We start from the raw sequence: 54,896 nt of genomic DNA, 5'->3' as shown, positions 1-54,896 counted from the left end.
CAAAACGAGGCCATCTTCGTGATCCAAATGATATTCGCCAGCAACAGGGACGATTTCCGCATAACCGCGCTCCCGGAGGAGTTTTCCTTGGCGGGGGTTGTCAGCATCGGGGATTAGGGCAAAAACAGTGCTGCCTTCGTGGTTTTCATCATCTTTGTCCCACTGCATTGTGCCGGCCCAGGTGACATAGGAGCCGCCGACGCTGAGGCTAGCGTCCATGTCGTGCATCTGGCAAATTTCAATGATGCGGGGGTCGTCTTTTTCGAGGGTTTCGACTTGGATATTAGAGCCACCGGATTCGGCCCGCCGGAAGGGCAGGTGGTGGGTAACGCGTCGAGACTGCCATTGTCCGGCACTGTATTGGAAAAATTCCTTGGCATCCGCAAAGCTTTGCATATCGAAAAATTGTCCTCTGGGTCTTGGCTGATTACAAAAATATCGTTTTATCGGTGTTTGTTAAAAACATCTTTCAGCTTAACGAATTTCGGGCCGCTCCCTGGAAAATAGGCGATCGCCCCATTGTTTCTTTTTGTTTCAATTTTGACAGAATGATTGACAGAGGTTAGATTAAATGCAGCTAGAGACATTCGCAATATTCGCCAGAATTATTGGCAAGGAGCTGCCCATGTCCCCGGAAACAAACTTAACCCTCGAACAAAGGCTACAGGTACAAATTTTTGAAACCCGTACCCAAGACCTGAGCCTGGAGCAAGCCCAAGAATTTTTAATGGAAATGTTTCGGCAAATGCTGGTGAAAGATACCCTGTTCACCAAGTTGACGGAAAGCTAGAACCAGCTTTAGGTGTCTAGCAAGAGTGCTGAAAAAACTGAAAAAATTGGTCGGCGATCGCCCTTCTCCTATTCCTCTCAGGTGGCGATCGCTTTTTATTGGGATTTTAATTTGGGCTAATTTGCGTCAACGACTAAGCTTTCAGGAGCCAAAGGGCGGTGTGGGTCACATCGGAATCGTCGGGTTGCACTAAAAGGAAATGTAAACCCTGGGCCTGCTGGAGCCGTTGTTGGTAGCGTTGGCCGGCGCTGGCGATCGCCTGGTCATGGAAAGTCATAATCACCCACCGTTGGGTATCAGCCCCGGTGAGCACGAGTCCGCCTGCAAGGTTGGCCTCGGTTTCTTGATAAAAAACTGTTTGGGGTTGCTGTTCTTGGAGCCACAGAGCCAATTGCATCGATTGCCGACTACCATAAATAATCGTCCCCGGAATCAACACATTAGAAGCCAGTCCCAATTTCACGGGCTGTAACTCCTCCGGTAATGACAAAATCGGGATCGGGCGATCGCCAAACAGATCCCAAAAATCCCCGGCGGGAATGCTGCCAAAACGCCAATTTTCGCCCCAAAGTTCATCGGGCAAAGGTTGGGGGGGAGCGGGTAAATTTTGCGCCATAATCAATTCGCCTCAGGGATTTTTTTCATACAAACTAATACAGACTTTGAATCCAGTCCCATTCTCGCCGCAGGCCCTCGCTGAGTTTCACCTGGGGGTCATAACCCAAAATCGTTTTCGCCTTGGTCACATCGGCGCTGGTGTGTCTGGCATCTCCCCGGGCGCGATCGCCATAGTTCCGGGGAATCGGCTGACCAACGATCTGGTCAATTTCATCGAGCACATCATTTAAAATTACCCGACTGCCCCCACCAATATTAAAAATTTCGCCAATCGCCTTTGGTTCCTGGGCGGCCAACAGATTCGCCTGGACTGCATCGCTGATATAGGTAAAATCGCGGGTTTGTTTGCCATCGCCGTAAATGCCAATGCTTTCCCCCAGGATTGCCGCCCGGAAAAACTTATGGAAAGCCATATCGGGCCGTTGCCGGGGGCCATACACCGTGAAATAACGCAGGGACGTGACCGGAACAGCGTAATTTTTTAGGTAAAGCCAGCAGAGCCGTTCCGCCGCCAATTTTGTGATGCCATAGGGAGAGACGGGCTGGGGACAAATGGTTTCTGGGGTAGGCATCGTTTCCGCATCGCCGTAGACCGAGGAGGTGCCCGCATAGACGAAGCGCTCTAGGGTGCCAACTTTTTTCGCCGCCTCTAACATCACCTGGGTGGAATTAATATTTCGTTCGGTGTAATCCCGAAAGCCGATGCCCCAACTGGCTCGTACTCCCGCTTGGGCCGCCTGATGGTAAACCACACTCACGCCTTGAAGCAGGTCTTCCCAATCGAGGTGCTGAATATCTGCTTCGATCAGTTGGAAATTTTGGTACTGGGCGAGGGCTGCTAGGTTTTTGCGCTTGAGGGTGGTGTCGTAATAGTCATTCACTTGGTCAACGCCCACCACCGTAATCCCTTGCTGGAGGAGGGTTTCCGCGAGGCTAGAGCCAATAAATCCCGCAGCGCCTGTGACAATGACCTTCGACATAATGATGTTCGGGGGGAGAAAAATTTGATGTTTCCAAAATAGAGGATGGCGTTAGGCGATTGCAAAACTTTTCTCCGGAGTCCCCTGTTATATTGTCCCAAGAGATTTTTTGAGAGAATCCATGCCAGAACTACCAGAGGTGGAAACCGTTCGTCGCGGTTTAATGCAAATTAGTTTAAATCAGCAGTTTACAGGAGCAGAAATTCTCCTCCGGAAGACCCTGGCCTATCCCACAGATCCCGATCACTTTTTAGGGATGATCCAAGGCCTGGTCATTCAAGACTGGCAACGGCGCGGTAAGTATTTACTCGGAAAATTATCGGATGGCTCAACCCTTGGGATTCACCTGCGGATGACAGGGAAATTTCTCTGGACAACCCCGGATGTGCCTGTGCAAAAACATACTCGGATACGCTTTTTCATAGAAGGCGATCGCGAACTGAGATTTGTTGACCTGCGCACCTTTGGGCAAATTTGGTGGGTCCCAGCGGGAACCATTGTGGAATCTGTAATTACGGGATTGACACGCTTGGGCGTGGAACCGCTTTCTCCAGATTTTACGGCGGATGTGCTGGCCAATTTCTGCAACAAACGTCAGCGGCCAATGAAAACTTTCTTACTGGATCAAAGCATCGTGACGGGCTTGGGCAATATTTATGCTGACGAAGCGCTGTTTAAATCGGGCATTCACCCCACCCGCAAAGCTAGCAGCTTAAAGATGTCAGAAATCGAGAGGCTACATAAAGCAATTGTTGAAGTCCTAGAAACCTCTATTTCCCAGGGGGGAACGACCTTTAGTGATTTCGTGAGCACCACGGGCACCAACGGCAACTATGGCGGCATGGCTCTCACCTACGGACGCACGGGGGAACCCTGTCGTGTTTGCAGTCATCCCATCGAACGAATCAAGCTTGGCGGGCGATCAACCCATTTTTGTCCCCAGTGCCAGGGCTAAGGTTTTTGTTGGGTTAATCTTTGGCTTGAATAATGTAGCCGCACTGGTGTTCCCCTTCGTTGATCCACTGGGTGCGGGTCACGGTGCAGTCGGGCAAAACTTCTTCAAACATCTCTAATTCATTGCCACAGACCACCGGGAAGGATTCTGCCACATCGGCGATCGCACAATGGTGTTCCGTTAATAAAAAACCGTCATGACCATGGTCTGTCGCCGGAATGACCTCCGCCATGTAGCCTTCTTCTTTGCGTAAATTGACCAAACGGGCTAAACGCTCTGGTAAGGAACCATCCCCAAGGCGATCGCGGTAGCTGTGGGCTTTCTTTTGCCACTGTTTGCGGAGCACTTCCTTGACCTGCTCTTCCCCCGCCGTCTCTGCCAAAGTATCCAAAAAAGACACCGCAAAATCGTTATAGCGGTTCGGAAAGCGATCGCGGCCGGCCCGACTCAGACCATAAAAATAATTAGGACGCCCCAAACCCTCCTGCTTTGCCCGGTGTTCAATGAGGCCTTCTTCTTCTAGATCTTTCAGGTGACGTCGCACCGCCTGGGGGCTAATTTGTAAAGATTTCGCCAACTGCACAGCCTTAACTTGACCATGTTTCAATAAATATTCCAAAATGTCATGCTTCGTTGAACGGGTTTCGGCGCGGGTGTCAGAAAGGGTCATGGATAAGCCGTTAGACAAGATCTACCACAAATATTTGACAACTTTTTTGTTGTTAAAGTACCTTGAATAGAAACTAAAACAACCAAACAGTTGTTAAACTAATCATATCGCGTTTTCTTAATCCGACAACGCCAAACCCAGAAAGCATTACCCATTCTGTAGAGAGACTGACCCCAGCATGAGTGCGACCGTCAAAACCCTTGTCAATCAGCCCTATAAATATGGTTTCGTCACAGATATCGAGACGGAAAAAATTCCCCGTGGCCTCAGCGAAGATGTCGTTCGCTTAATTTCCGCCAAGAAAAACGAACCGGACTTTATGCTGGAGTTTCGTCTCAAGGCTTACCACCAGTGGCTTAAAATGGCTGAGCCAGAATGGGCCCACGTTAAATATCCCCCCATCGACTACCAGGACATCGTTTACTACGCTGCCCCTAAAAAAGAAACTAAAAAAATCGAGAGCCTAGACGAAATTGATCCGGCCCTCCTAGAAACGTTTGAGAAGCTAGGCATCCCCCTTTCAGAACAAAAGCGTCTATCCAATGTCGCTGTAGATGCCGTTTTTGATAGCGTTTCCATTGCGACCACCTTTAAAAAAGATCTCGCCAAGCACGGTGTAATTTTCTGCTCCATTTCCGAAGCACTGCAGGAATACCCAGACCTGGTCAAAAAGTATCTCGGTACCGTTGTGCCCACTTCTGACAACTACTTTGCGGCGCTCAACTCTGCCGTGTTTAGTGACGGTTCCTTCGTCTTTATTCCCAAAGGTGTGAAATGCCCGATGGAGTTGTCCACCTATTTTCGGATCAATGATGGGGAAACAGGTCAATTTGAACGGACGCTGATTATCGCCGAAGAAGGTGCCTCCGTGAGCTATCTCGAAGGTTGTACCGCACCAATGTTTGACACCAATCAGCTCCATGCTGCTGTGGTCGAACTGGTGGCCCTTGACAACGCTGATATCAAATATTCCACCGTCCAAAACTGGTTTGCGGGAGACGAAGAGGGCAAAGGCGGTATCTACAACTTCGTGACGAAGCGGGGCCTCTGTAAAGGTATCAATTCTAAGATTTCCTGGACTCAGGTAGAAACCGGCTCGGCGATCACCTGGAAATACCCCAGTTGTGTCTTGCTCGGCGATAACTCCGTGGGTGAATTTTATTCCATTGCTTTAACGAATAATCACCAGCAGGCCGACACGGGCACCAAAATGATCCACATCGGTAAAAACAGCCGTAGCACAATTATTTCTAAGGGCATTTCGGCAGGCAAGTCGAAGAATAGCTACCGGGGCTTGGTGAAAATGCACCCCAAAGCCGACGGAGCGCGGAACTATTCCCAATGTGATTCGATGCTCATTGGCGATACAGCAGAAGCGAATACCTTCCCCTACATCCAAGTGGATAACCAAAATGCCAAGGTGGAACATGAAGCCTCCACTGCAAAAATTGGCGAGGAGCAGCTCTTTTACTTTGCCCAGCGGGGTATCGCCGAAGAGGACGCCATTTCAATGCTTGTTAGTGGCTTCTGTAAGGACGTACTCAGTGAGTTGCCGATGGAATTTGCGGCTGAAGCGGATAAACTTCTCAGCCTCAAACTCGAAGGTACTGTTGGGTAGCTTCAAACCTCAATTATCAGCAAATAAGTATTCGTTTTTTAGTTCAGAAATAAGCAATCGAAGGCAATGAGTGACGTTATTTTAGCGATTAGAAATTTGACTGCGACCGTCGATGGTCAGCCGATTCTCAAGGGCGTTGATCTAGAGATCAAAGCAGGAGAAATCCACGCAATTATGGGCCGGAATGGTTCAGGAAAAAGCACCCTGTCAAAAATTATTGCGGGCCACCCTGAGTATGAAGTCACTGGTGGCGAAATTATCTACAAGGGCGAAAACCTCTTGGAGAAGGAAGCCGAAGAACGGGCTTTAGATGGTATTTTCCTCGCCTTCCAATATCCGTTAGAGATTCCTGGGGTGAGCAACCTTGATTTCCTGCGGGTTGCCTACAATGCCAAACTCAAGCATCAGGGTAAAGAGGAGATTGATGCCTTTGATTTTGAGGATTTGATCGAAGAAAAACTCGAAGTGGTCAAAATGAACCCCAGTTTCCTCGAAAGAAGCTTGAACGAAGGCTTTTCTGGGGGCGAGAAAAAGCGCAACGAAATTTTACAAATGGCCCTACTAGAGCCGAGTTTAGGCATTTTAGACGAGATTGATTCTGGCCTCGATATTGATGCGCTGCGAATTGTGGCGGAAGGGGTTAATCAATTGGCAACACCCGATAATGCGTTTCTTTTAATCACCCACTACCAACGCCTATTGGATTACATTACGCCCCAGTTTGTCCACGTGATGTACGATGGCCGGATTGTGAAGAGTGGCGGTAAGGAACTTGCCCTGGAATTAGAAGCAACGGGCTATGATTTCCTCGATCAAGAACTGGCTGCGGGGGTTGTGTAACGATGTCTAGCAGTACCATGACAGCGGCGATCGCCTTTTCCCAGAGTCAACCCACAGAAGTCGATCCCAATCTGGAAAAATTTCTCGGATTACTCGACCGAAACCAATCAGCGGAATTTCAAGCCATTCGCGATCAAGGCCTTAAAAAAGTTCGCCAAGGAAAATTCCCAAGCCGACGGGATGAAGCCTGGCGGGTAACAGATTTATCTGTGCTCAAAAATACGGCTTTTCAGGCGGCGCAACCGACAACCCCAACGGCGGCAGATTTGGAAGTTTTTGCCCTACCGGAAACAACCAACAGTCGTTTGGTATTTGTGAATGGCCACTATGCCCCCGACCAGTCCTGCGTTTCGGGATTACCTGACAGCGTTTTTGTCGGCAACTTCACGGCATTAGCGGCAGATCAAAAAGCGGCGATCGCCAAATATCTTGGCCAGCAGACTCAGCAACTGGATGTGTTTGCCGCCCTCAATGATGCAGGTCTTGGGGATCTCGCCATTGTTTGGGTGCCGAAAAATACCGTTGTTGAACAGCCAATCCAACTGCTATTTCTGGACAACGGTGCGGATCAACCGACGGCTATGCAGTCCCGCTGTCTCGTGATTGCGGAAACGGGAGCCCAGGCCAATGTGGTGGAATATTACGGGGCGATCGCCCAGGGTTGCACCGATCAAGATACCCACCGCTATTTCAACAATGCTTTAACGGAAGTTTGGGTGCAGGCCAATGCCCGCCTTAACCATGTGCGGGTACAACGGGAAGCTGGGGGTGCGATTCATCTCGGTAATACGGCGATCGCCCAAGCCCAAGACAGCCATTACCAACTCACAGAAGTTAATTTTGGTGCCCAACTGAGTCGCCATACCCTGACCCTGACCCAAAACGGCCCCCAAACAGAAACCATTCTCAAGGGGTTAACCATGGTTGGCGCCGAACAACTCAGCGACACCCACACCGCCGTTTATCTCCAGCATCCCTACGGCAGCGTCGATCAACTCCATAAATGCATTATTGACGATGCAGCCCGGTCTGTTTTCAATGGCCAAATCCATGTGCCTCAGAAAGCGCAAATGACCAACGCGGCCCAACTGAACCGTAATTTGCTGCTGTCTCCCAAGGCCAAAGTCGATACCAAACCCGAACTGCAAATTACCGCCGATAACGTGAAATGTGCCCACGGCGCCACCGTCAGCCAACTGGAAGCCGAGGAAATTTTCTACCTCCGCAGTCGCGGTCTCAATGACTATGATGCGCGCCATTTGCTGATTGATGCCTTTGCTGCGGAAATTCTCGATACCGTGGCGATCGCCCATTTACAGCAGGCCCTTACGGGTTGTGTTGCCTGTCGCACCGTTGACTAACTTGTAAATTGCCGCCCCAACTGTTCCCGCTCACCCATCCGACCCAGTGAATCCCCTATGATCACAACCCAACCGAAACCCCTTGCCGAACAGGTTCGTGACGACTTTCCCATCCTGCACCAAACCGTGCACGGGAAGCCACTGATCTACTTCGATAACGCTGCCACCTCCCAAAAACCCAAGGCCGTCCTCGATGCGTTGCTGCATTATTACCAGCAAGATAATGCCAATGTTCACCGGGGGATCCATAGCCTGAGTGCCCGGGCAACGGATGGCTACGAAGGGGCACGGGATAAAGTCGCCCGGTTTATCAATGCGGCCAGTCGTGATGAAATCGTTTACACCCGCAATGCCAGTGAAGCGATTAATCTTGTCGCCTACAGTTGGGGGTTGAGTAATCTGGGGCCGGGGGATGAAATTATCCTGTCGGTGATGGAACACCACAGCAACATTGTGCCTTGGCAAATGATCGCGGCGAAAACTGGGGCTGTCTTGAAGTATGTGCCGTTAACCCAGGATGAAACCTTTGATTTTGAGCAATACCAAGCGCTACTTAGCGACAAAACGAAGCTAGTCACAGTGGTTCATGTCTCCAATACCTTGGGCAATGTAAATCCGGTGACGGAGATCATCCAAGCGGCCCGTAAATATGGCGCAAAAATTCTCATTGATGCCTGCCAGAGTTTGCCCCATATGCCCGTTGATGTGCAGCAAATGGACTGTGACTGGCTTGTCGGCTCTGGTCACAAAATGTGTGCGCCCACGGGCATTGGTTTTCTCTATGGAAAACGGGACATTCTCGAAGCGATGCCTCCCTTCTTGGGCGGTGGAGAAATGATCGCTGAGGTCTTCTTTGATCATTCTACCTACGGTGAACTGCCCCATAAATTTGAAGCGGGAACCCCAGCCATCGGCGAGGCGATCGCCCTTGGAGCGGCGGTGGATTATCTCTCTCAAATTGGGATGGATCGCATCCATGCCTATGAAGCTGAACTCACTGCCTATCTTTTTAAGGAACTCCGGGACATCCCGAACCTAAAAATTTATGGCAAACAACCCGATGCCCAAGGGGAAGGTCGGGCGGCCCTCGCGGCCTTTAATGTTGCTGGTGTCCATGCCAATGACTTAGCGACCCTCCTCGACCACGACGGCGTTGCCATTCGTTCCGGCCACCACTGTACCCAACCCCTCCACCGTCTGTTTGATGCCTCTGGCAGTGCCCGTGCCAGCCTCTATTTTTACAACACCACCGCTGAAATCGATCAGTTTATTGCTGCCCTGAAGGACACCATTGATTTCTTTACCAGCATGGGTAGTTAGTGACAAATATTTTTCAAATCTCCCTAATTTTCGCTAACTGCTAGAGATTATCAGGCAATACTACGAAAACTCACATTGTCTCCTTCTTCTGACTGTTTAAAGAGGAGTAGCGGTGTGGGTTTTGCTTTTTGATCCCATTCGATAGTGACGACACGCCCTTGCACCGTGGGCTGCCAATAGTCAGGGGCTTCACTGGGATTGAGGAACTTTTCGAGACAATCAATAATTTGTTCAACGGTGATGCTGCTAGCTTGGGCGGGAAGTTTTGTAAGGCTAATATTGACGCGAAATAAAACCCCCTCTTGACGTTGACCTTCTCGATTAATCGTGTCGTAATAAACGTCAAAAATTTCATCCACGGGGCGACCACTGGTGGCGATCCCCACAGTGGCTACATCGGCGGTACTGGGGCGTAGGGCAACACTGATAATTAGACGCACCTTAATTTTGAGCTGGTTCACAATCACGTAGTGGAACTGATCTTCTTCCATCCGCATCCGGAGGTAATCGAGGTTAAACTCCCGGGAGTGCACCAAGTCCGGGTTACTTTCCATTTTCTTGATTGTGCTCAGGGCCAGTTTGAGTTTTTTCTTGAGATCGTTAATTTTGTAACGATTGAGCTTGGCTTCTTTTTTGTGCTTGTGATTAATGCCACGAATATAGAACAAAAGACCTAGGGTAGTGCAGAAGAAGGCTGAAGCAAGCGCAATCCATAGGGCAATGCCACCAAAGGTCGGGCGATCTAAGGTTGTAATCGGTGTGGGCTGTTGCGCGATGATCGGCTTTGTGGAAGGGAGGGTTGGCGGCATATGCAAGGATAAACGGAAAATTTTAGGATGAAGGTATGGCCAGAAGTTATTAACAGATTAACAAGGGTCGGTAGGGTCTGTTTCCAGAAGTATAGAAAAAATTTAGAACCATGGAGAGTTCATCGGCCACAATTGGCGGCGGGGCGATCGCCGAATCATTCCCCCAACATTTTCACAAAAACATTGTGTATGATGAGGCGTCTCTGGGAAAATAAAATGGTGGCAATTTTTGAGAATTGTCCAGGCCCGGCAAAAATTTAATGGAATAGGTTGCAAACCCACGATGAACAAAGCCCTTGGTTGTTTGGAGCAGTCAGTGAATACCCGTTGGACAGTGGCGGATAGCGAGACGTTATACCAAGTGGCAGGGTGGGGGGAACCATATTTTTCGATTAACAACCAGGGTCATGTGCAGGTGTCTCCCCTTGGGGACGCAGGGACGAGTATTGATCTATTTGAGCTGGTAGAATCCCTCAAACAGCGAAACATTGGTTTACCCTTCTTAATTCGTTTTCCGGATATTCTCCGCGATCGCATTGAACGGCTCCAGGACTGTTTTGCGACGGCGATCGCCCGGTATGACTATCCGAACCATTACCGGGGTGTGTATCCAGTCAAATGCAATCAGCAGCGCCATTTGGTAGAAGATCTTGTGGAATTGGGGCGCACCCACCACCTGGGCCTAGAAGCGGGTTCTAAGCCAGAACTCATGATTGCGATCGCCCTGTTGGAACCAGAGGCCGATCAAGAGCGACTGCTCATTTGCAACGGTTATAAGGATCAGCATTACATTGAAACGGCCCTCCTAGCGACCCAATTGGGGCACCGCGCCTTGATCGTGATCGAGCAGCCGGAAGAATTAGACTTGGTGATTCGGGCGAGTCAAAGTTTGGGCATCCGGCCGATGTTGGGCATTCGCGCCAAGCTTGCCAGTCGCGGCATTGGTCGTTGGGGGGGCTCCTCTGGCGATCGCGCTAAATTTGGGCTAACCATTCCGCAGATTTTGCGGCTCGTGGAAAAACTACAGGCAGAGGAAATGCTCGATTGTCTGCAATTGTTGCATTACCACATCGGTTCCCAACTTTCCTCGATCAGTGTTGTTAAGTCTGCCATCCGAGAAGCCTCACAAATCTATGTGGAACTGGTAAAACTCGGCGCTCCCATGGGCTTTTTGGATGTGGGCGGCGGTCTCGCGGTAGACTACAGCGGCTCGAAGAACAATTTCCCCTCCTCGAAGAACTACAACATGCAAAACTACGCCAACGACGTGGTGGCGACGGTGCAGGATACTTGCGATGAAACCAACGTGCCCGTGCCCGTGCTGGTAAGTGAAAGTGGGCGGGCGATCGCCTCCCACCAGGCCGTGTTAATTTTTGATGTCCTCGGCAGTAGTGAAGTTGATCCGATTTTGCCCCCGAAGCCCGACTATAAAGAGCATTTGGTGCTGCGTAATTTGCGGGAAACCTACGACACCATTACCCCAGAAAATTACCAGGAAAACTATCACGACGCCGTGCAATTCAAAGATGAAGCCATCAGCCTGTTTAATTTGGGCTATCTCAGCCTAGGCGATCGCGCCAATGCCGAGGAATTGTACTGGTCTTGTTGTCAAAAGATTTTTTCGATTATCCAAGGGCAAGCCAGCATCCCCGAAGACTTTGAAGAACTTTGGCAAAATATGGCCGCCCTCTACTACGTGAATTTGTCTGTGTTTCAATCGGTGCCAGACAGTTGGGCCATTGACCAACTTTTTCCGATTATGCCGATCCACCGACTCCACGAAGAACCGACCAAAAAAGGCATCCTGGCAGATTTAACCTGTGATAGTGACGGACGTATTAACCGTTTTATTGATACCAAGGCCGAAAGTAAAAATCTTCTTGAACTGCACCCTCCCAATGGCCAACCCTACTATCTGGGTCTCTTTTTGATGGGCGCTTACCAAGAAATTATGGGCAACCTCCACAACCTGTTTGGCGATACCCATGTGGTGCACGTGCGTCTGACCGATGACGGCTACCACCTCGAACACCTCGTAGAAGGGGACACGATCAAAGAAGTTTTGCAGTATGTGCAATATGACGTGGCCGATCTCCTCGAAACAATGCGGTGTCGCACAGAGAAAGCCCTCAGTGAAAAACGCCTAACCCTCCAGCAGTCACAACTTCTGATTAACCATTATCGTCAAAGCTTAGAGAGCTACACCTACCTCCACTAATCATCCGATCAGCGCAAATTCACAAGGAATCTGTATTTACTCCAAGCCCAAATATTGACTTGTTTTTCTACAGGATAAGAAAAGCAGCCGCCGTCTCTATGCTTGGCTATTAACAGCTTTAATTTGAGAACTTAAGAGGCGATCCATCCAATGTTCAAAAAATTCACGGTTTGCCTGTTGCTCAGCGAGGGTTTTGGGTTCTAACCCGTGGGGAGCCAGCCCCATCAAAGCCGCACTGGTCACACAGAACATTGATTTTTGGAAGGTTTGGCAAATTTTGACCCGCAAATCCTGCTCTTTGCGCAGGGTGCCCATATAGTAATCCCAGAGATAGTCTGGCAAAAAGTGGCGCATATCTTGCATCAACAGAGTCGGCGGAATCCCCGAACCACCAATGGGTAATGGGTCGGCATAGAGGGCCCCATAGGTAAAGATCCCTTGTTCGGCGGGGACTTGGGCGGCCTGGGCATTGTAGGAGATGGTGCCAGCAAAGGGAGTTCCCCGGAAGAAAATCGCTTCGACGTAGGGAACGGCGGTATCCATGAGGAAGGTTAAACCCGCAGATTCTGGGATCAACTCATACACTTCCCCTTTGATTTCGACCTTGTAGGTGATGGGACGGCTGGCATCAGCTACCAATCCGGCTAGGACGTGGTTGGTCACGTCGGCGGTGGTTTTGATTTCACCGGCATCATAGCGATCGCTCAGGTCGAGAAACATATCACTCATGACGCGCCAAAACTGACCCAAGCCTGTGTAGTAGACCATTTGTCGGGTTTGCTCTAGGAGAAAATCGGGGAAGAGTTTATTCAAACCCAACATGAAGGGATTATTTTTCCAGCGGGCGGCGATCGCCTTTTTGGCGGCCTCAATAAATTCTGGCGTGTCGAGGTAGGCATCTAAACCCCCACCACCATGCCAAAACATCGACTTCATGCAATATTCAGCATATTCAAAGTTAATCCGGTCATGCCACCAATGTTTCAGGAGGCGATCGCCTGTTAATTGGCCGTTGAAATACTTAAAAAAGGGAAAAACATTGAGAAATTGCGATTCAGCCACATAGTTCAGATTATTCGAGTAGGCATCTAAGACCACCCCATAACTCTTGAGGATGCCCACCACTTCCATCACATTTTGATCGCTATTTTCCAGCATCGGTAAACCTTGCTCAAGGCGATGAATGAAAGGGGCAAGGGGATGCCGCGAAGGCTCTAAAACAGCAGTGACCATATTCATATCCACAATTCTTAAACGCTTACTTTTACTTTAAAGAAATTTCAATAGCCGTCGGGGATGCCACCAAGGCCGCCGTGTCGATCTCACTCCAGCGCACCAGCCACTGGGGCTGCAACCCAAAGACGAACAGCAATATCACTAACATAACCGCCGGAAACTGATCCGCCCAATTGACCGGGGACATATTCGTCAGTTCTGGGGTCAAGCGGCCAAAAAAGACCTTATTAATCATCAGCAGAAAATACACCGCCGTGAGACCTGTCCCCACCATACACAGGAGAGTCGCTACTGGATACACCGGAAAGCTGCCCCGAAAAACGAGGAATTCAGCGATAAAGCCCGCCATTCCCGGCAAACCCGCACTGGCCATGACCCCCAGGATCATCAAACTACCCGTCAAAGGCAGACCCCGTTCTGGGGTGAGCAGTCCCCGTAGATAATCGACATCCCGACTGCCCGTTTTTTTGTAGACAATGCCCACTAACAAAAAGAGCAGCCCAGAGATCAAACCATGGCTGACCATCTGGATTTCTGCCGCTGCCAAACTTAAGGGGGTCGCCGCCGCCGCCGCCAGCAGAATAAACGCCATGTGGGCAATGGAGGAATAGGCCACCACTTTTTTCATGTCTTTTTGGGCGATCGCACAGGAAGCCCCATACAAGGCACTGATCGCCGCCCAGATCGCCAACCAAGGGGCCACGACAGCCCAAGCCAGAGGAAATAGGCCAATCCCAAACTTCAGTAGACCATAAGTGCCAACTTTGAGGAGCACCCCCGCCAAAATCACCGATACAGGGGTAGACGCTTCGACGTGGGCATCCGGGAGCCAGGTATGGAAAGGCAGAAACGGAATTTTGATCCCAAAGCCCACCAAAATGCCGCCGAGGAGAACTAATTGGGTCGTCAGGGGCAACAAATCACTGTGGAGGGCACTGTAGGCAAAGGTATTAGATTCTGTGAGGAAGGCCAGACCCAAGAAAGAAGCCAGAATTAAAATTCCGGAAACGGCTGTGTAGAGCAAAAATTTAATGGCGGCATAGCCTCGTTTTTTGCCGCCCCAAATCGCAATGAGGAAATATAGGGGGATAATTTCAATTTCGTAGAACAGAAAAAAGAGCAGCACATCCTGGGCTAAAAACGCCCCATTGACACTCGCCTGCAAGAGCAAAAAGAGGGCGTAATAAAAGCGAGGGCGGTGCAGATCCTTGGGGCTAATCCAGAGGGCTACTAGGGTCAACAACGCATTGAGGGCAAGGAGGGGCAACGATAGACCATCAACACCGAGATCGTAGTTCAGACCCAACCACTCAATCCAAGGATAATGTTCGACAAATTGGAGGCCGGCGATCGCCACATCATAATGGAACCCCAACCAAGCTGTCCAAACAAAAACGAGGGCAGCCGCTCCCAGGGCCATCGTCCGGGAAAACTGATTTTTTTCTCCCTGGGGGAGTATCGCCACCAACAGAGCTCCGGCCAAGGGCAGCCAAATTAAGGCACTCAGCATTCTTTCCTCCAAAATTCACAAAAAAGCAGATTTAACAACAAAGGGGGAAACTCCTTAGGCCAACTGATTCGACCAAAAATCCGTAATCATCGTCCATTGACCCGTGGCCATAAACCAGACTAGGCCGAGGATCATCCCTAAAACAATCGTCAAAACATAGAATTGAGACTGTCCCGAAACGTTGTAACGCAGGGCGCTTCCACTAAAAAGTGTCGCCAAACCTGTCAAGTTGACAAAACCATCCACAACGTAGCGATCAAACCAAGCGGCGAGTTTTGAAAGGGTTGTGACCAGCCAAACCACTGTCACGTTGTAAATGCGGTCAATGTAAAAATCGTAGGCCAGCAAATCCTGCAAAAAGCGCAGATAAAGCTGTCGGGGACGACTCAGGGAAGGATTCAAAGTAATCGTTAGACCAGCGACTAAGCCGAGGCCCCCAGTGATCATCAGTGCTGGTATTGCTAAAGTCACGATGAGCGGCCGTTCAACAAGGGTCGGCAGGGATGGGTTAAAGAGCAATTGCCATTGGTGCAAAAAGAAGGGCACCATCAGGGTCATTAGGATCAGACTCACCATGGGCACAGCCATTTGCCAGACCACCTCAGGCGATCGCCGCGTTTTTGGCTTAGGGGCACCGAGGAAAACAGAACGAAAGACCCTGGTCAGATTAAAACTGGAACAAAAGTTTACCCCCACAAGGAGTAGCACGAGCCACGGGGGCGTATCCCAAAAACCATCGACCCAACGGCGCATCGTCCAAAACGTCCCCAGGGGAAAGAGGCACACAAGCCCCGCTGACCCCACCACAAAGGCACTGGTGGTTGCCGGCATCCGTGACCAGAGGCCACCCATTTCCGTAATGTTTTGGCCGTGGGTATTGAGAATAACCGCACCAATACTCATAAATAAGAGCGCTTTGGCGATCGCATGGGTTAGCAAAAGCAACAGGGCAATATCGACTTGATTTAACCCCACCGCAATAAACACCAAACCAAGGTAAGCACTGGTGGAATGGGATAAGGCCCGCTTAATATCAATTTGAGCTAGGGCAACCAACGAAGCCCCCACCGTAGTTACGGTACCGATAATAATCAAAGCGTCGGAGGTGATCGGCGTAATCGTGAAGACAGGCTCCATTTTGAGCAGCACATAGGCCCCCGCAGAAACCACCACCGAATTACGAATAATCCCCGCTGGGTTTGGCCCTTCCATCGCTTCATCAAGCCAGAGGTTCAACGGGAACTGGGCACATTTACCAATCGGCCCGGAAATGAGCGCAAGGCCCACGAGACTGGCTTCCCAGGGGGGCAAGGGGGGATTCGCCGCCCAAGTTTCTAGTTCACTAAACGTGAGCCCCGTACCATAGCTAGACAAAGCAACAATGCCCATCAAGAGCAAGATATCGCCGACCCGTTTGGTCAAAAAAGCATCCCTCGCCGCTGTCACGACCAGGGGTTGGGCGTACCAAAAACCAACTAATAAATAAGTAGAAAGAGTTAATACTTCCAACAGGCCATAGCTCAAGAGCAGCGAGTCGCTAATGGCCAAACCCGATAGGGCCGCCTCAAAAAAGCCCATCAAGCCATAGAAGCGGGCAATAGACCAATCCTTTTCTAGGTACCCAAGGCCGTAGAGTTGGGCCATGAAACAAATGCCAGTGACCAGTTCCATTGCGCCGAGGTTAACCGGAGAAATTTCAATAACCAGGGAAAGATTTAGATCGGCAACCTGGAGCCACTCCAGTGATAGTTGTTGGGGGGGCATGTTCCAAAGGGAAGCGAAGGCAAAGGAACCGTGTAAAAGACCCAAAAAGGTCATGATCAGGTTGAGGTAGGCGGCAGGTCGAGGCCCGGTGCGCCGAATTAACCCGAGGGACCAAGGCAAGGTCAAGAGTGCCCCCGTAATTCCGTAGACTGGAACTAGCCATACGCTTTGTAAAAGAAATTCACTCATGGAGGGTGTCTAGAAAATCACAACAGAAGGTTGGTTGGCATTGGGTGGATTGGCCAGAAAATATTTCAAATCGTCGGTCTACAGTCTTTGTAAGAGAGTGTAATCGATTAGATGGCGATTTCCCAAAGGTTTGAGGCTTTTTTGTGGTGATAGCGATGCTTAATTGGCATAGCGTTAAGAAATAATAATTTGGCGATCGCCTACATGGTTTTGTTAATTATTAAGTCGAAATGTCAGCCTTTGCCGACCCTTTGATGTTTCTTAAAATTCAGCCGAGGGGAACCACTCCTATGATTGGCGTAGTGGCTGTTGACCGTCAATTTGAAATTCTAAAAAGATGACTTTGAGTTGATGCCCAGCGGGCCGCTTTCCCGTCACCAACTCATTCGTTGGAGTAAACCTCTCCATGGCATCAATCGCAAATATCGGGCACTGGATCTCCCGCCCAACCTTTAGACATTGGCGTGGTGATTTTTTTGGGGGGCTAACGGCGGCCATTGTCGCACTCCCCCTTGCCCTTGCCTTTGGGGTTTCTTCCGGAGCCGGGGCGATCGCCGGAATGTATGGGGCCATTTGTACTGGATTTTTTGCCGCGTTGTTTGGGGGAACTCCCGCCCAGATCACGGGACCTACGGGGCCGATGACGGTGGTGATGGCAACGGTTTTTACCGCCGCCGCGAAGACCGCTGATGATCCGGCCACAGGCCTAGCGATCGCCTTCACCGTGGTCATGTTGGGGGGTCTCTTTCAGATCCTTCTAGGCATCCTGCGCCTGGGAAAATACATCACCCTAATTCCCTACACCGTCATTTCTGGGTTTATGTCTGGGATTGGCGTGATCATTATTGTGCTTCAGTTTGGCCCCCTACTTGGTTATCCCGGCGGCGCCAATATTTTGGGGGCCGTTCAAGAAATTCCCTACGATCTAACCCATCCTTACCTCGGGGCCACGGCCCTGGGCCTTCTGACTTTGGCGATTGTATTTGCTTCACCGGCCCGACTCAATCGTCTTGTCCCCTCTCCTCTCCTGGCTCTGGTCATCTGCACGATTTTATCTCTGTTAATTCCCAATCCTGACTTGGCGCGCATTGGCGACATTCCCCAGGGTTTTCCGACCCTCCATTGGCCCTATTTCAGCCTGCCTCTGTTGCGTCAAATGCTTGGCTATGGCGTGATCCTCGGTACCCTAGGCGCCATTGATTCGCTTCTGACTTCTTTAGTTGCGGACAATATCACCCGTACCCAGCACGACTCCGACCAAGAATTAATCGGCCAAGGCATTGGCAATTTTCTCTCCGGCTTTGTGGGAGGACTACCGGGGGCTGGGGCAACGATGCGGACAGTGATCAATGTGCGCTCTGGGGGCAAAAGCAACCTTGCCGGCATGCTCCATGCTTTGGTGTTATTGGTGATTTTACTTGGGGCGGCCCCCCTCACGGCCCCTATCCCCCATGCGGTCTTAGCGGGCATTTTGATCAAAGTGGGCATTGACATTATTGATTGGAGTTTCTTGAAACGGGCCCACAAAATTTCCTGGAAAGCGACGGGATTAATGTATGGTGTTTTATTATTAACCGTCTTTGTCGATTTGATCACGGCAGTGGCGGCAGGGGTCTTTGTGGCGAATCTCCTGACGGTCAAAAGCCTCACGGATTTGCAAATGCAGCGGCTAGAAACCATCACTGCTGGGGCCGATACAAGTACGTTAAATGAGCGCGAACGGGAACTGTTACACCAGGCCCAGGGGCACATTATTCTTTTTTGTTTAGGTGGCCCCATGAGCTTTGGGGCGGCGAAAGGGATTGCCCAACGGATGGCCATTGTTGAAAAATACGAGGTTTTGATTTTAGACCTCAGTGAGGTACCCCGGATGGGAGTGACGGCCTCCCTGGCGGTGGAGACGATGATCAGGGATGCCCACGGTCGGGGACGGGAAGTGTTTTTAGTGGGGGCCATGGGCCAGGTACGCGATCGCCTGAGGAAATTAGAAGTGTTAAAGTTGCTGCCACCCCGCAATCGTGTAACAAATCGTTTAGATGCGCTCCAACAGGCGATCACCTTCATTCAGCAGCGAAAAGCTTAGTCCTCTGACCTTTGGGCAACTTCTTCTAGAAACCCCTGTCTATTTAAACGATGAAGCATTGACTCTACTTAACCTTGGTATTACGAAATATCATTGCAGTTTATGTTGTCAAAGGTGCCATTGTTGCTTATGCTCTTCATAGCTTGCCAAAATCAAAATTAGTAACAAACGCGATTCTTGGCGATCGCCTTGTCCACTATAAAGCCTGTAAAGGACCCTAACCCCTGCGCAGAGGCAAGTGGTCGGTCTTATGCCGCTTCCGTTATCCCAACTAGAAGCAGACCAAACTCCCAGGGGGACGCCTGTTCCTTAGTATTTTTAAGACATTAAGCTTGATAAGCGAGGATAAATTAGATGCCTATTGCAGTTGGAATGATTGAAACCCGCGGTTTCCCCGCAGTTGTAGAAGCTGCTGACGCGATGGTAAAAGCCGCCCGTGTAACCCTCGTTGGTTACGAAAAAATCGGTAGTGGCCGCGTTACTGTGATTGTCCGTGGTGATGTTTCTGAAGTCCAAGCCTCCGTTTCCGCTGGCATTGAGAGCGCCAACCGTGTCAATGGTGGTGAAGTGCTTTCTACCCACATCATCGCCCGTCCCCACGAAAACCTCGAATACGTCTTGCCGATTCGCTACACCGAAGAAGTAGAACAATTCAGAACCTATTAACCCTGGGACAGAGGGGCGATCGCCATTCTTTTTTCGGTCACGCATCCTCTGTGATTTCCAGAAACTACTAATTAAAAGCAAGAGGAGAAAAACTCAATGTCTATTGCAGTCGGAATGGTAGAAACCCTCGGTTTCCCCGCAGTTGTAGAAGCTGCTGACGCGATGGTAAAAGCTGCCCGCGTAACCCTCGTTGGTTACGAAAAAATCGGTAGTGGCCGCGTTACCGTAATTGTCCGTGGTGATGTTTCTGAAGTCCAAGCTTCCGTTTCTGCCGGTACTGATAATGTCAGCCGCGTTAACGGTGGCCAAGTGCTTTCTACCCACATCATCGCCCGTCCCCACGAGAACCTCGAATACGTTCTGCCGATCCGGTACACCGAAGCCGTAGAACAGTTTCGTGAAAGCGTGAATCCCCAACCTCTGAGAAGAGTGTAATTTTTTAATAAAAAAATTTTTAGTTATAAATTTTCATGCAAATTGCCAAAGTACGTGGCACTGTCGTCAGCACCTACAAAGCAGAAAGCCTCCGGGGGATTAAATTTTTGCTCGTTCAATTTATAGATGAACAGGGTCAGCCCCTTCCTAAATATGAAGTGGCAGGAGATCTCGTAGGCGCTGGCGTCAATGAATGGGTTTTGGTCAGTCGTGGTGGTGCTGCCCGTACCGAAACGGGAATGGAGGGAAGACCCCTAGATGCGATGGTCATTGGCATCATTGACACGGTCAACGTCGATAATCGTTCCCTTTACAGCAAGAAAGATGCAGGCTAAATGGTCTGAATTTTTTCCAGCCGGACTACCCAAAGTCAATGCGTGGCTCGTTTGGTAATCTCAAGCAATTTATGGCGGATGGTTAAAAGCTAGCGAGAGAAGCAATCAATGACATTGAGAGGAGGGATTGATTCATGGTAGTCCGCAGTACCGCGGCTCCCCCAACACCTTGGTCTAAGGACTTAGCTGAACCAAAGATTCACGAAAGTGCCTATGTGCATTCTTTCTCGAATTTAATTGGTGATGTCACAGTTTGCGAACATGTGCTCATTTCTCCGGGAACGTCTATTCGGGCAGATGAGGGCGCACCTTTCCATATCGGGGCAGCAACCAATATCCAAGATGGCGTTGTGATCCATGGTTTGGAGCAGGGCCGTGTCGTTGGGGCAGATGGCCATGACTATTCTGTCTGGATTGGCGATCGCAGCTGTATTACCCACATGGCCCTTGTCCATGGTCCCGCCTACATTGGCAACGATTGCTTTGTTGGTTTTCGTTCCACAGTGTTTAATGCCCGCATCGGCGATGGTTGTGTCATCATGATGCACGCCCTCGTTCAAGATGTGGACATTCCCCCCGGCAAGTATGTGCCTTCGGGAGCTGTGATTACGAACCAGCAGCAGGTGGAGCGCCTCTCCAATGTGACCGAGGCCGATCGCGCCTTTGCTAAACAGGTGGTGGAAATCAATGAAGCATTACGGGAGGTCTCCCCAGGGGCCACTAATAATGGTTCACGAATTGCTGCCAACCAGCAACCAACCCCCTCTTCTTCTACAAATACAAGCGGTACTAGCGAACATCAATCGGTGGGAAATATGAGTTTAAACGGAGATCTTTACAATCAGGTGCGTGGCCTTGCCGCCCAAGGGTGCACCTTCACCGCAGAATATGCCAACAAGCGGCGCTTCAAAACCAAATCTTGGTTGAGTGCTGGTTTTGTCGAAGGTCATTCTGCTGATCAAATCATTGGTAACTTGAACCGGGTGCTGGCTGATCATGCCGGGGAATATGTCCAGTTAATCGCTGTGGCTCCCAATAGCAAATCAAGGGCGGCAGAAATTGTTGTGCAACGTCCAGGCGATAGTGCCCCAGTCCAAACATCGACAACGGCTAGCTACAGCAACAACGGCAACCGCAGCAACGGCACCAGTGCGGGAAGTCAAGCGGCAGCGGTTGGGGGCGATTTAACGTCTCAGATCCATGCTTTAGCGTCCCAGGGCTGTAGCTTTACCGCTGAACACGCCAATACCCGTCGTTTTAAGACGCAATCTTGGTTGAGCGCCGGTTTTGTCGAAGGTCATTCTGCGGAACAAATCATTGCCAACGTTAATGGCTTGTTGGGTCAATATCCCAATGAGTATGTGCAAGTCATTGCCGTTGACCCCCATAGCAAGTCTCGGGTGGCGGAATTAATCGTCCAGCGTCCTGGGGAAACGGGGACTTTGTCTACTAAAGCAACAGCCTCCTCCGCCCGTCGCAGTGGCAACAAGGTGGTTAACACGGCCTCTGGTGGTGATGTGGCAGGACAAATCGCGGCTCTGGCTTCCCAGGGTTGTAGCTTTACGGCCGAACACGCCAGCACCCGCCGTTTTAAAACCCAGTCTTGGCTAGGGGCAGGCTTTGTTGAGGGCCATTCTGCCAATCAGATTTTGGCAAATATCCAGGCGATCGCCGCCCAGTTCCCCAACGAATATGTCCAGTTAATCGCCGTTGATCCCAACTCCAAAACACGGGCCGCAGAAATCATCATTCAACGCCCTGGCAACAATGCGCCTGTCCAGACAGCAACCGCAACCAGTAGTTTTTCGGGAGGCACGAAAGCAGCCCCAAGCAGCAATGGTTTCGGGGGCCACAGTAGCGGGAGTCTCAGTGGGGACGTGGTTTCTAAAGTCCGTTCGCTTTTGATGCAAGGCTACAAGATTGGAACAGAACACGCCGATAAGCGCCGTTTCCGGGTTAAGTCCTGGAGTAGTTGTGGCACCATTGACAGCACCCAAGAGGCAGAAGTTTTACGTCACCTCGAAGGTTGTCTCCAGGAGCACAGTGGCGAATATGTCCGCATGATTGGTGTTGATGAAGCGGCTAAACGACGGGTACTTGAGGAAATTATCCAACGCCCCTAGGTTGTGTAACGCGACCACTTCGTTATGGGGGAGAAAACGAATGTCTATCCCCCAACCCTTACCCCATCTGTGATTAATTGAATCACCGTTGACAAAATCATTGTGACTTTCCAGGCAATTACCCATCCAGATATTCAAATTAATGGCGATGTAAGGATCCATCCCCGTGCGGTTATTGCCCCCGGTGTTATTCTGCAAGCAACCGAAGGCAATTATGTGGCGATCGCCGCTGGTGCTTGTATTGGTGCAGGTGCGATTATCCAGGCCCATGGCGGCAACATCGAGATCCACGCCGGCGCGATTATCGGGGCAGGCTGCCTGATCATTGGCCAATGCTCAGTGGGGGAAAATGCCTGCTTAGGTTATGGCTCTACCCTATTTCAAACGGCGATCGCCGCCGCCGCAATTCTCCCGCCCCAAAGCCTCATTGGCGATCCGTCCCGCCAAGAAACTACCGCTTCTTACCAGACTCAACCGTCAAAACCCGCGAATCAATCGACAACCCAACCCCTCGATCCTTGGCAAGCAGAAGACACAACCAACCAGACTGCCACAACTTTTTCGCCACCAGGGCGATCGCCCACTAGCAGCGGTAGCCGTCCCAATGTCCAGCCCCCACCAGAAGCAGGATCCCCTCCAACTGAAACACCAAACACCGAAGTGATGCCGACGGTTCCAGAATCAAAGGAATCCCTAGAATCGGGCGAAAAAACACCAGTTGTCGGGCAAGTTTATATCAATCAACTATTAATGACCCTATTCCCTCACCAAAATTCTCTCAATACCCCAAATCCACCAGATGAGCCTTAGCCTCACAAAACTTTCATGATTTCTTGAGTGAAAATTAAATGTTTAAAGTTCTTAAAGGAGATTGTTGAGAAACATAAATACTTAATTCATCTCACCTGAACGCTTTCCCTCTCTAAAGATCCCGACAGAAAACGGTTTTAGCCCAATGTCTCATTAGGTAGCATGGCTGAATTCGAGCGGGATTTTATGGCTTTTTTAGGTATTTTTGTAAGGGTAAAATAGGCCCATCAAATAGCATTAGAAATGCTAATCAGCCCAAAAAACAAAAGCAATCTTTTTTTGTTGCTAAAAGATAAAAATAAGTCGAGGCTGTGGTAACATATCCCACAGATTAAAGAAAGTCATAAGACTTGAATCTTCAGAATTTTAAAAAGCAGTTTTGCCAACGTAAGATTTTTGAAGTTTTCGACCAACGATACCGTTACTGGTATTTGTCTGTTAAAGATAAGCATTTTTGCTGGAGGAAAACCGCATGGTTCAGACCAAATCTGCTGGGTTTAATGCCGGTGTACAGGACTACCGCCTGACTTACTACACCCCCGATTACACCCCGAAAGATACCGACTTACTCGCTTGTTTCCGGATGACTCCCCAACCTGGAGTCCCCCCCGAAGAATGTGCTGCGGCTGTTGCGGCTGAATCTTCTACCGGTACTTGGACCACTGTATGGACCGATGGTCTGACTGACCTCGACCGCTACAAGGGTCGTTGCTACAACGTTGAACCCGTTCCCGGTGAAGACAACCAATATTTCTGTTTCGTTGCTTACCCCCTCGATCTGTTTGAAGAAGGTTCTGTAACCAACGTTTTGACTTCCTTGGTTGGTAACGTATTCGGTTTTAAAGCGCTGCGTGCCCTGCGCCTCGAAGATATCCGCTTCCCCGTTGCGTTAATCAAAACTTACCAAGGACCTCCCCACGGGATTACTGTAGAGCGTGACCTCCTCAACAAGTATGGTCGTCCTCTCCTCGGTTGTACGATTAAGCCGAAGCTCGGTCTGTCTGCGAAGAACTACGGTCGTGCGGTTTATGAATGTCTCCGTGGTGGTCTTGACTTCACCAAAGATGACGAAAACATCAACTCTCAGCCTTTCATGCGTTGGCGCGATCGCTTCCTGTTCGTTCAAGAAGCTATCGAAAAATCCCAAGCTGAAACCAACGAAGTTAAGGGTCACTACCTCAACGTAACCGCTGGCACTTGCGAAGAAATGCTCAAGCGGGCTGAATTCGCCAAGGAAATCGGCACGCCCATCATCATGCACGACTTCTTAACCGGTGGTTTCACTGCGAACACTACCCTCGCGAAGTGGTGCCGTGACAACGGTGTTCTGCTCCACATTCACCGGGCAATGCACGCGGTAATTGACCGTCAGAAGAACCACGGTATTCACTTCCGGGTTCTCGCTAAGTGTCTCCGCCTCTCCGGTGGTGACCACCTCCACTCCGGTACCGTTGTGGGTAAACTCGAAGGCGATCGCGCCGCCACCCTCGGTTTCGTAGACCTGATGCGTGAAGACTACGTTGAAGAAGATCGTTCTCGCGGTGTATTCTTCACCCAAGACTACGCTTCTCTCCCCGGCACCATGCCTGTGGCTTCCGGTGGTATCCACGTATGGCACATGCCTGCCCTCGTTGAAATCTTCGGCGACGATTCCTGCCTCCAGTTTGGTGGTGGTACCCTCGGTCACCCCTGGGGTAACGCACCTGGTGCAACTGCAAACCGTGTTGCTCTGGAAGCTTGTGTTCAAGCCCGTAACGAAGGTCGCAGCCTGGCCCGTGAAGGTAATGATGTCCTCCGTGAAGCAGGTAAGTGGTCGCCTGAATTGGCAGCCGCCCTCGACCTGTGGAAGGAAATCAAGTTCGAATTCGATACCGTTGACACTCTCTAAGCTCCTGATGAGCATCAGTGGATGGGGAAGTTTGTCACAATCTACCTATTCACTGATGATTTCCTCCCATGGAGTTTAAAAAAGTTGCGAAGGAAACGGCTATCACTTTGCAAAGCTATTTGACCTACCAAGCGGTGCGTCTGATTAGTCAGCAACTTAGTGAAACCAATCCTGGACAGGCGATTTGGTTAGGAGAGTTCTCTAAGCATCATCCCATTCAAGAGAGTGATCTTTACCTCGAAGCGATGATGCTAGAAAACAAAGAACTTGTCCTCAGAATTCTGACGGTGCGAGAAAGCCTTGCGGAAGGAGTTCTGGAGTTTTTACCAGAGATGGTCCTCAGCCAAATCAAGCAGTCCAATGGAAACCATCGCCGTTCTTTATTAGAGCGTTTAACTCAAGTTGATTCTTCATCAACTGATCAGACTGAACCTGACCCTGGTGAGTCTGATACTTCAGAAGATTCTGAATAAACTTTGATCCGATAAAGAGGACATAAATTAATGAAAACTTTACCTAAAGAAAAGCGTTACGAAACTCTTTCTTACTTGCCCCCCCTCAGCGACCAGCAAATCGCTCGCCAAGTCCAGTACATGATGGATCAAGGCTATATTCCTGGTATCGAGTTCGAAAAAGATCCGACTCCCGAACTTCACCACTGGACACTGTGGAAGCTGCCCCTTTTCAACGCAAGCTCTGCTCAAGAAGTACTCAACGAAGTGCGTGAGTGCCGTAGTGAATATTCTGACTGCTACATCCGTGTTGTTGGTTTCGACAACATCAAGCAGTGCCAAACCGTTAGCTTCATCGTTTACAAGCCCAACCAAACCCGTTACTAAGGTTTTGTCGGTTTTTGTGACCTGAATTTAATTTGAATCATGCGGAATGCGATCGCCTTAAGACGGTCGCATTTTTTTGTTTAAGTTTAAAATTTTCGAAATACACTACTAGAATTTTTAGCATATCTGCCAGTTTCTATTGTTCTCACACTATGATCCATCGCCAAAGTCAGTGTCTAGTTCCCGATTGTCAAACTATCAATCCCTATGATCATAAATTTTGCCAGCGTTGCGGTAAAAGGTTGACCCTAAGAAATCGCTATCGTTCGGTGCAGTTTTTAGGGGAAGGTGGTTTTGGAAGAGCATTTTTGGCGATCGACTCGGATACCTGGGACACACCCTGCGTGATTAAGCAGTTTTTGCCGAACTTGGGAGGAGCATCTGGCAGTGCGGTGCTCGAAAAAGCGAAAGAATTGTTTAAACGGGAATCGAAGCAGTTGAAAGAGTTGGGCAAACATCCCCAAATTCCTGATCTGTTGGCATTTTTTGAAGAAGAGAGCAAGCTTTATATCGTTCAAGAATATATAGAAGGGCAAAACCTGCTGGATCTAGCATTGTCTCAAGGGCGTTTTCCTGAGGCAAAGATCCGAGAATTTTTGGTTAGTCTGCTCAAAGTTTTGGAATTTGTTCATGGGCAAAAGGTAATTCACCGAGACATTAAGCCAGAAAACATCATTTATCAGACGGAAAAGCGGCAATATGTACTGATTGATTTTGGGGTGTCGAAGCAGGTGGGCAGTACTTTAACTCAGATAGGGACGAGTGCGGGGACTACGGGGTATGCGCCACCAGAACAAATGCGAGGGTATGTGGATTATTCTTCTGATCTTTATGCTTTAGCGGCGACAACAGTTCGGTTATTAACGGGGAGGTTTGCGCAAGAGGTCAATGGCTTGATCGAAGATGAAGTCTATGACATTCCTAATTGTGAATGGGTCTTTGGGGATTGGTGTCGGCGTAATCAGATTTCCCTAAGCGAAGAGCTAGAACAAGTGCTCTTGAAAATGTTGAGCCTGCGTCCAAAGGAGCGTTTCACCACAACAACGGAAGTTCTATCAGTCCTAAATAAGAATCAACCACAGCAGATTGCTACACCACCAGTATCTTCTCTTAGCAATCAACTATCTTTGCCATCTTCTTTTGTGGAGGATTTGGGGAATGGAGTCAAACTGGAAATGATTCTGATTCCAACCGGTAGTTTCATGATGGGTACACCAAGAGGATCTGGGATTGAGCGTGCCATGCCACAGCATTACGTAGAAATTACAGAGCCTTTTTACATGGGAAAATTTTTGGTCACTCAGAGACAATGGCAACAAATCATGGGTACTAATCCCTCACACTTCAAGGGCCCTGTAGCTGAAGACTTTCATCGCAATCTCTCTGCAATAGCAAAGATTTATATGCGCTATGCCTACCCCCAAATACTCAAATTTGCTGACAGTCGCTATCCTGTAGATTCTGTTTCATGGCATGATTGCCAAAAGTTCATTCAGAAACTGAATGATATTACCGGAAAAACTTATCGTTTACCCAGTGAAGCGGAGTGGGAGTATGCTTGTCGAGCCGGAACGACGACAGCATTTTATTTTGGAGAAACTATCAGCACAGACCAAGCAAACTATAATGGCAATTTCGTCTATGCTCAAGGTAAGAAAGGAACATATCGAGAAGAGACAACTTGGAATTATAGTTTTCCAGCTAACGCTTTTGGTCTATATGATATGCATGGCAATTTATGGGAATGGTGCGAAGATGATTGGGAAAATAATCATAAACAAAGAAGGACTCAAGCAGCTTATAAAAAGATGACAGGTCATCAGAAAGTTTTGCGGGGCGGTTCTTGGATGAATAAGCCATCACACTGTCGATCGTCACATCGGAGCTGTGCCAACCCATCCGTTGCTAACAAGGTCAGAGGGTTTCGGCTTGTGTGTGGATAGGTGTTTACCATGGTAATTACTAAAATAACCATAGAAATAAAATTCTAGGGGAATTCTTAAGATGAAAAAACGAGTGACCTTAACCTTTCCCCAAGACACGGTGCAAATGCCCGTCACCTATCGCTTGGCAAAGGATTTTAATATTGCGGCGAATATCATCCGCGCCCAGGTCGCCCCAAACCAGGTGGGCAAGTTGGTGGTGGAACTCCAGGGGGATATTGATGCCATTGAGATGGCCTTGGAATGGATGAAAGGCAAGGGGATTTTAGTTTCCCTCGCGAGCAAAGAAATCGTGATTAACGAAGATATTTGTGTGGATTGTGGTCTCTGTACAGGGGTTTGTCCGACGGGAGCATTATCGCTAGATCCCCAAACGTTTCGACTAAAATTTACCCGCCAAAAATGTGTGGTTTGCGAACAGTGTTTACCCGCTTGTCCGGTGCAGGCGATCGCCACGAATTTTTAAGGTATCTTCCCCAAAAAAGTGCTGTTAGCGGTGATGAAATCAACCCAAAGATTGCAATTGCTAATCAGAGTAATTACAAATTCTGTTAGAAAATATATTTAAAGGTAGAAACCATTGTGTTTTAAGCTTTTTGGGTCTGTTTTGAGCAATTGAGAAGATTATCCTAGGCCAGAGTATCCCTTAGGATATTGTGAGGAATTCCTAACTTTTTAATTCTTCATGAAAAAACAGGCCAACGTTCAGCGTCACACAGAGCCCGCAGATCAGAATTTGCGGCTAAAAAGTCATGGCAATTTATTTTATTTATTGGCTGTGGCGGCGGGCTTGATTTTTTTACAGGGTTACATGATTGCGCCTTTAATTCCCCGTTTATCGGAGATTTTTGGCGTTTCTGTCCAGGAAATTGGCTTTATTGTGCCGATTTATATGCTGTCCTACGCTGTAATGGCTCTTTTTTATGGCATTCTCTCGGATCGTTTTGGTCGTTGGGCGATTATCCGAGTCGCGCTGATTATTTTTGTAATTTGTACCGGGTTAACAGCGACATCCCAAAATCTGTCCCAATTAGCTACTTGGCGACTATTAACGGGCATTGGGGCCAGTGGCATTATTCCAATGACCTTTGCTCTAATTGGAGATCTGTTTCCCTTTGAGCGTCGGGGCGCAATGTTGGGTTTAATCTTTGCGGCAATGGAAGGGGGGATGGCTGCGGGTTCTGCTGGGGGCGCAATCCTAGAGCCGTTTATTGGCTGGCGGACTTTGTTTATCGGCACGGCGATCGCCGCTGGTTTAGTGCTGTGGCGACTGCAACCCTATGGTGCACTGTTTGACGAAGCCCCCCAGGAATCTCCTCCTTCGATCCAGCAAATCTTCCGGGGATACTGGCAGGTACTCCGTAGCTTTCGGGGCCAGCGCACCTATGCTTATGTCCTGTGGAATGGGATTTACCATGCAGGGGTCTTTACTTGGTTGGGCCTTTATCTCTCGGAACGCTTCACCATGAGTCCCTTGAATATTGGTTTAACTATTTTGGGTTATGGGGTGCCGGGTCTATTGCTGAGTGCTTGGATTGGCAAAGCGGTAGATCGTTGGGGACGACGCTGGTTAGTGCCGGCAGGTCTGGTGATGGCGGCCCTGTCGGGTCTGGTGATGATCTTACCGATTACCCCTTGGATGACAACGGTGGCCGTGGTCATTTTGTCCATTGGCTATGATTTGACCCAACCGCTTTTTGTGGGCATTGTCACGGATTTGGGTGATGACGACAACCTCGGTCAAACCATGGGTCTCAAGGTTTTTACTCTCTTTACGGGGTTTGGGATCGGTAGTTTGCTATTCGGAAAGCTGCTCACCTGGGGCTTTGCCTGGGCCTTGGGGATTTTTGGCGGGTTCCAGTTGCTAGCGGGGATCTTCGCCTTAAGGTTTTTTTGGTGGGAAGTACCTTGGCGGCGATCGCCCCAACTCCGTTCCTAGGGAAATTTGATCATTGAGGTTTCGTGGCCTGGAGTAGACCATAGCGAATTAAACCCCGCCGAAAACCGCTTTTCATCAAGTCTAAGGCCAATGCCCCTTGCAGGGTTTGCCAGCCTGCTTTGAGAATGCCCAAAACTGCTTCTGGGGTGAGGGCAGAATCGATCACTTGATCCCAGAAGGGAGCCACGGCGGTAGACCAATCTGCTGTCTCGATATTTTCTAAACCACATTCGGTGGCGATCGCCTGATAATCTGGCAACGAAATCACGTAGGGCAAGCAGTAAACCCGATATAGATCTTCGAGGTGCTTTTGTTCATCCGGGGTCAGGGTGCCCGCTACTGAATCCGTTGGTCGATGACACCAAGTCGCCATTAATAACTTGCCACCCGGCTTGAGCACCCTTGTGCATTCCTGGAGAAACTGCCGCTTGTTGGGCATATGTTCACCACTTTCGAGGGTCCAGACGAGGTCAAATTCCCCATCCCGAAAGGGCATATTTAGCGCATCGGCTACTTTAAACTCAACTTGATCCTGTAAATTCTGTTCCGTTGCCCTGGCGATCGCCCGATTGGCCTGTACCGGAGAGAGGGTAATCCCAACGCCCTGCGCATTAAACTTATCAGCTAAATAGAGGGTACTGCCGCCAATACCACAGCCCACATCGACAAAATTTTCAACTTGTTCGACTTTGCCCCAGGCCAGAAATTCTTCAATTAATTCAATTTGTGCCTGCCGACGATTGAGCCGTTCTGTGCCCCCTAGACCATAGAAACCGTGGTGCATATGTTCACCCCAGATCGATTCCCAGAGGGGACTAGACGCATCATAAAATTCGCGGATTTGCTGATACAGTTGCGCTCCCATAAACCTTAAGCCTATTCTTCATACTCAATTAACACCTGAACCCAGTGGGGCGGACGCGGAATCGAATTTCCCAAACGATCCAACATCAACAATGCCACCAGATGCACCACGAATAGGTATAACACACTATTAATAGTCAGCATGACCAGGGCTAAAAGCTGAATCACCAGTAAACTCGGTTGGGTCAACAGGCCCAGCTTGAGAAAGAGCCAATCCGCCATCTCCGAAATTTGCGAGATTACATAAACCCACAGGTCTTCGCCGAGCAGTAATGACAGGAGCCACACCCGAAAGAAAAAGCCGAGGGTGCCCAAGATCGTCCCCAGGGTGACCGACCAATACCAAGACACCTGACGTCGCCACATCCACCCCAACTGCACACCAATCAGGCCATAGGGAATGGTGTAAATAATGCTACGGGTCGGCCCCATCAGAATCGACAATAGCAAGCTAGAGACGAGGGTTGACATCCACGCCGCCCGGGAACCCCAACGCAAATAGACCAAGGCAATGGGCAACGGAAAAAATAGTCGCAGCAATGGCCCAATGGGAAAGTAATAGTTAATCAGCCAAATTAAACTGGCGGTGCTGGCTAAAAAAGCCGTTTCGACCACCACCAAGGTTTTACGATGTCTTGTCGCTGAGGTGGGAGCAGGTGGAGCAATAATATCTGGGTTATTGACCTGGGTAAGGGAGGAGCTTGGGGGTTGGGATGCTTGGGAATCTAAATCTACCCAATTCATATCCTCTGGAGAATTCTTTGGATCAGAAAAATGCTCAGTCACAGCGATCGCCTAATGGATGATGTCGTCGAGGGCACGCAGATTTGGGATAAACACAGCATCCGGGGTGCGCCTAATTAAACCTTTCTTTTCTAACTTAGTCAAAACCCGCGTGACTGTCTCCCGCGCCAGACCACTTAAACTACTCAGTTCCCGATGGGGCAGACTCGGAATGCGGATCTCCCCTTGGTCTGTGGCTTGTCCTTGACTTTCGGCCAAAAAGACCAGGATATCAGCGACCCGCGCCAGACTATTGGTTTCGCGCACCTGGAGGCGACGGTTCACTTGGCGGAGACGTTTGGCCATCAGTTGGGCGAGACGGACTCCCACCAGAGGCTCTGTGTTTACCAATTTAACGAAGTCGGCGGCGGGGATACTACTAATGGTGGTGGCGGTCAGGGTGATCACATCAGTGGAACGGGTGGCTTCTTCGAGGGCGGCCATTTCGCCAAATAATTCCCCAGCGCCGAGGATATTCAGGGTAATTTCTTTGCCATCGAGGTTGTAGGTGCGAATTTTCACCCAGCCCGTCTGGATAAAGTAAACAGAACCGCCCCAGTCTTTTTCTAAAAGGATAATTTGGTTGGCTGGGAAGGGCCGCGTCACCAGATGGGCGATCGCCTTTTGTAGACTTGCCTCCGGTAGCCCCTGGAAAAAAGGCAACGCCTTGAGGAAGGTGCGGGCTGTGTCATCACTCACCGGATTCGTGGGGGATTCGGCCATAATTCTTGGGGCAAAGGGCAGAAGATACTAGCTGCTGGTAGCGATAGTCCTGTTAAATGGCAGGGTCAACAGGACCACATGGGGCTTAAATCTCCCTCCATTATGCAATGCCTCCGGAAGATCGATAGCCCCAACATTTTTATTCCAGAGCAGATGGCACACAAGGGTTCGCGGCAGGCACCGTAAAATCAGGGGTTAATTGTCCCTCTAGGTCAGCAAGGGCCACCCAAGCATTATTGCCCTCGGTCAAAAGTTTGCGACTTGGAGGCGCGCTTTGATCGCCTTTTTGACAAAGTTTAAGCATCACCTGATTTTCCCCGTTGATTTGTTCGACCCGAAGAATACTGCCCCCCAAAATCAATAACGGATCGGCGGTGGTGGTGGCGATCGCCTCTGGTGTGGCGTAGGCCGTGAGGGAACGATTTTCCTGGAGCTGAAAAATTTGATTTTTGCTCAGGGGTAAAGTCGTCTCCTCTGGTTCCCCTGCGGGCACCGTTACCGTTGGTGGATCTTCGGTGACATCTGTAATGGGGACAGGATTAATCGTCGGTGGTGTTGTGGAGGGAGAACTGCCGAGGGGTTCCCGCTGCCAACGTTGCCACAGCAAACTACCAACCCCCAACAAACACAGACACCCAACCAAAATCAGCAATAGACGACTGGGGGAATTTGCCGTTTTGCGTCCCCGGAGCCGAGACATTTGGGTTGCCACGGGGGGCGGCGCCTTGGGTTGGATAAAGGTCGGTTGTAGTTGGGTGAGTTTCGGGTAAGGAATCGGCGTTTCGGGAACTTCTCCTTGCACTTTGACCTGGAGTAGGGCAATGGTGCTGTTGTCGTGGCCATTCTTGGTATTGGCAATTTCAATCAGGCGATCGCCCACTTGGGTCAGGTCTTTTTGGCCTTGGATTAGGGGGGCAATTTCCGCTGCCCAATGGGCTTCTACTTGGCCATCATCACTGAGGCCGTCGGAACAAAGAAGATAAATCGCGTCTTGATCCAGCACCAGGGACGTTACGGTGGGGTGGAGGGAATGGGACGGATTCATCCCCAAAGCTTGCACCAAAGCCCCAGATCCAGGGTAGGCCAAGGCATCTTTGTAGAGGGCATAGCCAAGGCGGACTTCCCGGGAACCGAGGTCATCGTCATAGGTCAGTTGGTGGCAACTGGTGGTGGTGATGCGATAAATGCGGGAGTCTCCCACGTGGGTCAAGTAAAGTTCGGGGGCATGAACCCAGGCCATGACAACGGTGGTGCCCATGCGGTTCCGGTCTTGGCGATTTTCTTGGTCGTTGCGATCGCAAATTACATCGTTGGCCTGGAGCACGGCGGCGGCTAATTTTTCTTGGATCTGGGCGGCCTGCTCCGGTGGGTGATCCGTGAAATTTTCCAGTTGGGTTTGCAGTTGCTCAATGGCGATCGCCGAGGCCACTTCCCCCTGTTCATGGCCACCAATGCCATCACAGACAATTGCTAGGGGCGCATCGGGATAAACTTTGCCGGGGGGCGGAAAACAGGCATCCTCATTGTGGTCACGGCTGGGGCCAGCGTCAGTTTTGGTATAGAGGCGGTAATGATATTCCAGGGGCGATCGCCCCAATTCCAAAACCCCCTGGCGCAAAATCCCATAGAGCTGCTGCGGATCTTGGATCTGGCCTTGGCTTAACCCCTGCTGGAGGCGATGACAAAAAGGTTGAATCACAGGGGCCACGGTTTCGAGTAACTCGGCCCACAAATTCCCCAGGCGCACCAAATTTAAGGGCTGGTTGGGTTCAAAGCGCAATTTTTGCACCTGAATAAGGCCCCCGTGGACAGCCCAGTCCCCCAGATAGTAAACACTCGGAACCACTCCATGTTCCACAAAATCTGGTAACAGCGCCGCAATCTGCATCAGCCAGTTGAGTTGTTGCAGGGGAGTTGCAGCCTGCCACGCCTCCGTGAGGGGCATAAATAAATTTGGCCAGCGGGGATAGCCGGTTTCGTCGAGGGCTACCGATGGATATTCCAGTAACCACCCTTCCTGGGGCGTCAACAGGCCAAATACCTTGGGAATGTGGAGCAGATGGGTCGAGAGCCGTAGATAACTTTCGATGGCCGGGGGGAGCGTTTCGGTCAGTACCGGGGGCAATGCGGGCTTTGTGTCTAAGAGAATATCTGGGGTTTCTGTCACCCAATAGCGATCGCCTTCCCCGACGAGAGTTTGGGGCGTCAGGGTCAACTGGGGGGCCCCCACAACCCGCAGATAGCGCTTGACCACCGGCGCTTGGCAGAGGGGACAATGGGATTGGGCCAACGAAGCTACCCCTGGGCAGTCGTTTTTCCCGCAAGAAATCGTTACCTTAGAAATATCCATACATCTGTGCCTGAGGGGCAGATTGACTGGGGGTTTCCCCGCATGATCACTAATTTAACGTATTCTTTGCGCTGCATTTTCTATGATTCTTTCCCCTAGCCAACGGCAGAAGCTCGATTCTAGCGATGATCAGCTTTTCTACGATTACCCCCGGTTTGTGACCCACGTAGATGATGGCTTTATTGACCAATTAACCCAACTCTATGGCACATTGTTGCAGCCCAATGATCGAGTTCTAGATTTGATGAGCAGTTGGGTCTCCCATTTGCCAGATCTCGCGTTTCGGGAGGTGGTCGGCCACGGAATGAACGCGGCAGAACTAGCAAAAAACCGTCGTCTAGATCGCTATTTTGTTCAAAACCTCAATGCCGATCCCAAATTACCCTTGGCCGATCAAAGCTTTGAGGCGGTTTTGGTGGCGGTCTCGGTGCAATATCTCCAATATCCAGAAGCGGTGTTTGCAGAAATTCAGCGGGTGCTGACCCCAGGGGGAATTTGTATTGTTAGTTTTTCAAATCGGATGTTTTACCAAAAGGCGATCGCCGCTTGGCGGGACAGTACCGACGCCGAACATCTCCAGCTCGTGCAGCATTACTTTCAGCAAACCCCAGGCTTTGCCAAACCGACCGTGGTGACACAACGGAGCGACCAACCCCTGCTGTTACAAATGCTGGGCCTGGGCCATCGGGATCCGTTCTATGCGGTTTCTGCCAGAAAGCAGTAAATGGGGAGCCGCAACAATTGTTAACTTAATCTGGGTCTGCAGGGAAAGCAAACTATAGTATTAAATGGGTACTTAGAGAAAAGTATTTTTTGCCCTTGTTTTCGCCAAAATCTGCAGTCTTTGCTAAAAAATCCCCCGTTGCTCTCCAGGGGCCATTATTATGAATCAGCCATCTGCGCCCTCACCAGGAAAGGGCAATCGCCGTGCTTACCAAAATATTATGGAAAACCTGGTGCACAAGGAAATCCATCGGCAACTCAAGCGCCTCCCACAGAAATTAGCTGAATATATTGATGTCGTGGAGGTGGCCACCTATGCTTTGAACCGGGTGCCTCCCCTCTATGCCTCCAGCGAACGGGGTAAAGAGCGCCAAGAAGAAAAAGGCGTTCTGGATCTCAAGCAACAAATTAGTATTGCGGTGCGCCAGGCGATCGCCGCTGTCCAACGGGATCCTTTGCGTTCTTCAACGCCCCTAGTGCCAGCCCAATATGCCCAATACGAAATCGCCGAAACCTGCCTACGGGATCTCGAAAAACTCCTACGGGATTCCTACCTCATCGAATCAGATGCCCCGGATATGGATTGGGATACCCTGAAAATCATTGTGGCCAAAGCCCTCAAAAAAGCAGCCACCCAGGGGATTGTGCACCGCCGCATTGAAGATGTGATCACAGAATGGGAATATCAAACCTACGTTCCCCCTGTCTTTGATTGGCAAGATCCCCATTACAAGTTTTAGGGGCGATCGCCAGCTTAATTTTTCTACCGATGACCGCGACCACACAGCCTTTTGTTTATCGTTATCCTGAATTGATCCCTGGCATCCTGCGGAAACGCTACAAACGTTTTTTAGCAGACATTGAATTGGCCTCCGGAGAAATCGTTACGGCCCATTGTCCCAATACGGGGCCGATGACGGGGATTTGTGAGTTGGGAGCGCCGGTGATGCTCTCAAAAAGTGATAATCCCAAGCGCAAACTAGCCTATACCTGGGAGATGATCCAGTTACCCACCCCAGAACCGACCTGGATTGGCGTCAATACAGCGTTACCCAACCGGGTGATCAAAGCGATGCTTTTGGCGAAGCAAATCCCTGAATTAGCTGACCATTACGACACGGTGCGACCGGAGGTGCGCTATGGCACAGAGAACAAAAGTCGCATTGATTTTCTGCTGACAGGAGAAGGGCGATCGCCTCTTTATGTAGAAGTTAAAAATACCACCTGGACAAAGGGAGAACTGGCGCTTTTCCCGGATACTGAAACCACCAGGGGCCAAAAGCACCTCCAAGAACTTATCGACATTGTGCCCGCAGCAAAAGCGGTGATGCTCTATTTCATCAATCGAGGCGATTGCACCCGGTTTGCCCCTGGGGATAGCAAAGACCCGAAATATGGGGAGCTATTCCGTCAGGCGATCGCCGCCGGCATTCAAATTTTTCCCTGTCGCTTTGCGGTTAGTCCAGAGGGCATTTGTTACCTCGGCTTGGCTCCCTGGAAATCAACTGAAATCTCTGGGGTTGGTTAATGTTTGGGATCTGCTTCACCAGCGGCAGGCAATGGGCATCCGCCACCCCGTACCAAAGGCTCGATCGGTAATTTTCAAACCAGGAGCAGCCTGACGGCGCTTAAATTCGGCACGATGAAGGAGCTTTAAAACCTGGGCCACAGTATCGTGGTCATAGCCAGCGGCGTGGAGTTCTGGGGCCGATTGATTGCGGTGGATGACCCGTTTGAGGATCTCATCCAACACCGGATAGGGGGGCAGGGAGTCTTGATCCAATTGGTCGGGGCGCAGTTCCGCACTAGGGGGTTTGGTAATAATCGCCGGGGGAATGAGTTCTCGGTCACGGTTTAACCATTTACAAAGGCTAAACACCCGCATTTTCGGGACATCAGCAATCACCGCCAGGCCGCCATTCATATCACCATAGAGGGTGCAATAACCCACCGCTATTTCAGATTTGTTGCCCGTTGATACTAAGAGATAACCAAATTTATTGGCGATCGCCATCAGCAGATTCCCCCGGATGCGGGACTGGAGATTTTCTTCGGCTACCCCAAATTCTGTGCCCGCAAATAAATCACCCAGCATCGTCTCAAAGGCTTGCATCGCTGGCTCAATGGGAATAATTTCGTGGCGAATCTGGAGATTTTCCACCAGGGCGATCGCATCGCTGAGGGAATGTTCCGAACTGTAGGGGGAAGGCATCAGCACCCCCAGGACATTTTCTGCCCCCAACGCTGCAACGGCGATCGCCGCCACCAGGGCCGAGTCGATGCCACCACTCAAACCCAGGACAATTTTCGAGAAGCCGCATTTACGAGCATAGTCTCGGAGACCCAACACCAGAGCTGCAAAAATTTCCGCCTCATCGGCCCCATATTCGGGACTAACGGTTTGCTGAAAAGCAGCAGGTAAACCCTGGGGCAGTGATAGGGTTTGTGGGTCAGGGCTAAATTCCACCGCCAACAGGGACTCTTGAAAACTTGGCGATCGCCCAACCAGTTGTCCCTCCCGGTCAAAGGCCACACTCCCGCCGTCAAAAATCAAATCGTCATTCCCCCCCACTTGGTTCGCGTAGAGAATGGGCGTCCGGTAACGTTGGGCGCCATGGTGGAGCATCCCTTCCCGCAGGCGCTGTTTTCCGACGGTGTAAGGAGAAGCCGACAAGTTCACGATTAAATCGACCCCGGCCTCGGCCAATTGTTCGAGGGGATTAATTTCGTACTGGCGCTTGCCCCAAAAGGCTTGGTCATTCCAGAGATCTTCGCAGATGGTGACACCAATTTTTAAAGGGGCGACCGTCGGGCTGGGATGGAGGAAAAACCAGTTTGATTGCTTGCCAGGTTCAAAATAGCGATCTTCGTCGAACACATCGTAGGTGGGCAACAGTTGCTTATGGAAAATGTGCTGGACTTTCCCCTGGTCAATAAGGGCGATGCTGTTGTGGAGGGCTTTTTCCCCCTTGGCGATCGCCTCTGGGTTGGGAGTCGCCAAACCGACTAAAACGGCGAGGGTCGGCGGAATTTTTGCCGCCAGGGTCGTGAGCTGGGCCTGCATCCGGTCAATAAAATCCGCATGGAGCAAGAGATCCCGGGGCGGATACCCACAGAGGGACAGTTCCGGCGTGAGCAATAAGCGGACATTGGCGATCGCCGCTTCTTCTGCTGCGACCAGGATCCGCTCGGCATTACCAGTCAAGTCCCCGATGGTGGGGTTCAGTTGGGCGATCGCAATTTTCATCAGGCAAACAATTAAAGGGGCTTGTGGGCAATGATCGTGCGGTGGCGCGGATCACTGGCGACGGTGGTGCGGTAATCAAAACCGACTTCTTTTAGTGTCGATTCTACATTAAAAGTATAATATTCGTCACTCCAAGGTTCTGTGCTCTTCATCAACACAAACAAGGCTGGCGGTAAACCCTGAATCACCGGAGATTTCGGATTGTTATCGACGATCGCCAAACAACCACCGGGCCGCAAAATGCGTCGGCATTCCTGGAAGATCTCACGGGTGGCCTGGTTGGGCAGTTCATGGAGGACAAATTGCAAGGTAATTAAATCAAATCGATCATCGGTAAACTCCGTCGTTTCCGCCTTGCCATGGCACCATTGCACCGCTTGATTTTTATCTTGAACCTTAGCCACCGCGAGCATGTGGGGTGAAAGATCTAGGCCCGTTACCTTGACTGCTGGATTTTTGGCCTGGAGTCGTTCTAGAAGCGCAAAGGTCGAAATGCCCACAGAGCAACCGATATCCAAGGCTTCGTTTACGTTCTGGGGCAAATATTGTTCAAGGACATCTAAAAAACTATTGCGGAGTCGGGCCTGGGCCACTTCTGGGGTGAGGGGTTCCGTTTTCCAAACCCGTAGGGCCATCGCTGCCGTCGCCGGGGCTGCCTCAAAGGCTGCTTGCCAACATAAATTCCCTTCGTTGTAGGCATGGAAGGGGACTTGGTAATAGTCGGGGTAGTCCAGGTGGGGATTGGCGATGTCTTGGAAATATTGTTTGGCGGGGGATTGCTCCAATTCCTGCACGATCTGCCGCCAGGGGACACCATTTTTTTCGGCGGTTTTGATCAGAACGCGCCGGGCTTGTTGTTTCATCAGGGCGTAGAGGGGCTTTGTTTGGATCAGACGGTTAACGAGGCGGGATAACCAGTCTTCCCCAGCCCAATCGGGTTTTTCTTTGGCGATCGCAGTGTGGGTCATGGATAACGTTGGGGACTTTTGTCAGCGGATGTAAAACACAGAAACTGGGTCTATTTTACCGTCATTGCTGAAATCCCTTGTTTTCCTTAATGGGAGACGGAAAGGATGCTGTGGACGCGGGGTAAGATTTTCGGCTCAAGGGAATTTTTGCTGAAATAATAGAAAAATTCACCTAGCCTCACAGTCTCCTATGCCCCAAACCATCGTCATTAAAATTGGCACCTCTAGCCTCACAGATCCCAAAACAGGCATGTTGGCTTTGGCAACCATCGGTACCCTAGTGGAAACCTTGACCCGCCTCAAACAAAAGGGCCACCGGGTAATCCTCGTCTCCTCTGGGGCCGTGGGCGTGGGCTGTGGGGTATTGAAACGCTCAGAACGCCCGAAAAAAATTGCTGAAAAACAGGCGATCGCCGCCGTGGGTCAGGGGCGCTTAATCCGGCTCTATGATGATCTATTTACCAGTCTGCAACAGGCGATCGCCCAGGTATTACTCACCCGTCGAGACCTCGTGGATCGCACTTCCTACCTGACCGTCCAGGAAGCCCTCAACGCGATGCTAGATCTCGGCGTGATCCCGATTGTGAATGAAAACGATACCGTTGCCGTCGATGAACTGAAATTCGGCGATAACGATACCCTCTCTGCCCTGGTCGCCAGCTTAGTGAATGCCGACTGGTTGGTGCTACTCACCGATGTGGATCGCCTCTATTCCGCTGACCCCAGACAAAACCCTGACGCCCGCCCCATTCCCCTGGTCAGCTCCAGCGAACTGTTTAACCTCCAGGTCGATGCCGGATCTAGCGGCTCCCAATGGGGGACAGGGGGCATGCAAACAAAGCTCACTGCTGCCCGCATTGCCACCAGCGCTGGCGTACGCACGGTGATTACCCAGGGCAAAACCCCCCAGAATCTCCTGAAAATTGTTGCCGGGGAAGATATCGGCACCCACTTTGAAGCCCAGCCCCAGGCCGATAATGCCCGTAAACGTTGGATTGCCTATGGCCTCGTGCCCCAGGGAATTTTAACCCTTGACGATGGCGCAACCCAGGCCCTTCTGAAAAATGGTCGTTCTCTCCTCGCAGCAGGTATTGTTGCCGTGGAAGGGGAATTTACCATTAACGACCCCGTAGAACTGAGAACCCAAACAGGTCAGGCGATCGCCAGAGGGTTAGTAAACTACAACCACCAAGATATTGAAAAAATTCAAGGGCAACATTCGACCCAAATTCGCCAAATTCTCGGCTACGGCAGCGCCGACACCGTGATTCACCGAGATAACTTGGCCCTGCTGATCGCCGCTGAAGGGATATGAGAAAATAATCTATGGCCTAAATTTCCTTAGACCTGCGCTGACCACTGCTCACCTTTCCATGAATCTAAAAACGAACCTCCTCGAAACCATTGCCGGAAAAAATCGTGGTCTGATCGCCACTGAAGTAGACCGCGCCAATATCCTCGCCATCGTCGATCGCCTCGAAGACCAAAACCCGACCCCCAAACCCCTAGAAGCGACAACCTTACTCGAAGGGGATTGGCGACTGATTTATACCACCAGCAAAGGCATCTTGGGGATCAATCGCTTTCCCCTTTTGCAGCTAGGGCAGGTTTACCAATGTGTGCGGCCACTCCAGCAAAAAATCTACAACATCGCCGAACTAGAGGGGATTCCTTTCCTTGAAGGCTTAGTGCTCGTGGAAGCCTCTTTCACCCCCGTCTCTGATCAGCGGGTGAATGTTTTCTTTAATCGCTACGTGATTGGCTCCCAACGCCTGATGAACTACCGTTTTCCGAAAGGACTCGTCGAGCAAATGTTAGCCGGGAAAAAATTCTTTCCTGTTGATGTGGGAATTAACAGCAAAAATAATAATGGCTGGCTTGATATTACTTATCTCGATGAAGATCTGCGCATTGGCCGGGGGAATGAGGGTAGCGTGTTTGTCCTAAGCCGTGAAAAGTACTAACTGACTGCTGCAATCCCCAAAAAACCAAAAGACCCGGAGCCTACGCCTACCACGAGCATCCCGTATTGCTGCTACCTTCCGGTCCTGACAAGGTTTGGGCGTCGAGATCGCATAGATCCGAGTCGTCTAAAAATATAACACAGAAGTCTTCCCCTTGGGAATTAGTACCTAGTGTGACGCTTAGACATATTCGAGGCTCTAGGAAGGGTCTGGGAGCGAGAAAAATCTTCTCGAGTCGGATCGGGTTTACTGCCAATCATCAAAATTAAACTCAGCCCCCCTAAAACCATTGCCACGAGTGCCGTTGTGGTAATCATCCAGCGATTGGGTTGATAATTTCCCTGCTCAATTTGACGAAAATGTTGGTGATAGTTCCACAAAGCCAAAGCAATGATCACAATGCCGGCGATCGCAAAGGCTCGACCCAGTGTTTCGGAAGAGGCCAGGTTCGGCAAGGGTAAATTACTTTGGGAGACTAGGGTTTCTTCAATTTGACGCACAAAAAAACCAAAACGGGCGATCGCAAAGCCAAAACCAATTAAGGCGATCGAGGTACGCAACCAAGCCAGAAAGGTACGTTCGTTGGCTTGGTGTTCCCGCTGTCGGTCAATTTTGGGCAATTTAGACATGGTTAGTAGGGGAAGTGGCTAGTCTCGTTTCGTACTCAAGTTTAGACATTGACGATGACCTTAAACCAAGCCCTTGACACAAGCAGTTGCTGTAGTTATAATCATTTACGGTTTTGGCTCGGTAGCTCAGCTGGTTAGAGCAGGGGACTCATAAGCCCAAGGTCGGCAGTTCAAATCTGCCTCGAGCCATAGTGATAGCGTAATAAATTTGAACTACACCAGAGATGGCGTAGGGGCGATTTTTCGCTAACTTCTTGATTCACAAAACTTTGGGATTTTCCCGTGTGGCTAGTCTGTATTTAGTCAAGATTTAGTCATGACGGTACATGAAATTAATAGCCAGCTTAAAGCCCTCAAGATGGGGGTATCAGTAGAGGTTTTGGGGGATAAACTTTACCTCCGGGCTACTCTCCCTCCCAAACCTGGCTCGAAACGTAAACAGCCCTACCAGCAACGGATCGCCCTGGGGATTAATGGCAATGATGAGGGATTGCGACGGGCTAAGGCTGAGGCGATTAAGCTCGGTGGGCTGATTGCCTGTAAGGATTTTGATTGGGCGATGTATGTCAAAAATGACAAGCTCACCTGTGCTGAGTGGGCAGATCGCCACAGGGCAGATTACTTTAACCGCCGTCCGGATCGTCCCCAGACCCACAGCAGTTACCGCACCAGTTATCAACAGATTTTTAATAAACTCCCACAGCGTCGCATTCTGTCGGCAAAAATCCTCAAAGATACCCTGCTAAAAATCCCGGCTGGGACTCGCCAACGACAGCGGGGGGCGATCGCCTTTCAGAGTTTGGCGGATTTTGCGGGGATTGATTGCGACTTATCCCGGTACAAAGGTGAATACTCCCACCGCAGTCTTACCCCTCGAATTTTGCCCACGGATAAGGTCATCGCCGAAAGGATGATGGTTATCCCCAACGCGCAATGGCGATGGGCCTACGGGATGATTGCGACCTATGGATTACGCCCCCATGAGGTGTTTTTTGTGAGCTTTCAGAGTGATGGGGTGATCTGGGTATCTGAGGGAAAAACTGATGATCGCCATGTTCTGCCCCTATATCCGGAATGGGTGAAAGCTTTTGAGCTGGAGGCGGTTCTAGTCCCTCCCCATGATGGGGCTGATTATCGGGCTAGGGATTATCAGGCGTTGGGAAGTCGGGTTACCAGACAGTTTCAGCGATATGGGGTTGGGTTTCCGCCGTATCATTTACGGCATTGTTATGCGCGGCGATCTAAAGAATTTGGGATAAAACCCATTGATGCGGCGAAACTTATGGGGCACTCTCTCGATGTTCATTTCAAGACCTATCACCATTGGTATTCCGAGGATGAGGTGATTAAGTTATCTCTCCAAATCGCCACCGACCAGCATCGCCCAAAGCCACCTACAGCGGAATGACTTGTCCTAAAACATAAATTTGTTTTGGCAGTATTCAAGTACCTCTATCGGCGTGAATTCTGACTCTAATAATCCTTGTTGAACGCGACGCAGTGCCTCATCTTCTAGAACAAAATCAATGAGGCTTCTCTCTGCATTGAGATAGTTTAGAAGCGTTTTTGTGTTGAATAATTCAGCATGGATGTAAGCAACAACTGAGGGGTGCTTGATGAACGGATGATCGCTTTTATCTAAAATCACTGTCGTATCAGCCCCTTGCCTCATTGTCGTGAGATTGACCATGACAACTAAGATCTCTCCTTTGACATCCTCAGGGTCAGTCAGAATGATATGAAGGTGTTTGTTATATGCGTTTTTGCCGTAATGAAACGTTGTGCCAGGGTATAGATCCTCAAGTGTGACAGGGTACAAATCAGACATTAGGCGGCAAAAACCTCCCGCACTTCTTGGCTATGCTGGAGTTCTTCCAAAATGATGTTGATATCTTCTTCTGAGTAGTTCCCCTGTTGAAGAATGGTTTTGAGTTTGATTGGCAGTCTGGATCCTTCTGGGTCTTGCCACTCTGGCACATTATTTTTGTCATGTACCCAGTCAATTAACTGCCCATAACTCATGTGCCCGTAGCGGTCATAAATCTCATTAACCAGTTTGACCTCTGCGCGGTTCAGTTTTCTAACTGGGGTATCGCATTGGAGCACTACGTCATAGCCTTGTCGGACAATGCAATTTTCCCACTCTGGGGAAGGATATTTCGAGTATGTATTCCCGGTGATATTGTCGAGGGTATGGCTAAGGATTGGGCCATTGTCGAGGGAATAGTAATCGTCACAAGTGACTGGATATCCCCAACGCAAAATAGACTCACGTTCGATGATATACATGAGCTTAATGAGTTTGGTGTAGTTGATTCTCCCGCCCTCTCGCTTGAGCAATAGGGAAGCAACTTCCGCAGCTTTATCTTGTCGATATGGACTTTTCATCACATAGCTCCATAACGTTCCTTATTACTTACATTATATCTCTTTACAATGCGCCAAAATGCCTTCTATACAAGGCTTTAAGGGAAAATAGAAGTGTAAAATATATCCACCAGATTTTGTGTAGTACACCTCGGAAATCTCCCTTCAATCGCTAAATGTGACTGGTTACATATCTTCATGTGATAAGGAAAATTACCACTGATCAGAATCGACCACAAGCACCAAATCAAGAGTAAACCTTTAACTTCCCAGTGAACATTTGAGAAATACATTTACTCTTCTTCGTCATCTTCTAAGCTAGCTCTGTAAGCTAGCTCTTCTAGTTGATCGTGATCTATTAGTCCTTCATCTGTAAAAAGCCACTCTTGCCGACAAGACCAGCAAAGCATAGCGCCTTCTCGCTTAGTGACATATGACTCAATCCCTTCACAAAAAACAAGATCTACATGAGAGCCACAGTTTACGCATCCTCTCATCTCCTGTTCGACAATATCATCGATTATTTTCTGAATCTGATCGTCTTTATCCATTGCTGATACTTTCTATAGAAAATTATTAAAAGTATTGTGAGAGGATTCTAACTTCAATAAAATCTCCGGCAACAGTAACCATGTCATTATCTTCGGTGTAAACACAGTCAGCATTATTTACAATTGCTGTGGCAAGAATCATCATGTCTATTTTCATTCTGCATTTCTGCATATTAATTGCTTTACAGGCTGCCTTTCTTGCGTGCCAAAGTCGTGCATACATGATAGATGCCCTAACATCAAACTGTGCAACCATTGCTTTTTTACTAAAAATTTGAGTGTATTTCGGATAATCTTTTGGCTCTAGCGGGGCCATAGATTCACCCATTACTAATGAAGGAATTAATATTTTGATATTTTTCAATTTGCAATCTTTCAGTAGTGCTTCAGCTTTTACAAGCATCTCTTCTTGACCAGGAGTCGCTGTTTTTTTGAACCCCCATGAAATGACATTAGTATCTAAGCAAACTATCTTTTCCATAATTAACTACCAATGGTCATTTCTTAATTCTGCAAAGTAGGCAATAGGGTCTTCAATAGAATCAAACGCGTCTCCAAATTCTTCAGATATTTCTTTGAATAAAGATACAGGATCTCCTCCTTCAAAATCAGTAAATGAAGTAATTGTAAATTCTTCCATTTGCATTGTTGCCATATCCCACTGCCCAATTCCATACACCCCAACTTCGTGATATAGCCTTTCTCCTGCAATCTTTGAAATACGTTTACTTGCATCACAAACGACTACTCTCGATTGATTAAATGGACGAATATGAACTTTTGGCGTTTTCCCTCCAGTTTTCTCAATAACTCCATACAGCGTCACATCACCTTGAAGCAATTGCTGCTTGGGGAGTACTAAATTATGATCGATGGTCGTTAGCTTCTCTCGCCTCCCATCATTTATAAAGAGGTCGGCTTTTAAGCCATTGTTAACAACTACTTTGCGAAACTCTTTAATGTATTCTTTTGTCTTTTTAGGGAGGCGGATAAAATCTTGTTGATTGATATAGTTCGCGATTTCTCTAATAGCAGCAAAAACAATTTCTTCGGAAGATGGGACAAAAAGTAAATCCACACTTCCTTCATTGATTTGTTGTAAGCCCAAGAATACCTCTTCTTGGGTATATTCAGGGTTTTCTCTAACAACATAATCTGAAATCATCTTGTCAAGAGAAGCAAGAAGATTTGCCAAATCTTTAGCTTTTAATCTGGAGGGATTAATATCTTCTCCACTTAGATAGATTTCTAGTCGAGGTGTGCTCATGTCACTTCATTTAACCTCGTAAATCACCACAGCATAACTGAATCATACCCTCTTTCCAATAGTTCATATATACTCTCTATGCATGGTGTTTTTTATGGGATTTATTCCAAGTCAAACACTAGACTTTATGTAAAAAAATCAAAGACTTGCCACCGACCAGCATCGCCCATTAGCTCCCAAGACCGATTAGGATATTGTTTGTTTGTGTAATTTAAAGATGCAATCTCAAGATAATGTGCTTCGGTTAGCGGCGATCTGTAGTTTTGCGTTTCTGGGGGTATCCCTGGGGATGCTGGGGGCATATTCCTGGGGGGTCGCTGAGACGCTGGCGATGACTGCCTTTATCCCCTTGTCCTATCTGGGGGTATATGGGTATATCACTATCCATGGCCTAGAAACGGAAAATCGACGGTTAAAGCAGGACATCCAAAAGAAGGATCAGGAAATCCATTCCTTCATTGATAAGCGCAAGCAACTGCTCACTAAGATGGATCGCCTACAGACCAAATTAGATAACCAGATGCGCTGGGCGGACCAACAAAAAAAGCGACCAGATAAAAACTGATCGCCCCCATGAATATCTACCAGACCTCTCAGGATGCCAAGTCATCAGGGAGGTCTTTAAATGTTAAATCTACCTGGGTCAATAAATCCTGAAGCCTTTTAATTTGGTCAATGGATAGTGACGGTTTGTAAACCCCCCTCTCCCACTGAGAGACGGTCTCACGACGAACCCCAAGCGCTTGCGCAAACTGGGATTGATTCATATTTAGCTTCCTTCTAAGAACCTTCAAAGTAATTTCTTGGTTGCACTCTTTTACGCCCATCATTATACTGTTTTTGTGTAGCTAGCTGCACATAACACCCACCAACAAGGCGAGAGGGGGGACTGCTATCCTCCCTCCCGTCAGCAGATATAGAATCTACTCGCAACTCGATTCTAATACGCTGTGACCCTTGCTGTGTGGGCGTTCCAGACAACACAACACAGGAGAAAAACACTAGATACGGACAGCACCAACTAATTACCGACCCAAAACCCCATCCATAGCGGATACGTAATTACTAGAATCGAAATTAAATTTTTTATGAATATTTCCAGACCATTTGATCGCCGGGAGGCGTTCGAGATTTTCTTAGCGAACCTCGACAACTTTAGCGAGGAGTATAAGGCGATTGATTTCGCCATTGCCTGTGCCCAAAGATTCCAGGCCGGGATAGAAGCCACCGGGGGCGTGGAACGGGTTTCTTTCCCTGATGTGCAGCCCATTAGCAGTTATTGCCGTTTCTATGCCAAGGGCTGTGAATTGCGGATTGAATTATCCGATGGGGGCACGGTTCTGCACGCGGTTTATGCGACCCCCAATCAAGCGATGGGGATGGCGATCGCCCTGAACTCTTTCACCAAAGTGAAGGAGGCGAAATGAAAAAGATTATTCCTGATTCCTGCATCGAGTGCGGATCTGAAGCAAAACCCCCGTTTTCTTACTTTTGCTCTAATTGTGCTGGCTCTTTTTCTCCCTACTACATGGCCCACCGGATAGGGCAGTATCACGAGTCTTGTTTTATTGATGCCCTCGATCAGGCTATCCAAGCCAAAAAACTTGATTCAGAAAATTTCTGCACAGACAACAATTCGGGGATTGACCTATGACCACATACCCTAAAACCCCAAGTGTGGGGTACCAGAAAGGCTTTCGTGTGATTAAGAAGCATCAACGAAGCGCTTACGGAAGATTTATCCGTTGGATGGATGAGCATGAGCGCCGAAAACAAGAAGAAGCAGAGCAGGCAATTCAAGAAGCACAGGATGAATTCAATCGTCTTTACGATATCCCAGACGAGGTTGTTGACTTATGAGTATTAACCAGCCCCCAAATTTCGACTACATCCACCAGAAGGCGCTGTCATTGATTGCTAATTCTGACTTTTATGACTTTTGCGCAGTGCAATACGCTCAGGGGAAAGCCTCAGCAGATGATCTAGGGGATGCCCTGGAGAAGTACCAGGACGATTGCGCGGATCTGATTCTCGCCTGTCTGGAGATCTCGGAGGATGTTTTGCTCGTCCGCACCGAAGACAGGATTTACGCCCTGGAGCTTAATCCCTATTCCGTTACCGTCAGAGTCCAGGAAGCGCGGATGCTGGGAGGGGTGGAATGGATCAGCAAACTTTGATCGCCATCCTTGAGGCGACCCTTGATGATTTGGTGGTTTTAGGGGTTTATCCGGATCATGAATTCGATGATCGGAGAGCCCAAGGAATCGCCAACACTCTCCAACAACCGACCCATCGACAAAAGTTCTTCCGGGCCAATCACCGCATCTCCCAGTTAGCAAGGGGGATTGAGATCCTGAAGGCAGAGGTCGCCAGACACGAAAACGATTTTTAACCACATGGCGATCGCCCTCACAGACCACGGCGGCGATCGCCCTTATTCACCATTTCAGGAATTTATAACGATGACAAGAATTCAGTTAATGAAAGATTTTTTGGAACAGGTCGCAGGGGCTACCGAGCAAATCATTACAGACAATTTTGGATCTGAATTTTCATGGGGGGAGCATGTTGGTGCTGAGTGGAAATGTATCGGGAATCGCCCTGACACCACCTCCCCAGAAGAGCGCTATTTACTTATGACCCTCTGGAATATGCGGCATGAAGCAAATGACGTTCTGCACTATTTACACGGGGCAAAAGATTGGGAAATTCAAGAGCTTTTAGATAGTTAAACCCAATGGCGATCGCCCTCACAGACCACGGCGGCGATCGCCTTTTTTTTGTCCTTTTCAAGAATCAAGAAAAATGCAAACGCTACAGAAAACAGCATTAGAGACAGAATTAGAAGCCAGTGCGATCGCCCCCGATCTTGCCGCCCTAAACTTCACAAACATCATGGGTGGCACGGCTTGGGAATATCTCTTTTACACCGATTCCCAGGCACTCCGTACCAACACCGGAACCCTTAGAAAAAAATGGCTCAAGACTTACGCCCATATCGATAATGGCGGGTGGTGGTGCGGCACTCTGGATATTCTCAACAGTGGGCGATCGCCCTGGGGATGCTTTAAGGCGAAAACCCCCCGCACCGATTCCGAGGGGAAGCCCATCAAATATGAGCATCCGCCCACCGTCCCCACCGAACCATTTTTCCTAGAAATCGCCCGCGACCGCTGGGAACGGATCGCCAATATGCACGGGCTAGGATTTCCTGATTTGTCCGATATGCCCCCATCCGCCGATCCTTTCGAGTTCTGGGAATGGGTGAAAAATAACCCGCAGCTCCCCATCATCATCACCGAGGGCGCAAAGAAAACCGCGTCCCTACTCAGCGCCTCATATTGCGCGGTGGGATTGTCGGGAATCTGGAACGGCGCACCCAAGGAATTAGCAGGGGACGGCACACCATTAGAGAAAAAATTAAAGCCACAACTTCAGGCGATCGCCACCGAGGGGCGAGAAATCATTTTTTGTTTCGACAACGACGCTAAACCGAAAACCATTGCCGCCGTCACTAAAGCCACCGAGACCCTAGCGGCGCTATTCGAGGCGGAAGGCTGCAAGACATCGGTGATGTATTGGCACGGTGTTTATGAAGAAAAAGGAATTGATGATGTCCATGCCGTCCATGGTCGGGATGCCCTGGATAAATTATTTGGCGATCGCCTACCGTTGGATCGATGGCTCGATTTAATGCGCAAACCGATCCTCACCGACCCCACCAAAGCCCCCAAAGTAGAGGCGAAAGTCTCTACCCCATTACAGCCTGTCAGCACCTATGACCCTGCCCTGGAACCAGAAGATCCAGACGACGGCGAGAAAGAATTACCCCCCGCACTGACCTATCAGGAAATTGCCCTGCAAACCGTTTTCAGTGAGGGGCATTACGTCGCCATTAATGACGAGCTGTACAAATTCAATGGCACTCATTACGAAAAGCTCACCCCACAGACCGAGAAGCTAAAAATCAAGGCATGGGCAGAGCAATACTGGGTTAAAGACCCCAAAACTAAGCGGAAAACCTTAAAGTATCTGACTCCCCGCAGCATTAACGCGATCTGGGATTGGGCGTTGCTGAGTTTTGGGATTAACCCAGACCGCATCAACCCACCGGGGCTTAATTTGGCGAATGGAGTCCTACGGATTAAATGGAATGGCAGGGAACCACAATGGCGACTCTACCCCCACACTCCCAAGGATATTTATCTATATTGCTCAAAGGTCAAATTTGACCCCGATGCTGACCCTACCCAATGCAATAAGCTTCTGGAATGCCTCGACCCTGCCCCCCGCACCGCACTGCTTAGACAATTAGCGGCGGCGTTTGACCTCGATACCGTTCGCAAACTTCACAGCCGGGGCATCAAGGCGGCGATCGCCAAGGGAACCGGGGCAAACGGGAAAGACTCTATCCGGGCTGCCATCTCGAAAATTTTCTGTAATCAGATGACTTCCCTCGGTTTGAGTGAGTTTCAGACCTATGACCAGGGGCGCAAATTTGGTCTAGCACCGCTTGAAAATTCCCTAGTGAATTGGTCTAGCGAAAACAACATGGGAACCACCCTAGACCGCGTGGAATCCTTGAATATTTGCGTCACTGGGGAGGAAAACGGGATCTGGATCGAAAGGAAGAACAAAGACGGTTACGCCATCACCCCGCGCGCTGTCCACATTTTTAACACCAATCAAATCCCTAAGCTCAAATCTGGGATGGACTCACTCCTAAGCCGTTTTGTGGTGCTGGATTTCAATAAAACCTTTAAACAGAACCCTGACCGACGGCGAGGCGAATTACCAGCCGATCCACGGTTCCACGATGACCCCCAATTCCTGATCACTGAGGTTTGCCCCGCACTGATTAACCGCCTACTCGAAGAACTGGGGAACCTTGCTAAATTTGGCATTGATTATGATGCCCTTGCGTCCGGCCTTGAGGATTTGCAGGAAGAATCCACGCACCTCTGGGGATTTGTTCAGGATACTGGCTTAGAGCTTAATCCCGATGGCAAGGTCTGGGTTCATGACCTCTGGGACAGATTAAAAGACTGGTATCAGGAAACCGGGACTCTTGAAGTAGAAGAGATGGACAACGGAAAAACCCGCAATATCTGGCACGAACAGGCAAACCAATACGACCGGAATGTGACCGGGGCAAACCAAATCTATAAGCGGTTTAAATTGCTATTCCCAAAGATCAAGCGAGTACGGGAAACTTCCGATCCAGTCTTTAAAGGTCGTTATTTTTTATCGGGGCTGAGTTTCAATCAAGATGGTTCACTGCTTCACAACCCTGATAATTCGGGGGTTTCTGCTTCACCAGATGGTTCACCATGCTTCACCAATACTCTTTCTGCTTCACTCTCCCCTAGTGAAGCAAAAAATGAAGCAGGTAGAGAAGCTGAAAAGCAGACAGTGCAAGGCGGTGAAGCAGCGAAGCAAAGTTCTGACAAATCGCCTGAAAAATCTGACACAGAAAATTTTTCTGTGGGCGATCGCGTAATTGATACTCGCACCGGAGAGGAATTGACCATCCTTGAAGAGCCTGGGATCGGGAGTAGAGCGATTCGGCAGGAATATTCCTGTCAGAGGGCGAATACTTGGATGGCGATCGCCAAATTGACCCGGCAAGGTGGGGAGAAGCATAACCCCATAGAGGTCGGGTGTGTGGCGAAATCCCAGGATGGCGAATTGGTCGATGTCAAAGCCATTTCAGAGGATGGCCTGTGGGCATGGTGCGAAAGGAATGAAATTTTAGTCCCCAAGCATTACCTACAGTTAAAGGCTTAGGGCACATACCCCAGGCATAGCAGATCGAAGTTTGAACCAGGGGCAAAACAATCAACACCCCAAAGGGCAGAAAGACCAAAATCAGCGATTAAGGGGAGTAGGCTTACTATCCCCCTTGCCGTTTTTATGGTGGTTTGGAACTGGCCCACACTGGTAACAGTGCCAGCAATTTCGATTAAGGGATAAAGCTCGATCCGTGAATAGGGATATGTGGCGACGGTTTCGCCCCCCATTTCTTGCACGATGCCCGCGCCGCTATTGAGTCGGATCAGCAATCCCCCTGGGCTAGTGGTGAACTGTGCCCGGTATGCCCCCCCAATCCCAAGGAAAGACTCAATAACTGTGTTTGAGATGCTAGCCATACAAAAAAAGGGCCAATGGCCCTCTAATTTGGTGAGTAGGAGAAACGATTTAGACGAACGTGATCGCTAGATCAACCCGTGCCATTCGCACATCACGATCCGTAAACTGTTGCTGGAACTGACCCTGAATATCCCGGATCGCCTCAATGGAGAACTGGGAATCAAGGTAAACGTTAGCAGCTTGCTCATTGTCAGTGATCGTCTGGGCATCCGGATCGAACAAGTAGCGATCGTTGCCGTTCACGTCGGGGGTCGTTTGGGAACCGTCGTCCTCCCATAGAGGGTTAACGATTTGAGCAACGGGCAACCAATCGCCCTGGGAGTTCAGCACATAATCGCGATCCACGTCGGATTCGTCAATGTGCGCGGTCATGACATAGCCTAGAGCCATTTTTTTTGAACCTCATCTAAGGATAAAAACTAAGGAGAAGCCTAGGGAGGCTTAAATGGTGACGACCTGTTGTAAACGGCCACGAACATCGGTAATTTTGCCCTTACCGAAACTTTTATTCGTCAGAATGTTGTTTACTAGCACGTCCTCTAGCTTGTTCACCGGAACCAAGATCGTAGAACGGCGCGTCCGAACCCCGTCTTTTAATTCAGCAGTAAGGGCCACGGCAGATCCGCGTAGGACGTGGGCGGCTTGAGTCCCTTTGATCAGAACGTCGTTGTCATCAATCTTGATGTCGTTGGTATCGTCATAGACAGTCATTCCCAAGGAACTCGCCACATCGCGATAGTTCTGATAGGAGCCTGAGAACTGATAAACGTTATTGCCGATCTTCCAGGTAATCGCACCGCGTTTTTTTGCGGCGGTAGCGGGAGGGGCTTTTTGTGTTGCCATATTAGAAACCTCAAATGGTCTAACTCAAGGCTAATCCCTATGCCCCTGTTGTAATCCTCCCCCAAGGTTTAAAGGTTGGGGCGAAGTTGTCGGGTTCATAACGGGAGCTAAACGATTTGGGTTTTCGATAAGCGATCGCCGTAGCGTTGGACTAAATTTTGATCTTTTGAACCTTTTAAATAAAGTTCTGCTCTTTGGAAATATACAAAGCCTGTCCTCGGTTTGTTGGTCAGACGTACAGGCTCTCCTAGGATGTTTTCTGTTTCGGTACGAAAACTTGATCGTTCGCTTGCGGTAAGGAAGTCATCACTATAGGGAACCTGAGCAATGGCACAAGCTTTTTGATATATGTCCTTGGCTTCATTCTCAAAATTACTAAAAACACAGGTGCCAGAAAACCCATTAGCAGGGTCTCGATAACTAAATTTTTTCAATCCTTTGTAATGACGAAAATTTGGTTTAAATTGCTGGATTATCCGATTTTGAAGAGCAGTAACGTCTGCTTTTGTAAGCATTTCCGCTCTATCCTTAAGCCGAAAACTTACCCGCATATCTAAAGGATGCTTTTGGCGGTCATTTTGCCTAGCACTTTTCTGGTCTTCTTTGAAAAATAGGATTACCTGAGCATCCAATTCCCGGTAGATATCCTTAAAAGAACTTTTTGGGATGCCATAAAACGTATCGCCAATATCTTGGACGACTTTCCCCGCCATCAGTCCATAAAAAAGCATTTTCCCCACATTAAGCAGCAAAGATTCTTCAGGGTCTATCAGGCAAGCCCTTTTCAATGCACTGGTAGGAGCTGAAATATTCTCATCGTCAAACTCCCCCAATGGGTCGAAATAATCCCTTATCTCCCTATTCAGCGACTTTGCAGCGACCTGTAAAAAATGGGTTTTCGGATTGTAATTCTCAGGCTGAGGCGGGTTTTGCTCTGGCATTCTCTTTCCCAACAGGTATTAGTATAATTGTCCTATATTTTAATCCTCTAAAAATATGGCTATTCAGACAGGAATCTCAGACAATATCGCAGGCTTGACCTTCGAATATGATGACGTAACAGGCGATGTCGCCAGCATTACCCTGGACTGCACCGACCCGGCGATCACCAAAATCCCGGCGGCCCTGGCCCTCAACGCCGACCGCGCCGAATTAGTCGAGACAGCACTATTTGACGAGCTGATCGCCCAACTCAGCGACAAACAGCAGGACTTAGATTGCCCGGTCTGGGCCGATGCCAGCAATACCGTCTTTGAAAGCCAAGGAATTGTGGATCGTGATTCAGGACAGACCGACGGTAATGGTGCCCCAATTACAGAAACGCAAATCTTTAAGCGCACTTCGATCCTTCAATACTACAAATTCAGCCCTAGCACGAATTTCAGCCCATCCAATGCCGTCAACGACAACGACTAGGAATGAACGATTTAACCCAACTCCTAGTTAACCTGACCATTCTCATCGCTACTGTTTGGGGAGCCGTTCGAGCGGGCCTGAACATTTACAAGCACTTTCACCTGCTAAAGGA

General features: G+C 49.4%; 59 protein-coding genes, 1 tRNA gene and 1 other RNA gene (2 of these 61 only partly in view). 35 read left to right on the top strand and 26 right to left on the bottom strand.

The features are described 5' to 3' along the window. Positions 1-396 carry the 5' portion of a phycobiliprotein lyase gene (locus tag AWQ24_RS09390; protein WP_065716662.1) on the bottom strand. 201 nt of this gene lie to the left of the window's left edge, so only the first 396 of its 597 coding nucleotides appear in the window; it begins with the start codon at positions 394-396; the stop codon falls past the left edge of the window. Positions 397-625: 229 nt separating this feature from the next. On the opposite strand from AWQ24_RS09390, the gene AWQ24_RS09385 reads away from it, so the two are divergent. Further along, positions 626-790, top strand: coding sequence for an NblA/ycf18 family protein (locus tag AWQ24_RS09385; protein ID WP_012307432.1), 165 nt, complete (start codon positions 626-628; stop codon positions 788-790). A gap of 133 nt (positions 791-923) precedes the next feature. On the opposite strand, the gene AWQ24_RS09380 is transcribed toward AWQ24_RS09385, so the two are convergent. Together AWQ24_RS09380 and AWQ24_RS09375 are read right to left on the bottom strand one after the other, a co-directional pair. Next, positions 924-1,406 (bottom strand): Tab2 family RNA-binding protein, encoded by a 483-nt coding sequence (locus AWQ24_RS09380; RefSeq protein WP_065716661.1) that lies wholly within the window; start codon positions 1,404-1,406, stop codon positions 924-926. A 34-nt stretch (positions 1,407-1,440) separates the two neighbouring features. Then, positions 1,441-2,388 (bottom strand): NAD-dependent epimerase/dehydratase family protein, encoded by a 948-nt coding sequence (locus AWQ24_RS09375; protein WP_065716660.1) that lies wholly within the window; start codon positions 2,386-2,388, stop codon positions 1,441-1,443. A gap of 121 nt (positions 2,389-2,509) precedes the next feature. Between AWQ24_RS09375 and AWQ24_RS09370 the strand changes: the two genes are divergently transcribed. Beyond that, positions 2,510-3,343 carry a DNA-formamidopyrimidine glycosylase gene (locus AWQ24_RS09370; RefSeq protein WP_065716659.1) on the top strand — a complete coding sequence of 278 codons (834 nt, stop codon included), beginning with the start codon at positions 2,510-2,512 and terminating at the stop codon, positions 3,341-3,343. Between the two features lie 13 nt (positions 3,344-3,356). On the opposite strand, the gene sufR is transcribed toward AWQ24_RS09370, so the two are convergent. Then, positions 3,357-4,013 (bottom strand): iron-sulfur cluster biosynthesis transcriptional regulator SufR, encoded by a 657-nt coding sequence (gene sufR / locus AWQ24_RS09365; protein WP_041443540.1) that lies wholly within the window; start codon positions 4,011-4,013, stop codon positions 3,357-3,359. Positions 4,014-4,191: 178 nt separating this feature from the next. Here sufR and sufB point away from each other — a divergent pair, with 178 nt between their 5' ends. The 4 genes from sufB (at position 4,192) to AWQ24_RS09345 (ending at position 9,152) form a co-directional block, all read left to right on the top strand. Then, positions 4,192-5,631 (top strand): Fe-S cluster assembly protein SufB, encoded by a 1,440-nt coding sequence (sufB, locus tag AWQ24_RS09360; protein WP_012307425.1) that lies wholly within the window; start codon positions 4,192-4,194, stop codon positions 5,629-5,631. Between the two features lie 66 nt (positions 5,632-5,697). Further along, positions 5,698-6,471 carry a Fe-S cluster assembly ATPase SufC gene (sufC, locus tag AWQ24_RS09355; RefSeq protein ID WP_030006368.1) on the top strand — a complete coding sequence of 258 codons (774 nt, stop codon included), beginning with the start codon at positions 5,698-5,700 and terminating at the stop codon, positions 6,469-6,471. A 2-nt stretch (positions 6,472-6,473) separates the two neighbouring features. Continuing rightward, complete coding sequence (gene sufD, locus AWQ24_RS09350; protein WP_157096848.1) at positions 6,474-7,832, top strand: Fe-S cluster assembly protein SufD; 1,359 nt, start codon at positions 6,474-6,476, stop codon at positions 7,830-7,832. Between the two features lie 57 nt (positions 7,833-7,889). Next, positions 7,890-9,152, top strand: a complete 1,263-nt coding sequence (locus tag AWQ24_RS09345; RefSeq protein WP_065716658.1) for a SufS family cysteine desulfurase — start codon at positions 7,890-7,892, stop codon at positions 9,150-9,152. Between the two features lie 50 nt (positions 9,153-9,202). On the opposite strand, the gene AWQ24_RS09340 is transcribed toward AWQ24_RS09345, so the two are convergent. Next, positions 9,203-9,961: a hypothetical protein gene (locus AWQ24_RS09340; protein WP_065716657.1), complete on the bottom strand. Its 759-nt coding sequence runs from the start codon at positions 9,959-9,961 to the stop codon at positions 9,203-9,205. A 283-nt stretch (positions 9,962-10,244) separates the two neighbouring features. On the opposite strand from AWQ24_RS09340, the gene speA reads away from it, so the two are divergent. Beyond that, positions 10,245-12,179 carry a biosynthetic arginine decarboxylase gene (speA, locus tag AWQ24_RS09335; RefSeq protein WP_012307419.1) on the top strand — a complete coding sequence of 645 codons (1,935 nt, stop codon included), beginning with the start codon at positions 10,245-10,247 and terminating at the stop codon, positions 12,177-12,179. 96 nt (positions 12,180-12,275) lie between these two features. Here the strand turns inward: speA and AWQ24_RS09330 are convergent, their stop codons facing one another. The 3 genes from AWQ24_RS09330 to AWQ24_RS09320 are packed head-to-tail and all read right to left on the bottom strand — an operon-like array spanning position 12,276 to position 16,878. Continuing rightward, a complete protein-coding gene (locus AWQ24_RS09330) occupies positions 12,276-13,412 on the bottom strand; it encodes a CO2 hydration protein (protein WP_065717349.1) in 1,137 nt (378 codons plus the stop codon). 31 nt (positions 13,413-13,443) lie between these two features. Continuing rightward, complete coding sequence (locus AWQ24_RS09325) at positions 13,444-14,925, bottom strand: NADH-quinone oxidoreductase subunit M (RefSeq protein WP_065716656.1); 1,482 nt, start codon at positions 14,923-14,925, stop codon at positions 13,444-13,446. Positions 14,926-14,979: 54 nt separating this feature from the next. Continuing rightward, the gene (locus AWQ24_RS09320; RefSeq protein WP_012307416.1) at positions 14,980-16,878 is read right to left on the bottom strand and encodes an NAD(P)H-quinone oxidoreductase subunit F; all 1,899 of its coding nucleotides are present in this window, start codon (positions 16,876-16,878) and stop codon (positions 14,980-14,982) included. A 406-nt stretch (positions 16,879-17,284) separates the two neighbouring features. Between AWQ24_RS09320 and AWQ24_RS09315 the strand changes: the two genes are divergently transcribed. From AWQ24_RS09315 to AWQ24_RS09260, 12 genes are all read left to right on the top strand, one after another. Beyond that, complete coding sequence (locus tag AWQ24_RS09315) at positions 17,285-18,961, top strand: SulP family inorganic anion transporter (RefSeq protein ID WP_065716655.1); 1,677 nt, start codon at positions 17,285-17,287, stop codon at positions 18,959-18,961. Between the two features lie 354 nt (positions 18,962-19,315). Continuing rightward, positions 19,316-19,627 (top strand): carbon dioxide-concentrating mechanism protein CcmK, encoded by a 312-nt coding sequence (locus AWQ24_RS09310; protein WP_012307414.1) that lies wholly within the window; start codon positions 19,316-19,318, stop codon positions 19,625-19,627. Between the two features lie 96 nt (positions 19,628-19,723). Beyond that, positions 19,724-20,062: a carbon dioxide-concentrating mechanism protein CcmK gene (locus AWQ24_RS09305; RefSeq protein WP_012307413.1), complete on the top strand. Its 339-nt coding sequence runs from the start codon at positions 19,724-19,726 to the stop codon at positions 20,060-20,062. Between the two features lie 35 nt (positions 20,063-20,097). Next, entirely contained in the window at positions 20,098-20,397 is a 300-nt protein-coding gene (locus AWQ24_RS09300; protein WP_012307412.1) for a EutN/CcmL family microcompartment protein, read from the top strand. Between the two features lie 134 nt (positions 20,398-20,531). Then, positions 20,532-22,520, top strand: a complete 1,989-nt coding sequence (locus tag AWQ24_RS09295; RefSeq protein WP_030006360.1) for a ribulose bisphosphate carboxylase small subunit — start codon at positions 20,532-20,534, stop codon at positions 22,518-22,520. A 102-nt stretch (positions 22,521-22,622) separates the two neighbouring features. Further along, on the top strand, positions 22,623-23,330 hold the full coding sequence (locus tag AWQ24_RS09290) for a hypothetical protein (protein ID WP_198161450.1): 708 nt from the start codon (positions 22,623-22,625) through the stop codon (positions 23,328-23,330). A 472-nt stretch (positions 23,331-23,802) separates the two neighbouring features. Further along, positions 23,803-25,218, top strand: coding sequence for a form I ribulose bisphosphate carboxylase large subunit (locus AWQ24_RS09285; RefSeq protein ID WP_012307409.1), 1,416 nt, complete (start codon positions 23,803-23,805; stop codon positions 25,216-25,218). 68 nt (positions 25,219-25,286) lie between these two features. Beyond that, positions 25,287-25,691: a chaperonin family protein RbcX gene (locus tag AWQ24_RS09280; protein ID WP_065716653.1), complete on the top strand. Its 405-nt coding sequence runs from the start codon at positions 25,287-25,289 to the stop codon at positions 25,689-25,691. 30 nt (positions 25,692-25,721) lie between these two features. Continuing rightward, positions 25,722-26,057, top strand: a complete 336-nt coding sequence (locus AWQ24_RS09275) for a ribulose bisphosphate carboxylase small subunit (protein WP_012307407.1) — start codon at positions 25,722-25,724, stop codon at positions 26,055-26,057. Between the two features lie 152 nt (positions 26,058-26,209). Next, entirely contained in the window at positions 26,210-28,000 is a 1,791-nt protein-coding gene (locus AWQ24_RS09270; protein WP_065716652.1) for a bifunctional serine/threonine-protein kinase/formylglycine-generating enzyme family protein, read from the top strand. A 61-nt stretch (positions 28,001-28,061) separates the two neighbouring features. Further along, the gene (locus AWQ24_RS09265; protein WP_012307405.1) at positions 28,062-28,466 is read left to right on the top strand and encodes an NIL domain-containing protein; all 405 of its coding nucleotides are present in this window, start codon (positions 28,062-28,064) and stop codon (positions 28,464-28,466) included. A 219-nt stretch (positions 28,467-28,685) separates the two neighbouring features. Then, the gene (locus tag AWQ24_RS09260) at positions 28,686-29,939 is read left to right on the top strand and encodes an MFS transporter (protein WP_065716651.1); all 1,254 of its coding nucleotides are present in this window, start codon (positions 28,686-28,688) and stop codon (positions 29,937-29,939) included. A 10-nt stretch (positions 29,940-29,949) separates the two neighbouring features. Here the strand turns inward: AWQ24_RS09260 and AWQ24_RS09255 are convergent, their stop codons facing one another. The 4 genes from AWQ24_RS09255 to AWQ24_RS09240 all read right to left on the bottom strand — a co-directional run bounded on the left by AWQ24_RS09255 (position 29,950) and on the right by AWQ24_RS09240 (position 34,659). Beyond that, positions 29,950-30,804 (bottom strand): methyltransferase domain-containing protein, encoded by an 855-nt coding sequence (locus tag AWQ24_RS09255; protein WP_065716650.1) that lies wholly within the window; start codon positions 30,802-30,804, stop codon positions 29,950-29,952. A gap of 11 nt (positions 30,805-30,815) precedes the next feature. Further along, positions 30,816-31,547: a DUF2232 domain-containing protein gene (locus AWQ24_RS09250; protein WP_012307401.1), complete on the bottom strand. Its 732-nt coding sequence runs from the start codon at positions 31,545-31,547 to the stop codon at positions 30,816-30,818. A gap of 51 nt (positions 31,548-31,598) precedes the next feature. After that, a complete protein-coding gene (locus AWQ24_RS09245) occupies positions 31,599-32,309 on the bottom strand; it encodes a Crp/Fnr family transcriptional regulator (RefSeq protein WP_065716649.1) in 711 nt (236 codons plus the stop codon). 139 nt (positions 32,310-32,448) lie between these two features. Next, positions 32,449-34,659, bottom strand: coding sequence for a PP2C family serine/threonine-protein phosphatase (locus tag AWQ24_RS09240; protein ID WP_065716648.1), 2,211 nt, complete (start codon positions 34,657-34,659; stop codon positions 32,449-32,451). Between the two features lie 82 nt (positions 34,660-34,741). On the opposite strand from AWQ24_RS09240, the gene AWQ24_RS09235 reads away from it, so the two are divergent. The 3 genes from AWQ24_RS09235 (at position 34,742) to sfsA (ending at position 36,910) form a co-directional block, all read left to right on the top strand. Then, positions 34,742-35,383 carry a class I SAM-dependent methyltransferase gene (locus AWQ24_RS09235; protein ID WP_030006350.1) on the top strand — a complete coding sequence of 214 codons (642 nt, stop codon included), beginning with the start codon at positions 34,742-34,744 and terminating at the stop codon, positions 35,381-35,383. Between the two features lie 160 nt (positions 35,384-35,543). After that, a complete protein-coding gene (locus AWQ24_RS09230; protein ID WP_062434677.1) occupies positions 35,544-36,122 on the top strand; it encodes a late competence development ComFB family protein in 579 nt (192 codons plus the stop codon). Between the two features lie 29 nt (positions 36,123-36,151). Beyond that, the gene (sfsA, locus tag AWQ24_RS09225) at positions 36,152-36,910 is read left to right on the top strand and encodes a DNA/RNA nuclease SfsA (RefSeq protein ID WP_065716647.1); all 759 of its coding nucleotides are present in this window, start codon (positions 36,152-36,154) and stop codon (positions 36,908-36,910) included. A gap of 15 nt (positions 36,911-36,925) precedes the next feature. Here sfsA and AWQ24_RS09220 read toward each other — a convergent pair whose 3' ends face one another. Next, positions 36,926-38,629, bottom strand: a complete 1,704-nt coding sequence (locus AWQ24_RS09220; RefSeq protein ID WP_065716646.1) for an NAD+ synthase — start codon at positions 38,627-38,629, stop codon at positions 36,926-36,928. 11 nt (positions 38,630-38,640) lie between these two features. Beyond that, positions 38,641-39,597, bottom strand: coding sequence for a class I SAM-dependent methyltransferase (locus AWQ24_RS09215; protein ID WP_065716645.1), 957 nt, complete (start codon positions 39,595-39,597; stop codon positions 38,641-38,643). 190 nt (positions 39,598-39,787) lie between these two features. On the opposite strand from AWQ24_RS09215, the gene proB reads away from it, so the two are divergent. Together proB and AWQ24_RS09205 are read left to right on the top strand one after the other, a co-directional pair. Beyond that, complete coding sequence (proB, locus tag AWQ24_RS09210; RefSeq protein ID WP_065716644.1) at positions 39,788-40,912, top strand: glutamate 5-kinase; 1,125 nt, start codon at positions 39,788-39,790, stop codon at positions 40,910-40,912. Positions 40,913-40,970: 58 nt separating this feature from the next. After that, positions 40,971-41,561 (top strand): PAP/fibrillin family protein, encoded by a 591-nt coding sequence (locus tag AWQ24_RS09205; RefSeq protein WP_012307392.1) that lies wholly within the window; start codon positions 40,971-40,973, stop codon positions 41,559-41,561. Between the two features lie 27 nt (positions 41,562-41,588). Here AWQ24_RS09205 and ffs read toward each other — a convergent pair. Together ffs and AWQ24_RS09195 are read right to left on the bottom strand one after the other, a co-directional pair. After that, positions 41,589-41,685, bottom strand: an RNA gene (gene ffs, locus AWQ24_RS09200) — signal recognition particle sRNA small type. Positions 41,686-41,722: 37 nt separating this feature from the next. Then, the gene (locus AWQ24_RS09195; protein ID WP_065716643.1) at positions 41,723-42,190 is read right to left on the bottom strand and encodes a YidH family protein; all 468 of its coding nucleotides are present in this window, start codon (positions 42,188-42,190) and stop codon (positions 41,723-41,725) included. A gap of 115 nt (positions 42,191-42,305) precedes the next feature. Here AWQ24_RS09195 and AWQ24_RS09190 point away from each other — a divergent pair. Then, positions 42,306-42,379: transfer RNA gene (locus AWQ24_RS09190), tRNA-Met, on the top strand. Positions 42,380-42,506: 127 nt separating this feature from the next. Further along, positions 42,507-43,598 carry a hypothetical protein gene (locus AWQ24_RS09185; RefSeq protein WP_065716642.1) on the top strand — a complete coding sequence of 364 codons (1,092 nt, stop codon included), beginning with the start codon at positions 42,507-42,509 and terminating at the stop codon, positions 43,596-43,598. Between the two features lie 6 nt (positions 43,599-43,604). Here AWQ24_RS09185 and AWQ24_RS09180 read toward each other — a convergent pair whose 3' ends face one another. From AWQ24_RS09180 to AWQ24_RS09160, 5 genes are all read right to left on the bottom strand, one after another. Beyond that, on the bottom strand, positions 43,605-44,018 hold the full coding sequence (locus AWQ24_RS09180; RefSeq protein WP_065716641.1) for a hypothetical protein: 414 nt from the start codon (positions 44,016-44,018) through the stop codon (positions 43,605-43,607). Then, positions 44,018-44,578, bottom strand: a complete 561-nt coding sequence (locus AWQ24_RS09175; RefSeq protein WP_065716640.1) for a Panacea domain-containing protein — start codon at positions 44,576-44,578, stop codon at positions 44,018-44,020. The genes AWQ24_RS09180 and AWQ24_RS09175 overlap by 1 nt, the downstream gene beginning before the upstream one ends. A 272-nt stretch (positions 44,579-44,850) precedes the next feature. Continuing rightward, positions 44,851-45,108, bottom strand: a complete 258-nt coding sequence (locus tag AWQ24_RS09170; protein ID WP_065716639.1) for a hypothetical protein — start codon at positions 45,106-45,108, stop codon at positions 44,851-44,853. Between the two features lie 25 nt (positions 45,109-45,133). Continuing rightward, positions 45,134-45,589 (bottom strand): type II toxin-antitoxin system VapC family toxin, encoded by a 456-nt coding sequence (locus tag AWQ24_RS09165; RefSeq protein WP_065716638.1) that lies wholly within the window; start codon positions 45,587-45,589, stop codon positions 45,134-45,136. A 6-nt stretch (positions 45,590-45,595) separates the two neighbouring features. Beyond that, positions 45,596-46,375, bottom strand: coding sequence for a hypothetical protein (locus tag AWQ24_RS09160; protein WP_065716637.1), 780 nt, complete (start codon positions 46,373-46,375; stop codon positions 45,596-45,598). 217 nt (positions 46,376-46,592) lie between these two features. Between AWQ24_RS09160 and AWQ24_RS09155 the strand changes: the two genes are divergently transcribed. Then, a complete protein-coding gene (locus AWQ24_RS09155; protein WP_065716636.1) occupies positions 46,593-46,940 on the top strand; it encodes a hypothetical protein in 348 nt (115 codons plus the stop codon). A gap of 28 nt (positions 46,941-46,968) precedes the next feature. Here AWQ24_RS09155 and AWQ24_RS16750 read toward each other — a convergent pair whose 3' ends face one another. Further along, complete coding sequence (locus tag AWQ24_RS16750; RefSeq protein ID WP_065717348.1) at positions 46,969-47,202, bottom strand: helix-turn-helix transcriptional regulator; 234 nt, start codon at positions 47,200-47,202, stop codon at positions 46,969-46,971. 261 nt (positions 47,203-47,463) lie between these two features. Here AWQ24_RS16750 and AWQ24_RS09145 point away from each other — a divergent pair, with 261 nt between their 5' ends. From AWQ24_RS09145 to AWQ24_RS09115, 6 genes are all read left to right on the top strand, one after another. Next, positions 47,464-47,802, top strand: coding sequence for a hypothetical protein (locus tag AWQ24_RS09145; protein ID WP_065716635.1), 339 nt, complete (start codon positions 47,464-47,466; stop codon positions 47,800-47,802). Between the two features lie 223 nt (positions 47,803-48,025). Further along, a complete protein-coding gene (locus AWQ24_RS09135) occupies positions 48,026-48,235 on the top strand; it encodes a hypothetical protein (protein ID WP_065716633.1) in 210 nt (69 codons plus the stop codon). Continuing rightward, entirely contained in the window at positions 48,232-48,552 is a 321-nt protein-coding gene (locus tag AWQ24_RS09130; protein WP_065716632.1) for a hypothetical protein, read from the top strand. Before AWQ24_RS09135 ends, AWQ24_RS09130 begins: the two co-directional genes overlap by 4 nt. Beyond that, positions 48,534-48,767 (top strand): hypothetical protein, encoded by a 234-nt coding sequence (locus AWQ24_RS09125; protein WP_065716631.1) that lies wholly within the window; start codon positions 48,534-48,536, stop codon positions 48,765-48,767. Before AWQ24_RS09130 ends, AWQ24_RS09125 begins: the two co-directional genes overlap by 19 nt. A 4-nt stretch (positions 48,768-48,771) precedes the next feature. Then, positions 48,772-49,107: a hypothetical protein gene (locus AWQ24_RS09120; RefSeq protein ID WP_157096847.1), complete on the top strand. Its 336-nt coding sequence runs from the start codon at positions 48,772-48,774 to the stop codon at positions 49,105-49,107. Between the two features lie 73 nt (positions 49,108-49,180). After that, a complete protein-coding gene (locus AWQ24_RS09115) occupies positions 49,181-52,162 on the top strand; it encodes a DUF3854 domain-containing protein (protein ID WP_065716629.1) in 2,982 nt (993 codons plus the stop codon). Here the strand turns inward: AWQ24_RS09115 and AWQ24_RS09110 are convergent. From AWQ24_RS09110 to AWQ24_RS09095, 4 genes are all read right to left on the bottom strand, one after another. Beyond that, a complete protein-coding gene (locus tag AWQ24_RS09110; protein ID WP_065716628.1) occupies positions 52,159-52,524 on the bottom strand; it encodes a hypothetical protein in 366 nt (121 codons plus the stop codon). The two genes, AWQ24_RS09115 and AWQ24_RS09110, sit on opposite strands and share 4 nt — an antisense overlap. 49 nt (positions 52,525-52,573) lie before the next feature. Beyond that, positions 52,574-52,915: a hypothetical protein gene (locus tag AWQ24_RS09105; protein ID WP_065716627.1), complete on the bottom strand. Its 342-nt coding sequence runs from the start codon at positions 52,913-52,915 to the stop codon at positions 52,574-52,576. A gap of 51 nt (positions 52,916-52,966) precedes the next feature. Then, entirely contained in the window at positions 52,967-53,368 is a 402-nt protein-coding gene (locus AWQ24_RS09100; RefSeq protein WP_065716626.1) for a hypothetical protein, read from the bottom strand. A 107-nt stretch (positions 53,369-53,475) separates the two neighbouring features. Continuing rightward, positions 53,476-54,309: a hypothetical protein gene (locus AWQ24_RS09095; protein ID WP_065716625.1), complete on the bottom strand. Its 834-nt coding sequence runs from the start codon at positions 54,307-54,309 to the stop codon at positions 53,476-53,478. Between the two features lie 55 nt (positions 54,310-54,364). Between AWQ24_RS09095 and AWQ24_RS09090 the strand changes: the two genes are divergently transcribed. Together AWQ24_RS09090 and AWQ24_RS09085 are read left to right on the top strand one after the other, a co-directional pair. Continuing rightward, the gene (locus tag AWQ24_RS09090; RefSeq protein WP_065716624.1) at positions 54,365-54,784 is read left to right on the top strand and encodes a hypothetical protein; all 420 of its coding nucleotides are present in this window, start codon (positions 54,365-54,367) and stop codon (positions 54,782-54,784) included. 2 nt (positions 54,785-54,786) lie between these two features. Further along, a protein-coding gene (locus AWQ24_RS09085) for a hypothetical protein (protein ID WP_065716623.1) crosses the window boundary here: on the top strand, positions 54,787-54,896 show its 5' end (the start). Its footprint extends 184 nt past the window's final position; the window shows 110 of its 294 coding nt (coding positions 1-110); its start codon is at positions 54,787-54,789; its stop codon lies beyond the right edge, outside the window.

The sequence above is a fragment of the Picosynechococcus sp. PCC 8807 genome (assembly GCF_001693295.1).
Lineage (GTDB): Bacteria > Cyanobacteriota > Cyanobacteriia > Cyanobacteriales > MRBY01 > MRBY01.
The sequence above is the reverse complement of the archived record's forward strand: the minus strand, read 5'-3'. Positions and strand labels throughout refer to the sequence as shown.

Bases quoted from the DNA above. Each gene is read 5' to 3' on its own strand.
- AWQ24_RS09265 (WP_012307405.1), top strand. From the start codon at position 28,062: ATGAAAAAACGAGTGACCTTAACCTTTCCCCAAGACACGGTGCAAATG.
- AWQ24_RS09310 (WP_012307414.1), top strand. From the start codon at position 19,316: ATGCCTATTGCAGTTGGAATGATTGAAACCCGCGGTTTCCCCGCAGTT.
- AWQ24_RS09255 (WP_065716650.1), bottom strand. From the start codon at position 30,804: ATGGGAGCGCAACTGTATCAGCAAATCCGCGAATTTTATGATGCGTCT.
- AWQ24_RS09125 (WP_065716631.1), top strand. From the start codon at position 48,534: ATGGATCAGCAAACTTTGATCGCCATCCTTGAGGCGACCCTTGATGAT.
- AWQ24_RS09320 (WP_012307416.1), bottom strand. From the start codon at position 16,878: ATGAGTGAATTTCTTTTACAAAGCGTATGGCTAGTTCCAGTCTACGGA.
- AWQ24_RS09215 (WP_065716645.1), bottom strand. From the start codon at position 39,597: ATGACCCACACTGCGATCGCCAAAGAAAAACCCGATTGGGCTGGGGAA.
- proB (WP_065716644.1), top strand. From the start codon at position 39,788: ATGCCCCAAACCATCGTCATTAAAATTGGCACCTCTAGCCTCACAGAT.
- AWQ24_RS09180 (WP_065716641.1), bottom strand. From the start codon at position 44,018: ATGTCTGATTTGTACCCTGTCACACTTGAGGATCTATACCCTGGCACA.
- AWQ24_RS09155 (WP_065716636.1), top strand. From the start codon at position 46,593: ATGCAATCTCAAGATAATGTGCTTCGGTTAGCGGCGATCTGTAGTTTT.
- AWQ24_RS09120 (WP_157096847.1), top strand. From the start codon at position 48,772: ATGGCGATCGCCCTCACAGACCACGGCGGCGATCGCCCTTATTCACCA.
- AWQ24_RS09195 (WP_065716643.1), bottom strand. From the start codon at position 42,190: ATGTCTAAATTGCCCAAAATTGACCGACAGCGGGAACACCAAGCCAAC.
- AWQ24_RS09130 (WP_065716632.1), top strand. From the start codon at position 48,232: ATGAGTATTAACCAGCCCCCAAATTTCGACTACATCCACCAGAAGGCG.
- AWQ24_RS09165 (WP_065716638.1), bottom strand. From the start codon at position 45,589: ATGGAAAAGATAGTTTGCTTAGATACTAATGTCATTTCATGGGGGTTC.
- AWQ24_RS09145 (WP_065716635.1), top strand. From the start codon at position 47,464: ATGAATATTTCCAGACCATTTGATCGCCGGGAGGCGTTCGAGATTTTC.
- AWQ24_RS09325 (WP_065716656.1), bottom strand. From the start codon at position 14,925: ATGCTGAGTGCCTTAATTTGGCTGCCCTTGGCCGGAGCTCTGTTGGTG.
- AWQ24_RS09235 (WP_030006350.1), top strand. From the start codon at position 34,742: ATGATTCTTTCCCCTAGCCAACGGCAGAAGCTCGATTCTAGCGATGAT.
- AWQ24_RS09280 (WP_065716653.1), top strand. From the start codon at position 25,287: ATGGAGTTTAAAAAAGTTGCGAAGGAAACGGCTATCACTTTGCAAAGC.
- AWQ24_RS09090 (WP_065716624.1), top strand. From the start codon at position 54,365: ATGGCTATTCAGACAGGAATCTCAGACAATATCGCAGGCTTGACCTTC.
- AWQ24_RS09245 (WP_065716649.1), bottom strand. From the start codon at position 32,309: ATGGCCGAATCCCCCACGAATCCGGTGAGTGATGACACAGCCCGCACC.
- AWQ24_RS09115 (WP_065716629.1), top strand. From the start codon at position 49,181: ATGCAAACGCTACAGAAAACAGCATTAGAGACAGAATTAGAAGCCAGT.
- AWQ24_RS09160 (WP_065716637.1), bottom strand. From the start codon at position 46,375: ATGAGCACACCTCGACTAGAAATCTATCTAAGTGGAGAAGATATTAAT.
- AWQ24_RS09275 (WP_012307407.1), top strand. From the start codon at position 25,722: ATGAAAACTTTACCTAAAGAAAAGCGTTACGAAACTCTTTCTTACTTG.
- AWQ24_RS09240 (WP_065716648.1), bottom strand. From the start codon at position 34,659: ATGGATATTTCTAAGGTAACGATTTCTTGCGGGAAAAACGACTGCCCA.
- AWQ24_RS09095 (WP_065716625.1), bottom strand. From the start codon at position 54,309: ATGCCAGAGCAAAACCCGCCTCAGCCTGAGAATTACAATCCGAAAACC.
- sufR (WP_041443540.1), bottom strand. From the start codon at position 4,013: ATGACCCTTTCTGACACCCGCGCCGAAACCCGTTCAACGAAGCATGAC.
- AWQ24_RS09370 (WP_065716659.1), top strand. From the start codon at position 2,510: ATGCCAGAACTACCAGAGGTGGAAACCGTTCGTCGCGGTTTAATGCAA.
- AWQ24_RS09380 (WP_065716661.1), bottom strand. From the start codon at position 1,406: ATGGCGCAAAATTTACCCGCTCCCCCCCAACCTTTGCCCGATGAACTT.
- AWQ24_RS09205 (WP_012307392.1), top strand. From the start codon at position 40,971: ATGAATCTAAAAACGAACCTCCTCGAAACCATTGCCGGAAAAAATCGT.
- AWQ24_RS16750 (WP_065717348.1), bottom strand. From the start codon at position 47,202: ATGGGCGTAAAAGAGTGCAACCAAGAAATTACTTTGAAGGTTCTTAGA.
- AWQ24_RS09330 (WP_065717349.1), bottom strand. From the start codon at position 13,412: ATGGTCACTGCTGTTTTAGAGCCTTCGCGGCATCCCCTTGCCCCTTTC.
- AWQ24_RS09230 (WP_062434677.1), top strand. From the start codon at position 35,544: ATGAATCAGCCATCTGCGCCCTCACCAGGAAAGGGCAATCGCCGTGCT.
- AWQ24_RS09345 (WP_065716658.1), top strand. From the start codon at position 7,890: ATGATCACAACCCAACCGAAACCCCTTGCCGAACAGGTTCGTGACGAC.
- speA (WP_012307419.1), top strand. From the start codon at position 10,245: ATGAACAAAGCCCTTGGTTGTTTGGAGCAGTCAGTGAATACCCGTTGG.
- sufC (WP_030006368.1), top strand. From the start codon at position 5,698: ATGAGTGACGTTATTTTAGCGATTAGAAATTTGACTGCGACCGTCGAT.
- AWQ24_RS09100 (WP_065716626.1), bottom strand. From the start codon at position 53,368: ATGGCAACACAAAAAGCCCCTCCCGCTACCGCCGCAAAAAAACGCGGT.
- AWQ24_RS09185 (WP_065716642.1), top strand. From the start codon at position 42,507: ATGACGGTACATGAAATTAATAGCCAGCTTAAAGCCCTCAAGATGGGG.
- sfsA (WP_065716647.1), top strand. From the start codon at position 36,152: ATGACCGCGACCACACAGCCTTTTGTTTATCGTTATCCTGAATTGATC.
- AWQ24_RS09110 (WP_065716628.1), bottom strand. From the start codon at position 52,524: ATGGCTAGCATCTCAAACACAGTTATTGAGTCTTTCCTTGGGATTGGG.
- AWQ24_RS09105 (WP_065716627.1), bottom strand. From the start codon at position 52,915: ATGGCTCTAGGCTATGTCATGACCGCGCACATTGACGAATCCGACGTG.
- AWQ24_RS09385 (WP_012307432.1), top strand. From the start codon at position 626: ATGTCCCCGGAAACAAACTTAACCCTCGAACAAAGGCTACAGGTACAA.
- AWQ24_RS09260 (WP_065716651.1), top strand. From the start codon at position 28,686: ATGAAAAAACAGGCCAACGTTCAGCGTCACACAGAGCCCGCAGATCAG.
- AWQ24_RS09300 (WP_012307412.1), top strand. From the start codon at position 20,098: ATGCAAATTGCCAAAGTACGTGGCACTGTCGTCAGCACCTACAAAGCA.
- AWQ24_RS09315 (WP_065716655.1), top strand. From the start codon at position 17,285: ATGGCATCAATCGCAAATATCGGGCACTGGATCTCCCGCCCAACCTTT.
- AWQ24_RS09135 (WP_065716633.1), top strand. From the start codon at position 48,026: ATGACCACATACCCTAAAACCCCAAGTGTGGGGTACCAGAAAGGCTTT.
- AWQ24_RS09250 (WP_012307401.1), bottom strand. From the start codon at position 31,547: ATGAATTGGGTAGATTTAGATTCCCAAGCATCCCAACCCCCAAGCTCC.
- AWQ24_RS09220 (WP_065716646.1), bottom strand. From the start codon at position 38,629: ATGAAAATTGCGATCGCCCAACTGAACCCCACCATCGGGGACTTGACT.
- AWQ24_RS09375 (WP_065716660.1), bottom strand. From the start codon at position 2,388: ATGTCGAAGGTCATTGTCACAGGCGCTGCGGGATTTATTGGCTCTAGC.
- AWQ24_RS09285 (WP_012307409.1), top strand. From the start codon at position 23,803: ATGGTTCAGACCAAATCTGCTGGGTTTAATGCCGGTGTACAGGACTAC.
- sufB (WP_012307425.1), top strand. From the start codon at position 4,192: ATGAGTGCGACCGTCAAAACCCTTGTCAATCAGCCCTATAAATATGGT.
- AWQ24_RS09175 (WP_065716640.1), bottom strand. From the start codon at position 44,578: ATGAAAAGTCCATATCGACAAGATAAAGCTGCGGAAGTTGCTTCCCTA.
- AWQ24_RS09340 (WP_065716657.1), bottom strand. From the start codon at position 9,961: ATGCCGCCAACCCTCCCTTCCACAAAGCCGATCATCGCGCAACAGCCC.
- AWQ24_RS09305 (WP_012307413.1), top strand. From the start codon at position 19,724: ATGTCTATTGCAGTCGGAATGGTAGAAACCCTCGGTTTCCCCGCAGTT.
- AWQ24_RS09295 (WP_030006360.1), top strand. From the start codon at position 20,532: ATGGTAGTCCGCAGTACCGCGGCTCCCCCAACACCTTGGTCTAAGGAC.
- AWQ24_RS09170 (WP_065716639.1), bottom strand. From the start codon at position 45,108: ATGGATAAAGACGATCAGATTCAGAAAATAATCGATGATATTGTCGAA.
- sufD (WP_157096848.1), top strand. From the start codon at position 6,474: ATGTCTAGCAGTACCATGACAGCGGCGATCGCCTTTTCCCAGAGTCAA.
- AWQ24_RS09270 (WP_065716652.1), top strand. From the start codon at position 26,210: ATGATCCATCGCCAAAGTCAGTGTCTAGTTCCCGATTGTCAAACTATC.